We start from the raw sequence: 55,741 nt of genomic DNA, 5'->3' as shown, positions 1-55,741 counted from the left end.
AATTTTATCTTACCCGTACGACCTCTCAGGAGAAGGCATAATGCGTATTGGACACGGTTTTGATGTACACGCCTTTGGCGGCGTTGGCCCAATTATCATTGGCGGCGTGCGTATTCCTTACGAAAAAGGCCTGCTGGCGCACTCTGACGGCGACGTGGCGCTGCACGCGCTGACCGACGCGCTGCTGGGTGCCGCCGCGCTGGGCGACATCGGCAAACTGTTCCCGGACACCGATCCTGCTTTTAAGGGCGCGGACAGCCGCGAGCTGCTGCGCGAAGCGTGGCGCCGCATTCAGGCCAGGGGCTACACCCTCGGCAACGTTGACGTGACGATCATTGCTCAGGCGCCGAAGATGCTGCCGCATATCCCGCAGATGCGCGTGTTTATTGCCGAAGATCTGGGCTGCCATATGGACGACGTCAACGTCAAAGCCACCACCACGGAGAAGCTGGGCTTTACAGGCCGTGGCGAAGGCATTGCCTGTGAGGCCGTAGCGCTGCTGGTGAAGGCGGCCAAATGACCGATTTCGATAATCTGACGTATCTGCACGGTAAACCGCAGGGCAATGGGCTGCTGAAGGCCAACCCTGAAGATTTCGTGGTGGTGGAAGATCTCGGCTTTGAGCCGGACGGCGAAGGCGAGCACATTCTGGTGCGCATTCTGAAAAACGGCTGCAACACCCGCTTCGTGGCGGACGCGCTGGCAAAATTCCTCAACATTCACGCCCGCGAGGTGAGCTTCGCCGGGCAGAAAGATAAGCACGCCGTGACCGAGCAGTGGCTTTGCGCCCGCGTGCCCGGCAATGCGATGCCTGATTTAAGCAAATTTGAGCTTGAAGGCTGTAAGGTGCTGGAGTACGCCCGCCACAAGCGCAAGCTGCGTCTGGGCGCACTGAAAGGCAATGCCTTTACCCTGGTACTGCGCGAAGTGACCGACCGCGAAGACGTTGAAAAACGCCTGAAGGCCATTAACGAACGCGGCGTGCCGAACTATTTCGGCGCGCAGCGCTTTGGGATCGGCGGCAGCAACCTGCTGGGCGCGCTGCGCTGGGCCCAAAGCGATGCACCGGTGCGCGATCGTAATAAACGCAGTTTTTGGTTGTCGGCGGCCCGCAGCGCGTTGTTTAATCAGATTGTGAGCGAACGGCTGAAAAAACCGGACGCGAATCAAGTTGTTGTCGGCGATGCGCTACAATTAGCGGGACGCGGAAGCTGGTTTATGGCAACGGCCGAAGAGATGGCCGATGTCCAGTCGCGCGTGGACGCTAAAGCGCTGATGATCACCGCCGCCTTGCCGGGCTCAGGCGACTGGGGAACCCAGGGCGAGGCGCGGGTTTTTGAGGAGTCAGCGGTGGCGGATGCGCCGGAATTACAATCATTGCTGGTGCGGGAAAAGGTCGAGGCGGCACGCCGTGCGATGCTCCTTTACCCGCAACAGCTGAGCTGGAACTGGTGGGATGACGTAACCGTCGAGTTACGCTTCTGGCTGCCGGCAGGTAGCTTTGCCACCAGTGTTGTCAGGGAACTTATCAACACGTCGGGTGATTATGCGAATATTGCTGAGTAACGATGACGGGATCCATGCGCCAGGTATACAGACGCTGGCGAAACACCTCCGTGAATTTGCGGATGTGCAGGTCGTGGCTCCCGATCGTAACCGCAGCGGCGCGTCTAACTCATTGACGCTGGAGTCTTCACTTCGCACCTTTACCTTTGAAAATGGCGATATTGCCGTTCAGATGGGGACGCCGACCGACTGCGTGTTTCTGGGCGTGAACGCGCTAATGCGCCCGCGACCGGACGTTGTGGTCTCCGGCATCAATGCGGGGCCAAATCTTGGCGATGATGTGATTTACTCCGGTACCGTGGCCGCGGCGATGGAAGGGCGACACCTGGGGTTCCCGGCGCTGGCGGTCTCGTTAAACGGTCACATCCACTACGACACTGCCGCCGCAGTGACCTGCTCCCTTCTCCGTGCGCTTGGTCGTAAGCCGCTGCGTACCGGACGAATCCTCAATATTAACGTGCCGGATCTCCCGCTGGACGAGATTAAAGGGATTCGCGTGACGCGCTGCGGCAGTCGCCATCCTGCCGATCAGGTTATTCCCCAGCAGGATCCGCGCGGCAATACCTTGTACTGGATCGGCCCACCGGGAGATAAATGTGATGCGGGGCCAGACACCGACTTCGCTGCGGTGGACGAGGGATACGTTTCCGTTACACCGTTGCACGTGGATTTAACCGCTTATAGCGCGCATGATGTGGTGTCGGACTGGTTAGATCGGGTCGGAGTGAACGCGCAATGGTAAGTAAACGTGTACAAACTCTTCTGGAACAATTACGCGCTCAGGGGATCGCCAGCGAGCAGGTGCTGGATGCGCTCGCTCAGGTTCCCCGCGAGAAGTTTGTAGATGAGGCGTTTGAACACAAAGCGTGGGAAAACGTGGCGCTGCCCATTGGGCAAGGCCAGACGATTTCGCAGCCCTACATGGTGGCGCGGATGACGGAGCTTCTGGAGTTAACGCCAGAATCCCGGGTGCTGGAAATTGGCACCGGTTCAGGGTATCAAACCGCGATCCTGGCCCACCTTGTTCACCATGTGTGTTCGGTGGAACGGATTAAAGGGTTGCAGTGGCAGGCGCGCCGTCGCCTGAAACAGCTTGATTTACATAATGTATCGACACGTCACGGTGATGGATGGCAGGGTTGGCAGGCTCGCGCCCCGTTTGACGCCATCATTGTCACGGCAGCGCCACCTGAAATCCCCGCTGCACTTCTTTCGCAGCTGGACGAGGGCGGCATTCTGGTTTTGCCCGTCGGAGATGAGCAGCAGCTTTTGAAGCGCGTTCGTCGACGCGGCGGTGAGTATATTATCGATACCGTTGAAGCCGTGCGCTTTGTGCCCCTGGTTAAGGGCGAGCTGGCCTGAGACTCGGATTTTTCCAGGGTTATTAAGGCAAATTCAGCGTATGGTGTGGCGCGATAGGTTCGTGCCATCACGGTTATTTTTAAGTCACTGGTAGTTAACACATTCCTGGGGGATAAATGAGCGCGGGAAGCCCTAAATTCACCATCAGCCGTGTTGCGGCATTATCACTGGTTTCGCTCTGGCTGGCAGGCTGTTCAAATTCGAATAACGCGCCTGCGCCCGTCAGTTCCGTTAATGGAACCAGCGGCTCGGGTAACACGTCCAGCGGAATGTTGATCACTCCTCCGCCTAAAATGGGCACCACAACGGCGCAGCAAACTCCGCAGATCCAGCCGGTTCAGCGTCCAGTTACGCAGCCTACGCAGATTCAGCCAGTCGATCAGCCTGTTCAGACCGAAAATGGCCGCATAGTGTATAACCGTAAGTATGGGAACATTCCGAAAGGTAGCTATACCGGCGGCAGCACCTATACCGTGAAGCGCGGCGACACGCTGTTCTATATTGCCTGGATCACCGGGAACGATTTCCGCGATTTGGCACAGCGAAACAACGTCCAGGCCCCGTATGCTCTGGAAGTTGGGCAAACGCTTCAGGTTGGCAACGCGACTGGGACACCGCTTACGCCAGGCAACACCGTTTCGGCGGCCGACGTCACCGCGCAAAATAACAGCGTTATCCCTGCACAAAAAACCACCACGACGGTTGCTTCCCAACCTGTAATTACGTATTCTGAGGATTCAGGTGATCAGAGTGCTAACAAAATGTTGCCGAATAATAAAGGTACTGCGACTGTTGTCACAGCACCGACTACGGCACCTGTGGTTAGCTCTACTGTACCGACTGCAAGCAGTCAGAATGCCAGCTCGTCAATCAATACCTGGCGCTGGCCAACTGACGGCAAGATTATCGAGAACTTTGCAACCTCTGAGGGGGGGAACAAAGGGATCGATATCGCAGGCAGTAAAGGACAGGCAATCATCGCGACCGCAGACGGACGCGTTGTCTATGCCGGTAACGCACTGCGCGGTTACGGTAATCTTATTATCATCAAACATAATGATGATTACCTGAGTGCCTACGCCCATAACGACACAATGCTGGTCCGGGAACAACAAGAAGTTAAGGCGGGGCAAAAAATCGCTACCATGGGTAGCACCGGAACCAGTTCTACACGCTTGCATTTTGAAATTCGTTACAAGGGGAAATCCGTAAACCCGCTGCAATATTTACCGCAGCGATAAATTGACGGGGCATGCCAGCCAGGGTGTCTCGTCCAGGGATCACGGGTAGGAGCCACCTTTATGAGTCAGAATACGCTGAAAGTTCATGATTTAAATGAAGACGCGGAATTTGATGAGAACGGATCGGAGGCTTTTGACGAAAAAGCCTTAGTAGAAGAGGAACCCAGTGATAACGATTTGGCTGAAGAAGAGCTGTTATCGCAGGGCGCCACACAGCGTGTACTGGACGCGACTCAGCTTTACCTTGGGGAAATTGGTTACTCCCCACTGCTAACGGCCGAAGAAGAAGTCTATTTCGCACGTCGTGCTTTGCGTGGTGATGTTGCCTCGCGTCGTCGCATGATCGAAAGTAACCTGCGACTGGTCGTGAAAATTGCCCGCCGTTACGGCAATCGTGGTCTGGCTCTGCTGGATCTGATTGAAGAGGGCAACTTAGGTCTCATCCGCGCAGTTGAGAAGTTTGACCCGGAACGCGGGTTCCGTTTCTCAACCTACGCGACCTGGTGGATTCGTCAGACCATCGAACGGGCTATTATGAACCAGACCCGTACGATTCGACTGCCGATTCACATCGTCAAAGAGTTGAATGTTTATCTGCGTACCGCGCGCGAGTTGTCCCATAAGCTGGACCACGAGCCAAGTGCGGAAGAGATTGCAGAGCAACTCGACAAACCGGTTGATGACGTAAGCCGTATGCTGCGTCTCAACGAGCGCATTACCTCGGTTGACACCCCGCTGGGTGGCGACTCCGAAAAAGCGCTGCTGGACATCCTGGCCGATGAAAAAGACAACGGCCCGGAAGACACCACGCAGGACGATGACATGAAACAGAGCATCGTTAAATGGCTGTTCGAACTGAACGCCAAACAGCGTGAAGTGCTGGCACGTCGTTTCGGTTTACTGGGGTATGAAGCTGCGACACTGGAAGACGTCGGCCGTGAGATTGGCCTGACCCGTGAACGTGTTCGTCAGATTCAGGTTGAAGGTCTGCGCCGCTTGCGTGAAATCCTGCAAGGGCAAGGTCTGAATATCGAAGCGCTGTTCCGCGAGTAAGCAACCATTCGTCAGAAAAAGGCCCGTCGTGAGACGGGCCTTTTTTATGCCTTACGATTGCGCCGTTTCGTGCAGCAAACGCCAGGTGATGGTATCGCCTTCCTGATTGAGCACCGCGGTTGACCAGCGCACGTTAACGGGCTGGCCTGGCCGGGTTTGCGTCTCCCGGTAATGAAGCACCGCGCCGTTGTCCCACGTCTGTAGCGTCCTTAACGCATCAATGCCGATCCTGAGCCCAGGCCGGGCTCCACGCTGCGCGTTTAAAAATTGAGCAAGGGCGTGATGATCTAAAGGTGTGCCACCTGGCGTGACCATCAGAAAGTCCGGGTGGAAACGGGCGAGCAGGGCATCGGGATCGCCTTTGCTTTCACCTAACCAGTTTTCAAGTGCGACGTGGATGTCGAGGATCTCTTGTTCGAAATGCGTCATGGTTGCTCCTGTTGCAGATGCGCAAGCAGCTGCGCGTTGTTAAGACGACAGACGTACAGTATGGGCAGCAGGGTGATGGCTGCGGCAAAAATAAACATTCCGTGCCAGGCGTCCAGCGGTGCGATATTCGCCTGCATGGTGCTCAGCACCTGGGCCAGCAGCAGGGCACCCATAAAAAAGCTCAGCTGACGATTCAGATTCCACAGCGCGCTGGCATCTGGCATATCTTCCCGCCGCACCGTCAAAAACGCGCTGCTCTGAGCCGTGCTGCTACACAGGCTTCCCCCGGCTCCCATCAGCGCAAACGCAACGGCAGGTAATAGCATTGCCGAAGTGACGTTAATTAAAAGCAGAATGCCCGCCGCCTGCAAAAGGCAACCGATGACCACCAGCGGCCGGGGGCCGATACGGTTGAAATAGCGTCCTGTCGCGTTGATAGCCAAAAATGAGGCCACAGACCACGGCAGCATAAGCATCCCCGTTGCGGCGGGTGTCATATTGGCCTCGTTCTGGAGGTAATACATGCCCGTTACGTTTACGCCAATAAAGATGCCGGGTACGCACACATAGATGAGCATGGATAGGCGCAATAGCGGGTCCGCCAGCAAAGACAGATTTACTCTCCTGGTGGTTTTTATCGGTGACACTTCTGTTTTAAGCCACGCGCAGGCCAAAGCAAAGGTAACGATGGCGACGGGCAGGGTGGCAAAAAATATCCAGCGCCAGCTTAACGTCTGAACCAGCATGCCGCCCACCGCCGGTGAGCAGGCGGGGGCAAGCAGTGCGACCAGCATCACCGCCGAGGAGAGTCTGGCCCGCTCGTGAGGCTTAAACTGTTGCCAGGTCAGCGCCTGGCCAACCGGGATCAGTAAACCGCCTCCGGCCCCCTGCGCTACTCGCCATGCAATCAGACTTTCCAGCGAAGAGGAGAGGCCCGCCGCAACGGAAGCCGCGCTAAAGAGAGCCAGCGAGAGCAGGATAACGCGCTTCGGCCCGACGCGGCGCGTCAGGATGCTGCTGAAAGGGATGACTAACGTCAGCCCGGCAATGTATCCGTTACTGACCCAGGCAAGTCCAGATGGCGTGGTATTAAACGCGTGAGCCATCGCCGGAAAGGCGACGCTGGCAATAAACATGTTTATCAAATCAAGGAAAAAGCCGAGCAGAAAGACGACGGCGATTTTGCTACGATACGTCATGGAAGTTCCTCCGGTGAGGTGGCGTATCGTATCGGCCCCGGCGTTACGGATAAACGCGACAAAGCACGATATACTGTCAACATTATTTTGACAGTAAGCCAGGCAAGTGATGCTTAATCTACAGCGAACGGCGATGTTTATCGCCGTAGCGGACACCGGCAGTTTCACCGCCGCGGCGGAGGCGATGGGGCTGACAAAAGCGGTGGTCAGTTTCCATATTCGTCAGCTTGAAGAGGAGCTGGGTGTGACTCTGCTGCTGCGATCCACCCGTCGCCTGACGCTGACCGAGGCAGGAAGGCTCTTTCATCAGCGAAGCGTGATGCTGTTAAAGGATGCCGAGCGATTGCAGGATGACGTTCGCGCCAACCATGCCGGGCTGACGGGAGAACTGCGGATCACCACCACGCCCGAGTATGGCTCGCAGGTGGTGGTGCCGTTGCTGGCTGAATTTAGCCAGCAGCATCCGGACCTTCGCGTGCGGCATGTCTCGTCCTCGGTGCATGCCGATCTTATCGCGGAGCGCTTCGATGTCGCTATACGGCTGGGTACGCTTGCCGATTCGCGCTATCACGCCGCATTGATTACCACCTTCACCATCCTGCCTGTGGCAACGCCAGGCTGGCTGGCAAATCATCCGGTTGAATCGCTGGAGCAGCTGGCAGACGCTGACTGGATTATTCACGAGCGTTTAACTTCGCCGCTGCGCTGGCAGGTGACTGGCGTTGAGCGACATCCGGTGACCTTTGAGATCAAAAAAGCACCGCGCCTGTATGCAGACAGTGCCCAGGCGCTGATGGCTTTTGCCCTCGCCGGATGTGGGGTGGCGCTATTGCCGGCGTGGCTGGTGCGAAACGCACTGGAGGCAGGTGATCTGGTCTCGCTGTTACCGGCGTATACGTTTGCTCAGCAGGGCATTTATGCCGTCTATCCCGATGCCCAGCATGTGCCGGCAAAAGTGCGCACGTTTATTGATTTCATGCGCGTCAGGGCGGGTTAATCGTGCATCATCTTAATGATGAGCGCTACAAATTGCTCTCGTTCCGCGTCGTTAAGGCGCCCCAAAAACGCCTCATCCACCTTATTTCCAATCGGTTTACTGCTTCCCAGCAGGGCCTCACCTTCAGCCGTCAGGAAGACAAAGCGCCGGCGCTTGTCCGCAGGATCGTGCTCGCGCCTGACCAGACCGCGTGATTCCATACGGCTCAGCATTTCAGCCAGCGTCGCTTTGGTGCTCACCGCGACGTCAGTCAGTGCAACCTGCTCAATGCCAGGATTTTCAGCTATCGATCGCATCACCGCATATTGTGGCTTGGTCAGCTCGGGCAAAGCGTGCTGCCACTGGGCGGTATGCTGTTGAAAAAGCTGGCGTAGCAGGTGAAAAGCTTCTTGTCTTAACTCCATGAACACTCCGACGGAAAAATACTCCTTCTATGATAGCCGCTCTCGGCCTGAATTTTAACGCGAGAGTTTTTAGCGATAAGTGTGATCGTGTACGAACGATCTTGTCAGGCGCAGGATCCAGGAGTAGTTTAATTAATATGTTCGTATACGAACGAATTGACTGAGGTGCTGAATGAGACTGATTGTAGGAATGACGGGCGCGACGGGTGCGCCATTAGGCGTGGCGCTGTTGCAGGCGCTGCGGGAAATGCCGGAGGTGGAAACGCATCTGGTGATGTCGAAGTGGGCAAAAACCACGATTGAGCTGGAAACCCCCTTCACCGCGCATGACGTTGCCGCACTGGCGGATGTCGTCCATAGCCCTGCCGATCAGGCTGCCACCATCTCCTCCGGCTCGTTTCGCACCGACGGCATGATCGTCATCCCGTGCAGCATGAAAACGCTGGCGGGTATCCGCGCGGGCTACGCCGAAGGGCTGGTGGGGCGTGCGGCAGACGTGGTGCTGAAAGAGGGGCGCAAGCTGGTGCTCGTTCCTCGTGAAACGCCGCTCAGCACCATTCATCTCGAGAACATGCTTGCCCTTTCACGCATGGGCGTGGCGATGGTGCCGCCTATGCCTGCGTACTACAACCACCCGCAAACCGCCGATGACATCACCCAGCATATCGTGACCCGGGTGCTCGACCAGTTTGGTCTGGAGCATAAAAAAGCCCGACGCTGGAAGGGGTTGCAGGCAGCAAAACATTTTTCACAGGAGAATAACGATGGCATTTGATGATTTGAGAAGCTTCTTGCAGGCGCTCGATGAGCAAGGGCAGCTGCTGAAAATTGAGGAAGAGGTTAACGCGGAGCCGGATCTGGCGGCGGCCGCCAACGCTACCGGGCGCATTGGCGATGGCGCGCCTGCGCTGTGGTTCGATAATATCCGCGGCTTCACCGATGCCCGCGTGGTAATGAACACCATCGGCTCGTGGCAAAACCACGCCATTTCGATGGGGCTGCCGGCGAATACCCCGGTGAAAAAACAGATCGACGAGTTTATTCGTCGCTGGGACAAATTCCCCGTCGCGCCAGAGCGTCGTGCAAACCCGGCCTGGGCGGAGAATACGGTTGACGGAGAAGACATCAACCTGTTCGACATTCTGCCGCTGTTCCGCCTGAACGACGGCGACGGGGGTTTTTATCTTGATAAAGCGTGCGTTGTATCGCGCGATCCGCTCGACCCCGATCACTTCGGCAAGCAGAACGTCGGTATTTATCGTATGGAAGTGAAGGGCAAGCGTAAGCTCGGCCTGCAACCGGTGCCGATGCATGATATCGCGCTGCATCTGCATAAGGCCGAAGAGCGCGGCGAAGATCTGCCCATTGCGATTACGTTGGGTAACGATCCGATCATCACCCTGATGGGCGCTACGCCGCTGAAATACGATCAGTCCGAATATGAGATGGCCGGCGCGCTACGCGAAAGCCCGTATCCGATTGCGACGGCCCCGCTGACCGGTTTCGATGTGCCGTGGGGGTCGGAAGTGATCCTGGAAGGGGTGATTGAAGGCAGGAAACGCGAGATAGAAGGGCCATTCGGCGAGTTTACCGGGCACTACTCCGGTGGACGCAACATGACGGTCGTGCGTATCGATAAAGTGTCTTACCGTACTAAACCCATTTTCGAATCTCTCTACCTGGGGATGCCGTGGACCGAAATTGATTATCTGATGGGGCCCGCCACCTGCGTGCCGCTTTATCAGCAGCTGAAGGCAGAATTCCCGGAAGTGCAGGCGGTTAACGCCATGTACACCCATGGTCTGCTGGCGATTATCTCCACTAAAAAACGGTACGGCGGTTTTGCTCGTGCGGTCGGGCTCCGTGCCATGACCACGCCGCACGGTCTGGGCTACGTGAAGATGGTGATTATGGTGGATGAGGACGTCGATCCGTTTAACCTGCCACAGGTGATGTGGGCCCTGTCATCAAAAGTCAATCCGGCGGGCGATCTGGTACAGCTGCCGAATATGTCTGTGCTGGAGCTTGACCCCGGCTCCAGCCCGGCGGGGATCACTGACAAGCTGATCATTGATGCCACCACGCCTGTCGCCCCGGACAACCGTGGCCACTACAGCCAGCCGGTACAGGATCTCCCCGAAACCAAAGCCTGGGCCGAAAAACTGACCGCGATGCTGGCGGCACGTCAATAAGGAGGAAAAAATGATTTGTCCACGTTGTGCCGATGAACATATTGAGGTGATGGCAACATCACCGGTGAAAGGTGTCTGGACGGTATATCAGTGTCAGCACTGTCTGTATACCTGGCGCAATACTGAACCGCTGCGCCGGACCAGCCGTGAACACTATCCTGAAGCATTCCGTATGACGCAGAAGGATATTGACGAGGCACCGCAGGTGCCGACGATCCCGCCTCTGCTGTAAAGGAAAAGCCCGGTGGCGCTGCGCATACCGGGCCTACGTTTTTTGTAGGCCGGGTAAGGCGATGCCGCCACCCGGCAAAACAGACCGCAGAGAACTAAACCAGACTCTTCAGCCGATAAATCCACTCCAGCGCCTGACGCGGCGTTAGCGAGTCCGGATCCAGATTTTCCAGCGCTTCCACGGCCGGTGACGTCTCTTCCGGGGCCGCCAGCAGCGACATCTGCGTGCCATCTATCTGCGTGGCTGCCGCATTCGGTGACAAACTTTCCAGCTCACGCAATTTCTGACGCGCGCGCTTAATCACCTCTTTCGGCACGCCTGCCAGCGCGGCGACGGCCAGGCCATAACTCTTGCTTGCCGCGCCGTCCTGCACCGTGTGCATAAAAGCGATGGTATCGCCGTGCTCAAGCGCATCAAGATGGACGTTAGCCACGCCTTCCATTTTTTCTGGCAACTGTGTCAGTTCGAAATAGTGAGTCGCGAACAGCGTCAGCGCCTTGATTTTATTTGCCAGACTTTCCGCACACGCCCAGGCCAGAGACAGGCCGTCATAGGTGGACGTACCGCGTCCGACTTCGTCCATCAATACAAGACTGTTCTCTGTTGCGTTATGCAGAATGTTGGCGGTTTCGGTCATCTCGACCATAAAGGTGGAGCGACCGCTCGCCAGATCGTCCGCCGCACCCACGCGTGTGAAGATTCGGTCGACAGGACCAATCTCAACCTTCTGCGCAGGAACGTAGCTGCCAATATAGGCGAGCAGCGCGATAAGGGCTGTCTGGCGCATATAGGTACTTTTACCGCCCATGTTAGGGCCGGTAATGATTAGCATTCTTCGCTGCGGTGACAGGTTCAACGGGTTGGCAATAAACGGCTCGTTCAGCACCTGCTCAACCACCGGGTGGCGGCCTTCGGTAATGCGAATACCGGGTTTGTCGGTGAAAGTTGGACAGGTGTAATTCAGCGTCTCGGCGCGCTCGGCCAGGTTTACCAGCACATCCAGCTCGGCCAGCGCGGCGGCGCTCTGTTGCAGGTCAGCCAGGTGCGGCATCAGGATATCGAACAGCTCGTCATAAAGCTGTTTTTCCAGCGCCAGCGCTTTACCTTTCGACGTGAGAACTTTGTCCTCGTACTCTTTCAGCTCGGGAATAATATAGCGCTCGGCGTTTTTCAGCGTCTGGCGGCGAACGTAGTGAATCGGTGCCAGGTGGCTCTGGCCACGACTGATCTGGATATAGTAACCGTGTACGGCGTTGTAGCCGACTTTAAGGGTATCGAGCCCCAGACGTTCACGCTCGCGGATTTCCAGCTTATCCAGATAATCCGTCGCGCCATCGGCCAGCGCGCGCCATTCGTCCAGCTCTTCGTTGTAACCCGGGGCAATGACGCCGCCATCGCGCACCAGAACAGGTGGCGCATCGATGATGGCGCGTTCCAGCAGCTCGCGAAGCTCGTTAAATTCGCCCATTGTTTCGCGAAGCTTTTGCACCGGCGCGCTGTCGACTTCTTCCAACTGAGCGCGCAGTTCCGGCAACTGCTGGAAAGCGTGACGCATACGGGCGAGATCGCGTGGACGCGCGGTGCGCAATGCCAGACGTGCAAGGATTCGCTCAAGGTCACCCACCTGACGCAGCACCGGCTGCAACTCGGTGTAACGATCCTGCAATGCGGCAATGGTTTGCTGGCGGCCGATGAGCGTTTCGGTATTGCGAATCGGCATATGCAGCCAGCGTTTGAGCATACGGCTGCCCATTGGGGTAACCGTGCTGTCGAGAACCGACGCCAGCGTGTTTTCAATGCCGCCAGCGAGGTTCTGTGTGATCTCCAGATTGCGGCGCGTGGCGGCATCCATGATGATGCTATCCTGCTGACGTTCCATGGTAATGGAACGGATATGGGGCAGGGCGGTACGCTGCGTATCCTTCACGTACTGCAACAGGCAACCTGCGGCACACAGCCCGCGCGGTGCATTTTCCACGCCAAAGCCAATCAAATCGCGCGTGCCAAATTGCAGGTTCAGCTGCTGGCGCGCGGTATCAATTTCGAACTCCCACAGTGGACGACGACGTAGGCCGCGGCGGCCTTCGATCAGCGCCATCTCGGCGAAATCCTCTGCGTAGAGCAGTTCTGCCGGATTGGTGCGCTGTAGTTCGGCTGCCATGGTTTCACGGTCGGCCGGTTCACTCAGGCGAAAACGGCCGGAGCTGATGTCCAGCGTGGCGTAGCCAAACCCTTTACCGTCCTGCCAGATAGCCGCCAGCAGGTTATCCTGGCGCTCCTGAAGCAGGGCTTCATCGCTGATGGTTCCCGGCGTGACGATGCGCACGACCTTGCGCTCAACGGGGCCTTTCGACGTTGCCGGGTCGCCAATTTGTTCGCAGATGGCGACAGACTCGCCCTGGTTCACCAGTTTCGCCAGATAGTTTTCAACCGCGTGATGCGGGATGCCCGCCATCGGGATTGGCTCACCTGCCGACGCGCCACGTTTCGTCAGGGAAATGTCGAGCAACTGAGACGCACGTTTCGCATCGTCATAAAAAAGCTCGTAAAAGTCGCCCATACGGTAAAACAGCAGAATTTCCGGATGCTGTGCTTTCAGCTTCAGATACTGCTGCATCATCGGCGTATGTGCGTCGAAATTGTCGATTGTGCTCATGGAGTTATGATATCCATTTCTTTGAAAATATTACGTTTTGAGCGGCTCATTGGCCGATTGTTCCTTCTATTGTCGCATGAAAAAAAGGTGCGGCGCAGAAAAAAGTCACGACTTTACGAGGCTTCTTCCGCCATCAATTCAATGACGATTTTCCCGTGCTCGACGCCCACCCGAACCTTTGAGTTGGTGGTAAACCCCGCTTTTTCAAGCCAGTCGCCCTTCAGGCTCAGCGCGGCGTGTACGCTGTAGCGTTTTGGGATTTTCGTTTTACGGTCTTCATGACGTTTTCTGAAGTATCCCACTTTTAAGTGACGATAGGGTTTGGCGATCGCGATCTGCTGCATAGGCTCTCCGGTAAACAGGGCAAAGGTAGTACTTTATGCCTGTATAAAATAACAGTAAAAAGCAGCGGGGGGACGGGTAATTCTGGAAGGACGCTTCAGAAATTGGAATGCAATGACTGAAAATGCGTAGATAAAAAGGTATTATAAATGCACTTTATTGGTGAGGACGACGTCATGTCCGGTAAACGAATTTCACGCGAAAAAAAGACGATCGCCAGAATGATCGCGCTGTATGAACGCCAGTGTCCTGAGGCTTCAAGGGAGGAAGGGCATTATCAGGCGCTGAAGGCGTATGCCGATAAGCGGCTGGATAAATGCGTGTTCGGTGAGGAAAAGCCCGCCTGCAAACAGTGTCCGGTACACTGCTATCAGCCCGCCAGACGGGAAGAGATGAAGCAGGTGATGCGCTGGGCAGGGCCACGGATGTTATGGCGTCATCCGATTCTGACTATCCGTCATCTGATCGACGATCGTCGTCCGGTGCCGGAATTACCGGAAAAGTATCGGCCCAAAAAATAATTGACTCAGCGCTGCAATGGGCGACAAATCACGCTCAGGGCGACGGCGCTGCACAGCGGAAATATCGCCAGCAGCAGCCAGGGGTAAATGGCTTGCGTTGAGGGCACCAGCGCCTTGTCCAGCAGACTGCCTAACCCTAAATTCCCCGCCAGCACCGCAACGCCGCCGGCGGTGGAGAGCGCGCCATAGTGCGCCCCAAGCGTCGACTCCTCAGCGAAATATGGGATCAAATCTTTTGCCGACGGCACCAGCAACATCTGTCCGAGCGTTAACAGCGTGACGAGGCTTGCGGAGGGCAGCAGGCGCAGCCAGCCTTCCGGTGGCTCAGTCGCCGCAAAGAGCGCCACACTGGCAAACGAGGCGGAGAGCAGCAAAAAGCCCACCGGTAAAATCCTCACCGCGCCCACTTTTCGGGCGAAGCGGGCGAGGGGCAATTGCAGAACAATAATCAGCACTGAGGCCAGCATAAACAGCGGTCCCAGATCTTTCTCGCTGCCACCGGCGCGCTGGATCTCCACCGGCAGCGCCAGATAAAGCTGGTTATAGCTTAACAGCCATGAGCTGTAGGCAATGATAAAGGCGACGAAACGCGGCTGACGGAACGTCGTCCACCAGGGCAGAATTTTCAGCGGCTTCGAGCTGTGGGGCGCCGCAGGCAAGCAGAAAAAGAGCACCACCAGCGCAACGATAAATATCCCTGCGCCAGCGAGCGCAACCTGGCGAAAACCCAGCCCCGTCAGCAGGGCACCCATCACCGGGCCGAGTACGGCGCCGAGTTCACCGCACACCGCAAACAGCGCAAACCACTCCGCACGGCTGCGTTTACCCGTTGCCTCACTTTGCGTTCCCGCTTTTGCCAGCAGGGCTTCTATCGACGGTGAGAACAGCGCGCCGCCAATGCCCGTCAGACAGGCCCCCAGAATGATGGGCCACAGCGATTGCCCAAAGGCCAGCAGCAGATAACCCGCCACGCGGACAATGCAGCCGCTGAGGATCACGCTCTTCGCGCCAAACCGGTCTGAAAGCGCGCCGCCGATAATAAACATTCCTTGCTGGGAGAAGGTGCGCAGCCCCAGCACCAGACCGATCAGCCCGCCGGAGAGCAGCATATCGTCACGTAAGAAGATCGCCAGGAAGGGCACGACCGCGTAAAAGCCGATATTAAACACAAACTGGCTGCCCAGCAGAACGGGCGGCCAGAGGGTGGTGGCAGGACGAAGAGGCATTATTTTCACTTACCCCTACACGATAAAATGAATGTGCTTTTTGCCGTGGTACGGCGAGATCTCGATTCGGGTTTTCACTCTGAATACGTCCCAGAGAAGTTCCTCGGATAAAATGGCCTGCGGGGTTCCGGTCGCTACAATTTGCCCTTGCTGCATTACGATCAGCGAATCACAGAACATGGACGCGTGATTAAGATCGTGAATGGCGACGATGCTGGTCACCGGCAGCTCGCTGATGAGCTGCATGAGTTGCATCTGGTGATGAATGTCCAGGTGATTGGTCGGTTCATCCAGCAGGATCTCGGTAGGCGTTTGCGCCAGGGCGCGGGCGATATGTACCCGCTGACGCTCGCCGCCGGATAAGCTCAGCCATCCCTGTTCGCTACGATCCAGCATATCCACGCGTTGCAGGGCGGCGGTGACGGTTTCGTCATCCTGCGCGCTCCAGTTCGAGAAGGGGGAGTGGTGCGGAATACGCCCCAGTTTGACCACGTCACGCACGCGCATATTGGCGTCGGTCATTCCGTGCTGTTCAACAAACGCCACGCGGCGCGCCAGCTGCTTTTTGGCAATGTGGGCAATGTCCTGTCCGTCAAGTGTTACGCATCCGGCATCCGGGCGACGCAGGCCCGCCAGAATGCGCAACAGCGAGGATTTACCGCAGCCGTTAGGGCCAAGCAGACCCACCGTTTCGCCCTGGGAAACCTTCAGCGAAACATTATTCACGATAACCTTTTTACCTACCTTCCAGGTGATATTGTCGGCGCAGATGCTCATCATTTATTCCTTGAGCGGTAGATAATCACGGCGAAGAACGGTACGCCCACCAGCGCGGTAACGACGCCAACCGGCAGGCTTTGCGGGGCAATCAGCATCCGCGAGGCGATGTCGGCCAGCACCATCAGGATCGCCCCCGCCAGCGCGCTGGCTATCAGCAGCGTGCGGTGCAGCGGCCCGAACAGGAAACGCATAACGTGCGGCACGACCAGCCCCACAAAACCAATCGAGCCCGCCATACTGACAATGGTCGCGGTGATCAGGGCCGTGGTGGTGAACAAGGCCAGGCGCACCCAGGGCACGGCAATGCCCAGCGAGGCGGCGGCATCATCACCAAAGGTAAAGGCGTCCAGCGCGCGGGAGTAGTAAAGACAGACGGCAAGCCCCGCCAGCACGACCACCAGCGCCAGCTGAAACTCAGGCCAGCGTACGCCGCTAAAGCTGCCCAGCAGCCAGAACATCACGTCGCGCGCCTGCTGTGCGCTGGCAGAGGTGCTGATGGTATAGGCGGTGATGGCGTTAAACAGCTGAGAGGCCGCCACGCCCGCCAGAATGGTACGTTCATTGCCGCCGCGCGCGCCGTTCGTCAGAAAGGCGACAAACGCAAAGGCGGCGAACGCCCCGGCAAAGGCACCCGCAGAAAGGGACACCGCGCCGGTGCCGAGACCCAACACGACGACCGAGACTGCGCCCGTTGACGCCCCCGCCGAGACGCCGAGCACGTAAGGTTCCGCCAGCGCATTCTTCAACAGGCTTTGCAGCACGGCGCCGCAAATGGCTAACCCGGCGCCGCAGCACGCCGCCACCAGCGCCCGGCTGAGGCGAAAGTCCCAGATCACGCTTTCATAGATGCGGTTGAGCGGAACGTCGGTCAGCCCCAGCTTATTGCTGATGGCGTAGAACACGTTGTTCAGCGGGATAGACAGCTCGCCGAGGCTCACGCCAAAGGCGATCGCCAGAAACAGCAGCACCAACGCGAGCAGGCACGACGCGGTCAGGAAGACGCCCTGACGCATCTGAAGTATGGCGGTGGTCATCAGTTCAGTCCCAGTTTTCTGAGCTGTTCGCCGACCTGTTCAGCACCGTAAAGCGTGCGGATCGTCGGGTTCATGGCCTGACCATCCATTATCACGATATGACCTTTCTTCACCGCGTCGAGCTGGCTGACGGCAGGATCGCTTTTCAGGAATTTGATTTTTTCTTCGGCGTTATCCAGTGCCCAACGGTTGCGATCCAGGCTTGAAACCACAATCACGTCCGGATTGGCGGCAATAATGCTTTCCCAGCCCACGGTCGGCCATTCGGTCTCAGAGGTAATGGCGTTATGGCCGCCCAGCACGTTGGCAATAAAGCCGGAGGCACTGTTTTTACCGCCTACATAGGCGTCAGCCGAAGGCGAGGAGCTTGAGAACCAGAAAACAAAGGAGAGGTCTTTTTTGTTTTTGCCAAATTCCTGGCGCAGGTCTGCTTCACGTTTTTTGAAATCGGCGATAACGGCCTGGCCGCGCGCTTCGACGTTGAAAATTTTAGCGAAATCTTCGATCTCTTTATAAAGGTAGGTCATGTCCCACAGCTTCTGACGGCTGCCGTACATGTCGCCCGCTGCTTTTTTGGTGGCGCACATGCCCGGCGACAGGTAGCTGTTTACCCCCACGGTCGCCAGATCTTCTCGTTTGGCAACCTTGCTTTCCGGTCCGAGCAGCAGCGGCAGCTGAGCAGGTACGAAGTCGGGGTTTTGCGCAAGGATGGATTCAAGAGTCGGAATTTCGACGGTCAGGGTTTTGATTTTTGCATTCTGCTCCGCCAGCTGCGGCAAGACTTTGGTCGGCCAGAACGCGCTGGCTTTCACCTTATCTTCCAGACCCAGCAGCAACAAAATCTCAACGGTATTCTGACCCAGGGCAACGACGCGCTCGGGCGCTTTGGTGAATGTCTCTTTATACCCGCAGTTTTCTATCGTGAGCGGATACGTGGTAGCCAGAGCTGTATTCATTGATGCAACCGCCAGGCCTAACGCACAGAGAACCTTTTTCATTAAACGCTACCCTTCATTAAAATTATGTTGATGCAAATGAAACGCATTATTAAGGCGGAATTTTATACAGAGGAAAATATATTGTGTCAATGTGGAACAATTACGCAGAGTAATGAAAAGCGGCGCCATGAAAGGCGCCGGAATGACGGGTTAAATCAGGCTTTCTTTATCGATTCCCAGACGCTTCATGCGCGAGAGCAGGGTGGTGCGCTTCAGCCCCAGCCGTTGCGCCGCGCCTTTCGGTCCGGCCACCACGCCGTTGGTCTCTTTCAGCACGCGCAAAATCAGCTGATATTCATCTTCGCCTTCCTGCGCGACTTCTGCCGAAAGCGTGGGGGCTTCCTGATGGGTGACCTCAGGCAAAGAGAGCTGAAGGACGTTCCCGCGCGTCAGCAGTACCGCGCGCTCAATGACGTTTTCCAGCTCGCGCACGTTCCCCGGCCACTCCATTGCCGAAAGGGTACGTAGCGTTTCAGCAGGAATACTGTCGATATTCCGCCCCATCCGGCGGGCAATCTTCGCGGTAAAGGCCTTCACCAGCAGGGGGATATCTTCCGGTCGCTCGCGCAGCGGCGGCAGGCAAATCGGGAAGACGTTCAGGCGATAGTAAAGATCGCTGCGAAACTCGCGGTCGGCGACCATCTTTTTCAGATCGCGGTTGGTGGCTGCAATCAGACGCACGTCGGTCTGGATCAGCTTATTGCTGCCGAGACGCTCAAACTCCTGCTCCTGCAAAACGCGCAGCAGCTTAGGCTGAAGCTCCAGCGGCATATCGCCCACTTCGTCCAGGAACAAGGAGCTTTTGTCCGCCAGTTCAAAACGGCCCAGCCGCTGGCTGCTGGCGCCGGTAAAGGCGCCGCGCTCGTGGCCGAACAGGTCGCTTTCCAGCAAGCCAGCTGGCATCGCCGCGCAGTTCATCTTCACCATCCGGCGGCTGTTGCGGTTACTCAGGTTGTGGATCGCCCGGGCAATCAGCTCTTTCCCGGTGCCGGTTTCACCGAGGATCAGCACCGTGCTGTCACTCTGCGCCACCATTTCAACCTGCTTAAGCACGCTGTACATGGCATCGCTACGCCCGATGATTTCGCCAAACTCGCTGTCCACGTTGTTGAGCTGCTCGGTCAGCGCCAGGTTTTCGTCCACCAGCCGCTCTTTCAGGCGGTGGATCTCCTGATAGGCGAGGGCGTTATCCAGCGCGATGGAGATACGCTCGGCGATCTGGCGCAGCAGCTTCAGGTTGGCGGTGGTAAATACGGCTTCATCGCACTGCGCCAGTTTGAGCACGCCGAGCATGGTGTTGCCTGACATCAGCGGCAGCAGGCACAGGGTCTGGATCTTGTTGCCCCAGGTGTTAAACAGCATCCGCTCGTAGGGCGCTACCGGATCCTGCTCGCTCAGGTTGAGTAGCAGGATCTCTTTGCTTTTAAATACCCGTTCAGACAAGGTTCCCGCTTCGTCCACCTCGCTCTGCTCGTGCGCCGGGTTAGCTTCATCAAGATAGTGGGTGGAGTAGATGTTCAGCTTGCCTTTACGGTTCCCGCGCAGCGCGATGCTGATGGCGTCGATCCTGAAATAGTGGTGGATCTCTTTAGCGACTTCGCTGACCAGCTCGTCCATGTCGAGCCTTGAGAGTACGGCGTTGGTGATGGCGACCAGAATGCGGAAGTTATCGCGCTCGCGGCTCAGCAGGTCGTAATCCACGTTATTGGTGACGCGGCTTTGGATCTGCTCTGCCACGACGGACACAATCTGCGTGAAGGTATGCAACCGCTCGTACTCCGCCTCGGTCCAGGGCTGGTCGGTAGTGCGGATAAACTCGCAGCCGCCAAAAATTTGCCCCTCCACCGCCAGCGGCAGCATGCTGTAGTGGCCGAACGGATGATAAAGGTTGCTCTCTGCCAGCTTCGGCCAGGCCTGGCGAAACTGGTCAAAATTGCAGTGCAGGGCTTCCGGGCGGGAGAGAATACGCCGCACCGGGCCGTGGGCCAGAAACGTTTCATCTTCATATTCGAAGATTTTGCCGTTATCACGCGTTGAGAAATAGCTTGCGCGGTGGGTTGCGCTATGCCAGAGCACAATGGCGGCGCTGTCCGCCAGCGCTGACTGCCTGACCAGCCGGGTCAGGGCATCGCTCAATGCGCCAAGGTCGGGCTGTTGTAAAAGTATGCGCGTGATGTCAAACAGGCCCTGCTGTCCAAGATCGCTCATCGGTGTATACGGCATTATTGCTTTCCAATAGAAACTGGCAAAAAAAACGTCAGCGCTGACCGCTTTTGGCGCGGTCTAGCAAATTCGGGGTAACGGTTCAGCGTGCGGCAGATCCAGCGTGCGCTTTACGCCGTATAGCCCGGTCAGGCGCACCCCTTTGCGCTCAACCATTTCACCTATAATGGCGGCCTCTTTCCCTGAAGGATGGGCACGTAGCTGCTCCAGTACCGCCCCGGCAGACTGGCGTTCTACGCCAATCACCAGCTTGCCCTCGTTGGCAAAGTTAAGCGGGTCAAGTCCCAGCAGTTCGCACAGGCCGCGAACGGCAGGCCTGACGGGCAGGCTGCGCTCGTTAAGCTCAATACCACAGCCACTGCTGGCGGCAAACTCATGCACCACGGCATTGACACCGCCTCGGGTGGCGTCGCGCAGCGCTTTTACGCCGGGCACCGTTCGCAGCGTCTGGATTAGCGGCGTGAGGACCGCGCAGTCACTGCGCAGATCGCCGTCCAGCCCCAGGCCTTCGCGCAGGTTCAGGATGGTTGCCCCGTGGCAGCCCAGCGTTCCGCTGACAATCAGCACGTCGCCCACCGAAAGCCGCTGCGCGCCCCAGTGAATCTCGGCAGGGATAGCCCCCATGCCGGCGGTGTTGATGAAGAGCTTATCCGCCGCGCCGCGCTGTACCACCTTGGTATCCCCGGTCACGATGGCGATCCCCGCCTCGCGGGCGGTGTGCGCCATGCTGTTGACCACTGCCGCGAGCGTCTCCATCGGTAATCCTTCTTCGAGGATGAATCCGCACGAGAGGTAGCGCGGAATGGCGCCGCTGACGGCCACGTCGTTTGCCGTGCCGCAGACGGCGAGCTTGCCGATATCGCCGCCCGGGAAGAACAGCGGGTCAATCACGTAGCTGTCGGTGGAGAATGCCAGCCGGTCGCCGTGTGCGGTGAGGGTTGAGAGCGCAATGCGCGCCTGATCCTCCTGCTCGGCGAGCCAGGGGTTATTAAAGGCTTCCATGAACAGCCGGTTAATCAGCTGCTGCATCGCCTGTCCACCGCTTCCGTGCGCCATTTCCACCGTGTTCATGCTTCACACTCCTGGTTGCGATAGTGATACCACGCGGCGCATGCTCCTTCGGAGGAGACCATGAGCGCGCCAAACGCGGTTTGCGGGTTACAGGCGTTGCCAAATAACGGGCAGTGATGAGGTTTACATTTGCCGGTGAGCACGTCGCCACAGCGGGCGCGGGGATCGTCGCACGCCTGCTGCGGCTGCGGGCGGAAATGCGCTTCGGCGTCGAAGGCGCGATACGCAGGCGTCAGGTGCACGCCGGATTCCGCAATCAGCCCCAGTCCGCGCCATTCGCCGTCGCCTTCTACGCTAAACACGTCGGCTATCGCCTGCTGTGCCCGTCTATTTCCGGCATCGGGCACCACGCGGCGATACTGATTTTCCACCGCACTCAGGGCCGCTATTTTCTGCTCAACCAGCATGGTCACGCCTTGCAGTAGATCAAGTGGCTCGAATCCAGCCACCACTAACGGACGATTGTACTGTTCAGCAATAAAACCGTAGGCGTCTGTGCCGATGACCATGCTGACGTGGCCCGGCGCCAGAAACGCGTCGATGCCGTTATCCGGCGCATCAAGCAGGCTGCGTAGCGTGGGGATCAGCGTGATGTGCTGGCAGAAAAAGAAAAAGTTAGTGACGTTGCGGGCATTCGCCTGCTGGAGGGTGATGGCGGTGGCGGGCATGGTGGTTTCAAAACCCAGCCCGAAAAAGACGACCTTGCGGTCAGGATGAGCCTCTGCCAGCGTCAGGGCATCCATCGGGGAGTAGACAATCCGCACGTCCGCGCCCCGCGCCTTCGCCTGGAGCAGCGAGCCATTTTTCCCCGGCACGCGCATCGCGTCGCCAAAGGTGCAGAAAATCACGCCGGGCCGGCTGGCGATGTCGAGACAGCTGTCGATGCGCCCCATCGGCAGCACGCACACCGGGCAGCCGGGACCGTGGATAAACTCGATGTTCTCCGGCAGCAGCTGGTCGAGGCCAAATTTGAAGATGCCGTGGGTGTGTCCGCCGCACACTTCCATGATCCGCAGCGGCCGGTCTGCCGTGTAGTCCAGCAGCGACGCGCGGGATTTCAGGCGATCGATAAGCTGCAACACCTGCTCAGGCGCGCGATATTCATCAACGTAACGCATGTGTTATCGTTCCTCCCCATACAGCAGGGCGCCCACGTCCGGCTCAACGTCGAACATATTCTGTAGCGCGTCCAGCGTGTCGCGGGCTTCCTCTTCATTAATCACGCTCATGGCAAACCCCACGTGGACCAGCACCCACTGGCCGAGACGCGATGCGCCGGTTTCGTCGTGGCTGCCCACCAGCGTCAGGTCGACATCACGCAGGATGCCGCAGACCTCCACCCTGGCCAGATTGCCGTCAATGGAATGAATTTGTCCGGGAACGCCTATGCACATCGTTCGCTCTCCAGCCAGTTCAGCCAGGCGTCCATCCCGTCACCGCGCGTGGCGGAAACCAGCAGGATCTCAATGTCCGGGTTCACTTCCCGGGCGAAAGACACGCACTTATCCACGTCGAAGTTGAGGTACGGCAGCAGGTCGACTTTGTTCAGCAGCATGAGGGAGGCGGCGGCAAACATATGCGGATACTTCAGCGGCTTGTCCTCTCCTTCGGTAACGGAGAGCACCGCCACTTTATGCCGTTCGCCAAGGTCGAAGCTTGCCGGGCACACCAGGTTGCCGACGTTTTCGATAAACAGAATGCCGTGCGCTTCCAGCGGCAGGCGCGGGGCGGCGTCGGCAATCATCTGCGCATCCAGGTGACAGCCCTTGCCGGTGTTAACCTGAATGGCGGGCGTGCCGGTTTCGCGGATGCGCGCCGCGTCGTTAACGGTTTGCTGATCGCCTTCGATCACCGCGCAGGAGATGCGTTGGTTCAGCCGTTTGAGGGTTTCGGTCAGCAGGGTGGTTTTACCGGAGCCGGGGCTGGAGACCAGGTTCAGCACCAGCTGTTGACGGGCCGCAAAGCGGGCGCGGTTGCGGGCGGCAAGCTGGTTATTTTTGTCCAGCACGTCGATCTCCACCTCCAGCATCTGGCGCTGGCTCATGCCCGGCGCGTGGGTGCCCGCTTCGCCGTGGCCATAATGCAGGTCGCCCGCGTCGGAACGCTGCGGCGCAAAGGTGATGCCGGTCAGTGCCACCGCGGGACGCGGGGCAGGGGAAAAGGGCGCGGAGCGAAACGCGGAGTGAGGACGGTGTTCATCCCCTTCTATATACAGGTTGCCTTCGGCGCAACCGCAGGTACTACACATAACTTACTCCTTCTCGATTTCGAGGCGCTGGATCTGCATGCCGTCATCCGCCACGATGCGCAGCCCGCTGCTCTGACACTGCGGACAACGCTGCACTTTCGATGAAAGCAGCGTGACGTACTGCTGACACTGCTCGCACCAGCACTCTGCCTGCTGATCCTCGATATGCAGCGCGCAGCCTTCCGCCAGCGTGCCGCGGCACACCAGTTCAAAACAGAAGGTGAGGGCGCTGGTCTCGACGCAGGAAAAGGCGCCGACCTTCAGCCAGACGCCGGTCACGCGTTTTGCGTGGTTCTGCACAGCCTGCTGTTCGATAAGTTCCAGGGCCCGCTGGCAGAGGGTGATTTCGTGCATGACGCCTCCTTAATGAATTGCCCTTCAATGCAATAACGGTGCCAGCTTGGTTTTGGCTACGGCGTGACGATGTCAACGCTGTCGAAATGACACGTCGACACCGCGGCGGTGACAGTATGCTTTCCTGTAAAATTCATTTAAATCAATCAATTAAAAAATGGCACGAAATCTGCTTAACAGCCGCTAACTCCATTAACCGGATACCTTTTATGACTATTTGGGAAATTAGCGAAAAAGCGGATTACATCGCGCAACGTCATCAGCAGCTCCAGGAGCAATGGCACCTGTACTGCAATTCACTGATCCAGGGGATTACGCTGTCGAAGGCCCACCTGCATCACGCCATGAGCTGTGCAGCGCAGGGGGACATGCGCTTTGTGCTGTTCGGTCACTTTACGATTTACGTCACCCTGGCGGAGACCTTCAACAGCCACACGATTGAGTACTACGTCGAAACGAAAGAGGGCGACAGGCACTGCATCGCCCGGGCGCAGCTGATGGCCGACGGCATGGTGGACGGTCACGTCAGTAACCGCGATCGCCAGCAGGTGCTGGAGCACTATCTGGAGAAAATCGCGCCGGTTTACAACGGCCTCTACGCCGCCGTTGAGCATGATCGGCCGATCAACCTGAAACAGCTGATCGACGGAAAATCCTCAGCGAACGTGGCCTGAAAAACGCGTGTCGAGAAGTGTCGATAAGACAGTTTTTTTCGTCAAAAATGACCATCACCAGAGGATTGCCCGGTGAACCGTTTTGTAATTGCTGACTCGACGGTCTGTATTGGCTGTCGGACCTGTGAGGCGGCGTGCTCGGAAACGCACCGCCTGCACGGGCTCCAGTCCATGCCGCGCCTGCGCGTCATGCGTAATGAGAAAGAGTCTGCCCCGCAGCTCTGTCACCACTGTGAAGATGCCCCGTGCGCGGGCGTCTGTCCCGTCAATGCCATCACCCGCGTCGATGGCGCAGTGCAGCTGAACGAAAGTCTGTGCGTGAGCTGCAAGCTGTGCGCCATCGCCTGTCCGTTCGGTGCCATTGAATTTTCCGGCAGCCGTCCGCTGCATATTCCGGCGAATGCCAACACCCCGAAAGCGCCGCCTGCGCCACCGGCTCCGGCACGCGTGAGCACGCTGCTGGACTGGGTGCCGGGCGTGCGCGCCGTCGCGGTGAAGTGCGACCTGTGTAGCTTTGATGAGCAGGGCCCGGCCTGCGTGCGGACCTGCCCGACCCGGGCGCTGGTCCTGGTTAACATTCGCGATATTGCCCGCACCAGCAAGCGTAAGCGCGAGCTGACCATTAATACCGACGTCGGCGATCTTTCGCTGCTGCGGGCGCTAAACGAGGGGGCGAAATGAACGCGATAGTAATGATGACCAGCGGCGTGGCCTGGTTTGCCGCCGCCGCGGTCCTGGCGCCGATCGTCTCCTTCCATAAAACGTTGAGCGGCTGGATCGCCGGCATCGGCGGGGCGGTCGGCAGCCTGATGACGCTGGCGGCGGGCGGCGTTGTCCTGTTCGACGGCCAACCCGTCGACACAACCCTTCCGCTGATTCACCACGCCGTTGAACTCACGCCGCTGAACGCCATCTGGCTGGTGACCTTTGGCCTGTGCGGGCTGTTTATCAGCCTGTTTAATATCGACTGGCACCGCCATCAGCAGACCAAAGCGAACGGCCTGCTGGTTAACCTGCTGATGGCCGCCGCGGTCTGCACGGTTATCGCCAGCAACCTTGGCGCGCTGGTGGTGATGGCCGAAATCATGGCGCTGTGTGGCGTGTTCCTGACCGGATGCAGCGCCTCCGGCAAGCTATGGTTTGCACTCGGACGCCTCGGCACGCTGCTGCTGGCGCTGGCCTGCTGGCTGGTGTGGCAGCGTTTCGGCACCCTGGACTTTGCCGCGCTTAACGGCCAGACGCTGGGCAACGACGTCTGGCTATTGGGCGTCGTAGGTTTTGGCCTGCTGGCCGGGATTATCCCGCTGCACGGCTGGGTTCCGCAGGCGCACGCGAATGCCTCTGCGCCCGCCGCCGCGCTGTTTTCGACGGTGGTAATGAAGGTCGGTCTGTTCGGTGTCCTTATGATAACCCTGACGGGCGGTCAGCCGCCGCTGTGGTGGGGCGTGGCACTGCTAATTGCGGGGATGATCACCGCCTTTGTCGGCGGGCTGTACGCCCTGATGGAGCACAACATCCAGCGTCTGCTGGCGTACCACACCCTGGAAAATATCGGGATTATCCTGCTCGGCATGGGCGCGGGCGTCACCGGGCTGGCGCTTAACCAGCCGGCGCTGATTGCCGCCGGGTTTATCGGCGGTCTGTATCACCTCGTCAACCATAGCCTGTTTAAAAGCACCCTGTTCCTCGGCGCGGGCAGCGTCTGGTTCCGCACCGGGCACCGCGATATCGAAAAGCTCGGCGGCATCGGCAAAAAGATGCCGGTGATTTCGCTGGCGATGCTGGTGGGGCTGATGGCGATGGCCGCGCTGCCGCCGCTGAACGGCTTTGCCGGAGAGTGGGTGATTTACCAGTCCTTCTTCGCGCTCGGTCAGAGCGACGCGTTTATCGGGCGTTTACTCGGCCCGCTGCTGGCGGTGGGCCTGGCGATCACCGGCGCGCTGGCGGTGATGTGCATGGCGAAGGTTTACGGCGTCACCTTCCTCGGCGCGCCGCGTACACGCGAAGCGGAAAACGCCTGCTGCGCCCCGGTACTGATGGCCACCAGCGTGGTCGCGCTGGCGCTGTGCTGCATTGCGGGCGGGGTTGCCGCGCCGTGGCTGCTGCCGCTGCTGGGCCACGCCGTTCCGCTGCAGCTGGCGACGGCGCATACCGTTGTCTCCCAGCCGATGATGGCGCTGCTGCTGATTGCCGCACCGCTGCTGCCGTTCGTGCTGATGCTGTTCTTCAGACGCGACCGTCTCGCCTCCCGCACGCGCGGCGCGGCGTGGGCCTGCGGTTACGTACACGAGCCGTCGATGGTTATCACCGCCCACGGTTTTGCCATGCCGGTCAAGGAGAACTTCGCCGCCGTGCTGAAGCTGCGCCAGTGGCTTAACCCGCAGGGCTGGGTGCCGGGCTGGCAGAGCGCTGCCGTGCCCGTGCTGTTCCGCCGGCTGGCGCTGATCGAGCTGGCGGTGCTGGTGGTGATTGTGATTTCACGAGGAGCCTGACATGAGTCTGTTACTGGCAATTCTTCAGGCGCTGGCGCTGTTCGCCGTCGCGCCGCTGCTGTCGGGCATCACGCGCGTGGCGCGCGCCCGAATGCACAACCGTCGCGGGCCTGGCGTGCTCCAGGAGTACCGCGATCTCTTCAAACTGCTCTCCCGCCAGAGCGTCGCACCGGATGCCGCAGGCTGGGTGTTCCGCCTGACGCCGTTTGTGATGGTCGGCGTGATGCTGACCATCGCCACCGCGCTGCCGGTGGTCACGGTAGGCTCGCCGCTGCCGATGCTCGGCGATCTGATTACGCTCATCTACCTCTTCGCCATCGTGCGCTTCTTCTTTGCGATTGCGGGCCTGGACACCGGCAGCCCGTTTACCGGCATCGGCGCCAGCCGCGAGGCGATGCTCGGCGTGCTGGTTGAGCCGATCCTGCTGCTGGGGCTGTGGGTGGCCGCGCAGGTTGCAGGTTCGACCCACATCAGCTTTATCACCGACACCGTTTACCACTGGCCGGTGGCCCGCTCCATCCCGCTCGTACTGGCACTCTGCGCATGCGCGTTCGCCACGTTTATTGAGATGGGCAAGCTGCCGTTCGATCTCGCGGAAGCGGAGCAGGAGCTACAGGAAGGGCCGCTTACCGAGTACAGCGGCTACGGCTTTGCGGTACTGAAGTGGGGCATCAGCCTTAAGCAGCTCGTCGTGTTGCAGATGTTCGTGGGCGTTTTCTTCCCGTGGGGGCAGATGACGCACTTCTCTGTGGGCGGCCTGCTGCTGGCCGTGGTGGTGGCCGCGCTCAAGCTGCTTATCGGCGTGCTGGTCATCGCCCTGTTTGAGAACAGCATGGCGCGCCTGCGTTTTGCAGCAACCTCGCGCATCACCTGGGCCGGTTTTGGTTTTGCATTTTTAGCGTTCGTCTCCTTGCTGGTGGCGTGATTAAAGAGAGTATTTATGTCTGAAGAAAAGAAAGGTCAGCAGTATCTCGCCGCGTTGCATCAGGCCTTCCCCGGCGTGGTGCTGGAGGAGTCCTGGCAAACCAAAGACCAGATCACCATTACCGTAAAGGTCAACTATCTGCCGGAAGTGGTGGAGTTTCTTTACTACCGGCAGGGCGGGTGGTTATCGGTGCTGTTCGGCAACGACGAGCGACAGCTGTGCGGCAACTATGCGGTGTACTACGTGATGTCGATGGAGCAGGGCGAGAAGTGCTGGCTCACCGTGCGCGTCGAGGTCGACCCGAACAAGCCGGAATACCCGTCCGTAACGCCGCGCGTTCCTGCCGCCGTCTGGGGTGAGCGCGAGGTGCGCGACATGTACGGCCTGGTGCCGGTCGGCCTGCCGGACGAGCGTCGTCTGGTGCTGCCGGACGACTGGCCGGATGAACTCTATCCTCTGCGCAAGGACAGCATGGACTACCGCCAGCGCCCGGCGCCGACCACCGACAGCGAAACCTACGAGTTTATCAACGAGCTGGGCAGCAAGAAGAACAACGTGGTGCCGATCGGCCCGTTGCACGTCACCTCCGACGAACCGGGCCACTTCCGCCTGTTCGTTGACGGCGAAAACATCATCGACGCCGACTACCGCCTGTTCTACGTCCACCGCGGCATGGAGAAGCTGGCGGAAACCCGCATGGGCTATAACGAGGTCACGTTCCTCTCAGACCGCGTGTGCGGCATCTGCGGCTTCGCCCACAGCACCGCCTACACCACCTCGGTGGAGAACGGCATGGGGATCGTGGTGCCGGAGCGCGCGCAGATGATCCGCGCCATTCTGCTGGAGGTGGAGCGCCTGCACTCGCACCTGCTAAACCTCGGTCTGGCCTGCCACTTCGTCGGCTTTGACTCCGGGTTTATGCAGTTCTTCCGCGTGCGCGAAGCGTCGATGAAAATGGCGGAAATTCTCACCGGGGCGCGTAAAACCTACGGCCTGAACCTGATCGGCGGGATCCGCCGCGACCTGCTGAAAGACGACATGATCAAGACCCGCCAGCTGGCGCAGCAGATGCGTCGCGACGTGCAGGAACTGGTGGACATGCTGCTCAGCACGCCAAACATCGAGCAGCGCACCGTCGGGATTGGTCGTCTTGATCCTGAAATTGCCCGCGATTTCAGCAACGTCGGCCCGATGGTGCGCGCCAGCGGCCACGCCCGCGACACCCGCGCCGATCACCCGTTCGTCGGCTACGGCCTGCTGCCGATGACCGTGCACAGCGAACAGGGCTGCGACGTGATTTCTCGCCTCAAGGTGCGGATCAACGAGGTCTACACCGCCCTGAACATGATCGACTTCGGCCTGGACAACCTGCCGGGCGGTCCGCTGATGGTGGAAGGTTTCACCTATATTCCAAACCGCTTTGCCCTCGGCTTTGCCGAAGCGCCGCGCGGGGATGATATCCACTGGAGCATGACCGGCGACAACCAGAAGCTCTACCGCTGGCGCTGTCGTGCGGCGACCTACGCCAACTGGCCTACCCTGCGCTATATGCTGCGCGGTAACACGGTCTCTGACGCGCCGCTGATCATCGGCAGCCTCGATCCGTGCTACTCCTGCACCGACCGCATGACGGTGGTGGACGTGCGTAAGAAGAAAAGCCAGGTGGTGCCGTACAAAGAGCTTGAGCGTTACAGCATTGAGCGCAAGAACTCGCCGCTGAAATAAGGACTCGCCATGTTTACCTTTATCAAAAAAGCGATCAAAACCGGCGCGCAGACCAGCAGCTATCCGCTGGAGCCGATCCCGGTGGATAAAAACTTTCGCGGCAAGCCGGAGCATAACCCGCAGCAGTGCATCGGCTGCGCGGCCTGCGTCAACGCCTGCCCGTCGAACGCCTTAACGGTGGAAACGGACCTCAAAACCGGCGAGCTGGCCTGGCAGTTTAACCTCGGGCGCTGCATCTTCTGCGGCCGCTGCGAGGAGGTCTGCCCGACCGTCGCCATTCGACTTTCCCAGGAGTACGAGCTGGCGGTGTGGAAAAAAGAGGATTTTCTCCAGCAGTCGCGCTTCGCGCTGTGCACCTGCCGCGTCTGCAAGCGTCCGTTCGCCGTGCAAAAAGAGATCGACTACGCTATCGCGCTGCTGAAGCACAACGGCGACGCCCGCGCGGAGCAGCACCGTGAAAGTTTCGAAACCTGCCCGGAGTGTAAGCGTCAGAAGTGCCTGCTGCCGTCTGACCGCATCGATTTAACCCGCCATATGAGAGAGGCCAGCTGATGGAAAACTTACTCGGCCCGCGCGACGATAACGGCATTCCGGTGCCGCTGACGGTGGAGGAGTCCATCGCCAGCATGAAGGCGTCGCTGCTGAAAAAAATCAAACGCTCGGCCTACGTTTACCGCGTGGACTGCGGCGGCTGCAACGGCTGTGAGATCGAGATCTTCGCCACCCTGTCGCCGCTGTTTGACGCCGAGCGCTTCGGCATCAAAGTGGTGCCGTCTCCGCGCCATGCGGACATTCTGCTGTTTACCGGGGCGGTGACCCGCGCCATGCGATCGCCCGCGCTGCGCGCCTGGCAGTCTGCGCCGGATCCAAAAATATGCATCTCCTACGGCGCCTGCGGCAACAGCGGCGGCATCTTCCACGATCTTTACTGCGTCTGGGGCGGCACCGACAAAATCGTGCCGGTGGATGTCTATATTCCGGGCTGCCCGCCGACGCCCGCCGCCACGCTGTACGGCTTTGCGATGGCGCTCGGCCTGCTGGAGCAGAAGATCCACGCCCGCGCCCCTGGCGAGAACGACAACCAGCCTGCGGCCATTCTGCATCCGGACATGGTCCAGCCGCTGCGCGTGAAGGTGGACCGCATGGCGCGCAGGCTGGCGGGCTACCGTTACGGGCGTCAGATTGCCGACGATTACCTGCGCCTGCTGAGCCAGGGCGACCATCAGGTGGCGCGCTGGCTGGAGGCGGAAAACGATCCGCGTCTCAATGAGATCGTGGCGAACCTGAACAGCATTGTGGATGAGGCGCGTATCCGATGAGTGAAACGGTGGTGTTCAGCCAGCTGAGCCGTAAGTTTATTGATGAGAACGATGCCACGCCGGATGCGGCGCAGCAGGTGGTCTATTACAGCCTGGCGATTGGGCACCACCTCGGGGTGATCGACTGTCTGGAGGCGGCACTAACCTGCCCGTGGACGGAATACCTGGCGTGGATCGCCACGCTGGAGGAGGGCAGCCCGGCGCGGCGCAAGATGGAGGGCGTACCGAAGTACGGCGAGATCGTCATCGACGCCAACCATATCACAATGCTCGCCAACGCCTTTGACGCGGCGCTCGGCAGGCAAACCCCGGCGCAGCAGGCGTGGAGCAAAACGCTGCTCGGCATGCTGCACGATATTCATCAGGAGAGCGCCATCTACCTGATGGTGAGGAGATTACGTGACTGACGTTTTACTGTGTGTCGGCAACAGCATGATGGGCGACGACGGCGCGGGCCCGCTGCTGGCGGAGATGTGTGGCGCAAAACCGCAGGGCGACTGGGTGGTAATCGACGGCGGCAGCGCGCCGGAAAACGACGTGGTGGCCATTCGCGAGCTGCGCCCGGAAAGGCTGTTGATTGTGGATGCCACCGATATGGGGCTGAACCCGGGCGAAATCCGCCTGATTGACCCGGACGACATCGCCGAGATGTTTATGATGACTACCCACAATATGCCGCTGAACTACCTTATCGATCAGATCAGGGACGACGTGGGCGAGGTGCTGTTTTTGGGTATCCAGCCGGACATTGTCGGATTTTATTACCCGATGACGCCGCCGGTGAAAGAGGCGGTGGAGGAGGTGTATTCGCGGCTGGCGGGGTGGGTTGGGGACGGCGGGTTTTCTCCGCTCTGAGCAGTGCCGGGTGGCGGCTACGCCTCACCCGGCCTACAAAACCGTAGGCCCGGTAAGCGTAGCGCCACCGGGCAACAGGCTACGCCAGATCCGCCCCGTTACTCGCAATCACCTTCTTATACCACCAGAACGATTTTTTGCGCTTTCTCTCCAGCGTCCCGTTGCCGGCGTCGTCGCGGTCAACGTACACAAACCCGTAGCGCTTGCTCATCTCCCCCGTTGAGGCAGACACCAGGTCGATGCAGCCCCAGGTGGTGTAGCCTATCAGCGGCACGCCGTCCGCAATTGCATCGCCCATCGCGCGGATATGCTCGCGCAGGTAGCTGATGCGGTAGTCGTCGTGGATCTCGCCATTTTCATCGATGACGTCCTTCGCGCCGAGGCCGTTTTCCACCAGGAACAGCGGCTTCTGGTAGCGGTCGTACATCATGTTCATGGTGATGCGCAGGCCGAGCGGATCAATACCCCAGCCCCACTCGCTTACCTGAACGTGCGGGTTACGCAGAGACTTCACGATGTTCGCCGCGCTGGTGTTGCCCGCGTTCATATCCGCCGACGCGCAGCGCGAGGCGTAATAGCTGAACGAGACAAAATCGACGGTGTTTTTCAGCAGTTCGTCGTCACCGGGATCTTTCACAATCACGACGCCTTTTTCGCGGAACACGCGGGCAGAGTAGGCCGGATAGCTGCCGCGCGCCTGCACGTCGATGAAGAACAGGTTCTCACGATCTTTCTCCATCGCCGTCCACACGTCTTCCGGCTTGCAGGAGTACGGGTAAAAATTACCGCCCGCCAGCATGCAGCCGACCTGGTTTTCCGGGTTGACCTCGTGGGCGATTTTGGTCGCCAGCGCGCTCGCCACCAGCTCGTGGTGCGCGGCCTGGTATTTCACCTGATCCTCGTTTTCACCTTCTTCAAACACCAGCCCTGCGCCGGAGAACGGGCTGTGCAGCATGATGTTGATTTCGTTGAAGGTCAGCCAGTATTTCACCAGCCCGTTAAACGCCTCGAAGCAGGTGCGGGCGTAGCGGGCGAAGAAATCCACCATTTTGCGGTTGCGCCAGGAGCCGTACTCCGTCACCAGGTGCATCGGCACGTCGAAATGGCACAGGGTCACCAGCGGCTCGATGTTGTACTTTTTGCACTCCTCAAACACCGCTCGGTAGAAGGCGATGCCCTCTTTATTTGGCAGCGGCTCGTCGCCGTTCGGATAGAGGCGGCTCCAGGCAATCGAGGTGCGGAACACCGTAAAGCCCATCTCCGCCATCAGGGCGATGTCTTCTTTGTAGCGATGGTAAAAATCAATCGCCTCGTGGCTCGGGTAAAATTCGTCGTCACGCAACGAAAACCGTTTTTCCTTACCGACCTTTACCGCCAGACGGTGTGCGCCATGGGGGATCATATCGACCGTCGTCAGTCCTTTGCCGCCTTCACGGTAAGCACCTTCACTCTGGTTGGCGGCAAGCGCGCCGCCCCATAAAAATCCTTGTGGAAAAACAGACATTCTTACCTCGCTTTCAGTTTATGCTTCTGCTGCTTTGTTCTGTACCGGTGCGGTTTGCAGGGCGCGTGCTTTTTCGGCTTCGTCTTCAACCGGAATATCCTCGAACCCTAACAGCAGGGTCAGGACAAACGACAGCACGACCGCCAGCCCCATCACGCCAAACACCCAGACGATGGTCATCGGGTTGGCCGGATCGAAGAACTGCACGCTGGTGAACAGCCCCGGCGCCGCCATCGAGTGGCTGGCAAGGCCAGCCATGCCCGCGACCGCGCCGCAGATAAAGCCGCTGATCAGGCTCGCAATCAGCGGGCGCTTCAGACGTACCGCCACGCCGTACAGGGCCGGTTCAGATATCCCCGCCATGATGGCGGAGGCCGCCGCCGCCAGCGCCGTCTGGCGCAGCTCCGGGTTTTTCGTTTTCCACGCCACCGCCAGCGACGAGCCGCCGAGCGACAGGTTAGCGCCGATTTCCGACGGCATCACCATCCCTTCTTTGCCCGTTTCGGCAATGGTCTGGATGATGGTTGGCGTAAAGACGCGGTGCATCCCGGTCATCACCAGCAGCGGCCACAGCGCGCCCATAATGGCAACGGACAGCCAGCCCAGATAGCCGTGGATGGTGTAGACCAGCGCGGAAATGGCGCTTCCGATCCAGATCCCCAGCGGGCCAATCAGCACGATGGCGAGCGGGGCGGCAATCAGCACGATCAGCATCGGCTTCAGGAAGTTTTTCGTCACCGCCGGGGTAATTCTGTCCACCCAGCGTTCGATATACGACAGGCACCAGGTCATGACCAGGGCCGGGATCACCGTGTAGGTGTATTTCACCGCCGTCACCGGGATCAGGGCGAACTCAACGTGCTCGCCCTGCGCGGCTTTCGCCATCAGCTCGATAAAGCTCGGGTGAACCAGCACGCCCGCAATGGCAATCGCCAGCGACATGTTGGTTTTGAACTTCACCGCTGCGGAAGCCGCCACCATCAGCGGCAGGAAGAAGAAGGCTCCGTCGCCGATGACCGTCAGAATGGTGAGCGTCGGCGCGCCTTTTTCCAGCACGCCGGTCATTTCGAGGATCATCGCCAGCAGCTTGACCATCGAGCCACCGATGATCGCCGGGATCAGCGGCGACATGGTGCCGATCAGCGCGTCGAGGATCCCCGCGCCAATCCGGCGCAGCGTGAGTTTCTGTGGACCTTCCGGTACGGCAGGTTGCAGGTTGGCTGGCAGCAGGTTCACCACTTCACGGTACGCCTGGGACACGGTATTGCCAATAATCACCTGGCACTGGTTGTCGTTGCGCACCACGCCGAGCACGCCGCTGATGCTTTTCAGGCGCGCGGCGTCGGTAAGGCTTTCGTCTTTCAGAACGAAGCGCAGGCGCGTCATGCAGTGGGTGACGGCGACGATGTTGTCTTTGCCGCCTAGCGCGCTGACAACGTCGTTTGCCAGCGCGGCGTAGTTTTTGGCCATCGGAAATGTTCCTGTTATCGTTGTGAGAAATGTAGGAAACCGGTTTCACATAATCATCATGAGTTTCTTTTGAACGCACAAGATCGCTTTTTATGCATTTTTTCGTTTCGTGATGACGATCACTCGTGACCGTAAAAAGCGTGACAACGCTGCTGCGACAATTTTTCTGCGGTGAAGTACACTGCGGCTCATCGGTTTTGAAGGGAATAACACTATGACCACGATGCTGGAAGTGGCGAAGCGGGCGGGCGTGTCGAAAGCGACGGTCTCCCGGGTGCTGTCGGGAAACGGCTACGTTAGCCAGGAGACCAAAGATCGGGTATTTCAGGCCATCGAAGAGAGCGGGTATCGCCCCAATTTGCTGGCGCGTAACCTGGCGACCAAACGCACCCAGACCCTGGGGCTGGTGGTGACCAACACTCTGTATCACGGCGTCTACTTTAGCGAGCTGCTCTTTAACGCTGCGCGGATGACGGAAGAAAAAGGGCGTCAGCTGATCCTGGCGGATGGTAAACACAGCGCCGAAGAAGAGCGCGAGGCGATCCAGTACCTGCTGGATATGCGCTGTGATGCGGTGATCATCTACCCGCGTTTTCTGAGCGTGGAAGAGCTGGACGAGATTATCGACAAATGCGAGCAGCCGATCGTGGTGCTCAACCGCCGTTTGCGGAAAAACAGCAGCCACAGCGTCTGGTCCGATCATAAAGCGTCGTGTCAGGACGCGGTTTCGCAGCTGATCGCGAAAGGCCACCGGGACATTGCGTTTATCACCGGCTCGCTGGATTCACCGACCGGCGTGGAGCGACTCTCCGGCTACCGGGACGCCCTGGCGCAGCACGGCATTGCCCTGCGCGACGCGCTGATCGCTGAAGGGAAGTGGAGCCCGGCCAGCGGCGCGGCGGCGGTCACACAGCTGCTCAGCCGTGGCGAAGCGTTTACCGCGCTGGTGGCGAGCAATGACGATATGGCGATCGGTGCCATCAAGCAGCTGCACGAGAGCGGCGTCGCCATGCCGGCCGCGGTGTCCGTCATCGGCTTTGACGACGTGGCGATTGCGCCCTACATCGTGCCGTCTCTCTCCAGCGTGCGCATTCCGGTGACGGCAATGATCCAGGAGACCATCAGCCGCCTGATTTTCATGCTCGACGGCGGTGAGTTTAAATACCAGCAAACCTTCTCCGGTGAGCTTGTCCTGCGCGACTCCGTTACTGACGGCCCGCATCGCTGACGTCGACATCTGTCATCGTCACTAATGACGATGACAGCGATCAACGTTATTTATCTTCTTTTAAATCAATAAATTAAAAACTGGCACGGTTTATGAATATCTTCGCGCATAACAGTTATGCCGGAGAAGCAGATGAACCGTTTTATTATGGCCGATGCCAGTAAATGCATTGGTTGCCGTACCTGTGAGGTCGCGTGCGTGGTGTCCCATCAGGCAGAGCAGGATTGCGCCGCTCTGACTCCCGACACTTTCCTGCCGCGCATTCACGTCATTAAAGGCGTGAATATTTCCACCGCCGCTATCTGTCGCCAGTGTGAAGATGCGCCGTGCGCCAACGTCTGTTCGAACGGCGCGATCAAGCGCGAGAAAGGTTTTGTGCACGTGATGCAGGAGCGCTGCATCGGGTGCAAAACCTGCGTGGTGGCGTGTCCGTATGGCGCGATGGAGGTGGTGGTTCGCCCGGTGGTGCGCAACAGCGGTATCGGGCTGAGCGTGCGCGCGGAGAAAGCCGAAGCCAATAAATGTGACCTCTGCTACCACCGCGACGCCGGTCCGGCGTGTATGGAAGCCTGTCCGACGCATGCGCTGGTCTGCGTCGATCGCGACAAGCTCGAACAGATGAGTGCCGAAAAACGCCGCCGCGCGGCGTTCGACACCTCGTCATCGCTGCTGTTTTAAGCTGCAATGCGCGTGAACGGCGTACAGCTTCGGGTGCGCGGCAAAGTGCAGGGCGTAGGGTTTCGGCCCTTCGTCTGGCAGCTGGCGCATCGGCTGAAGCTGACAGGCGACGTGTGCAACGACGGAGAGGGGGTCCTGGTGCGTCTCGCGGGCAGTGGGGGGGACTTTACCGCGAGACTGCGCCAGGATTGCCCACCGCTGGCGCGTATCGATCACGTTGAAACGCAGCCGTTCAACTGGACGACGCTGCCGGACGCGTTTGTCATCCGCCACAGCGAGAGCGGGGCGATGGACACGCAAATCGTCCCGGATGCCGCCACCTGCCCCGCGTGCCTGGCGGAGATGCGCGATCCCCGCGAACGTCGCTATCGCTACCCGTTTATTAACTGCACCCACTGCGGCCCGCGTTTCACCATCATCCGCGCCATGCCGTATGACCGACCGGCCACGTCGATGGCCCCATTTCCCCTCTGTCTGCCGTGCGAAACGGAATACCGCAATCCGGCCGATCGCCGTTTTCACGCCCAGCCGGTGGCCTGCCCGGACTGTGGACCGCAGCTGGAGTGGCGAGCCGGAGACACTATTGCCACCCGCGAATCGGCCTTAAACGCGGCGGTGGAGAGGCTGAAAAACGGCGGGATCGTGGCGGTTAAAGGGCTGGGGGGATTTCATCTGGTCTGCGACGCGCTTAACCCCCGGGCGGTACAGACGTTGCGGGCGCGCAAGCAGCGCCCGACGAAGCCGCTGGCGGTGATGATCCCCCGTGCGGATGATCTGCCGCAGGCCATTCAGACGCGGTTACGCTCTTCCGCTGCGCCGATTGTGCTGACGCCAAAAGCCTCTCTTCCCGCGTTTCCTGAGGAGATTGCGCCGGGGCTGAATACGGTCGGCGTGATGCTGCCCGCGAACCCGATCCAGCATTTGTTAGTGATGGCGTGCCGGCGTCCGCTGGTGATGACCTCCGGTAACCTCAGCGGTCGCCCGCCCGCCATCACCAACCCGCAGGCGCTGGAAGCGCTCCGCGACGTGGCTGACGGTTTCCTGCTACACAACCGCGACATTCTGCAACGGATGGATGATTCGGTGATGGATCAGGAGGGCGCAATGCTGCGTCGCGCGCGGGGTTTTGTACCGGATGCCATCACATTACCCGCCGGATTTCGCGATATCCCTCCCATGCTGTGCACCGGCGCGGACATGAAAAATACCTTCTGTATGGTGCGGGGCAGCCAGGCGGTGCTGAGCCAGCATTTTGGCAACCTTCGCGACGAGGGCGTTGATGCCCAGTGGCGCGCGGCGCTGGCGCTGATGCAGCAGATTTACGCTTTTCAGCCGGAACGCGTGGTGTGCGACGCCCATCCGGGATATCACGCCCAACGGTGGGCGCAGGCGCAGGGGCTGCCCGTTGCAACCGTGCTACATCATCACGCGCATGCGGCAGCGTGTCTGGCGGAGAACGGCTGGCCGCTGGACGGCGAGGATGCGATTGCCCTGACGCTGGACGGGATCGGCATGGGCGAGAATGGCGCGCTGTGGGGCGGCGAGTGCCTGCGGGTGAACTATCTCGACTGCGAACGGCTGGGCGGTCTGCCAGCCGTTGCGCTGCCCGGGGGCGATCTGGCAGCGAAACAGCCGTGGCGCAATTTGCTCGCCCACTGCCTGACGTTCGTACCCGACTGGCAGCAGTACCCGGAAACAGAGGCGGTACAGCGTCAAAACTGGCCGCTGCTGGCAACGGCGGTGTCACGCGGTATCAATGCGCCGCTGGCCTCTTCCTGTGGTCGGCTGTTCGACGCCGTGGCCTGTGCGCTGGGCATTGAAACGCAGCGCTATGAGGGCGAAGCCGCGTGCCGGCTGGAGGCGCTGGCCGAACGGTGCGCGGGAGTCGAGCATCCGGTGACGCTACAGGCGGATAACCTCACGCTGTTCTGGCAGCAGTGGCTGGCCTGGCGGGCGGAACCCGGCGAGCGCGCCTGGGCATTTCACGATGCGCTGGCGAAGGGGCTGAGTGAACTGGCGGCAACGCATGCGCGCCGACTGTCGCTCTCTACGGTGTGCTTCAGCGGAGGTGTCCTTCACAACCGCCTGCTGCGCGCGCGCCTTCGTCATTACCTTTCCGATTTCACGCTTCTGTTTCCTTCGCGCCTGCCCGCAGGTGACGGAGCGATCTCCTTCGGGCAGGCGGTGATTGCTGCCGCCCGGTCATGTTCACAAAGGATTTAAAATGTTACGACTTTTACGCAATGAACCTCGTGCAGCGTGCCTGCTGCTGGCTCTGGTGATGGCTAATCTGCTGGCCTGGGGGCTGGCGTGGCAAACCTTTAGCGGCAGTACGGCGCTGATGGCGGCCAGCCTGCTGGCCTGGTGTTACGGGCTGCGCCACGCGGTGGATGCCGACCATATCGCGGCGATTGATACCGTCACGCGTAAGATGATGCAGCAGGGCAAACGTCCGTCCGGCGTGGGCGCATGGTTTTCCCTCGGACACTCCACCATCGTGGTGCTGGCGTCCATCGCCATTGCGGCGACCGCCACGGCGTTTCAAAAAAATATGGCGTGGTTCCACGAAACCGGCAGCCTGATTGGCACCGCCGTTTCCGCCACCTTCCTGCTGGCGATGGCGCTGGTGAATATGGTGATCCTGCGCGGCGTCTGGCGCAGTTTCCAGTCGCTGAAAAACGGCAGGCCCGTGCAGGGTGACATTACGCTGCCTGCGCAGGGTGGCGTCATGAACTGGCTGTTCGGCAAAACCTTCCGCCTCGTCAATAAAAGCTGGCAGATGTATCTGGTGGGTTTCCTGTTTGGCCTCGGCTTCGACACGGCCACCGAAATTGGCGTGCTGGGGATCTCCGCCGCCAGCGCCTCCAGCGGGATGTCGGTGTGGTCGATCATGATCTTCCCGGCGCTCTTCGCCAGCGGCATGGCGCTGGTGGATACGCTCGATAACCTGCTGATGGTGGGTGCCTACGGCTGGGCGTTCAACAAGCCGCAGCGCAAGCTGTACTACAACATGACCATCACCGGCACCTCGATGGTGGTGGCGCTGTTCATCGGCGGGCTGGAAGCGCTGGGTCTGCTGATGGACAAGTTCGCCCTCAGCGGCGGCGTGTGGGATCTGATTGGCGTGGTGAACGACAACCTGGGCGACGCCGGGTTTGTGGTGGTCGGGCTGTTTGTCGCCTGCTGGCTGATCTCAATGGTGAACTACCGCTGGCGCGGCTATGACGCGCTGGTGGTGCGGTCCTGAACCACGCAGCCCTGTTTTTGCCCGGCGGCGCTGCGCTTGCGCGGGCCTACAAGGTTTGCCGTTATGGTGTTGAGTAGGCCGGGTAAGCGGAGCGCCACCCGGCATTACGAGGGTTAAGCAGGGAGCGATTTCAGCAGCGCGAAGGCCTCCTTCATTCTGTCTTCGCTGACGACAAAGGCGCGCGTCTGACCCTCAGCATCCGTGCCGCGCGCCACCATGCCCTGAGGCTCTATGGCTATCTGCCAGTTCAGATCCTGACGCTGCGTTTCACCGGCGAGATGCAGCGGTAATTCCGGCGTTTTTACTTTCACCAGCATGGCGGGTAGCTTCACCGGTGCGCTGCCGCCGAGCAGGTTTTTCGCCAGGAACATGGCGCTTAACTGAATCGGTTGCAGGAACGGCAGCACCTTTCCGTTAATTTCCGCGCAGTCGCCCAGGGCATAAATGTCCGGCTGGGTGGTTTGCAGGTAGCTGTCTACCTTCACGCCGCGGTTTATTTCGGCGCCTGCGCGGTGCGCCAGCGCGGTTTCCGGGCGCAAACCCGTCGCCGCGATAACCACATCCACTTCCACGCTGCGGTGGCGATCGAGCGTTGCAAGAACGCCGGTTTCGGTTTTGCTCAGGCTCTGCAACTGCGATTTCAGCAGCAGATGCACGCCCATGTCGGTCAGACGATGCTGTAAGCGACTGCTTACTTCTGCCGGCATCAGCGCCGACAGAATGCTGGCCGCGTGGTCAACCAGGGTGACGGATTTACCCGCCCGACAGAAGTCCATCGCCAGCTCGGTGCCAATCAGCCCGCCGCCGACAATCATCACCCTGGCGGCATCGCGTAGCCGGGTTTCGCTGGCCTGATACTCCTGCTGGCTGTTGAGGGTGACCATCAGCTCGCGGCCCTCAACCGGCGGCACAAACGCAGAGGCGCCCGTCGCCAGCACCAGCTTGTCGTATTGCCAGGTATGATCTTTCGCTTTCACCACATGGGCGTCGGCGTCAATATCTGTAACCCAGGTGTACGGAAACAGACGCAGGTTAAACTGCTCTGCGAACTCCCCCGCCGTCTGGCGGGTGAGATCGTCGGCGCGCTGATTCTGGCTGATGACGTGGCTTAAATCAGGCTTGTTGTACTCGTCCATGCTGTCGGCGGCGATCACCGTCAACGGCACGTTTGCATCCTGTTTGCGGATATTTTTCACCAGCTGGCGGGCGGCAAAGCCCGAGCCGATAATGACGATGCCGTGGCTCATTTTGCCTCCGTTGCCAGTTCATCAAAGACGTCTTTCCCGAGGGAACATTCAGGGCAGAGGAAGTTGTCCGGCACCTCGCTCCATGGCGTACCCGGCGCGACATCCTGCAACGGCTCGCCCAGTTCAGGATCGTAAATCCACTGGCAGACGCTGCACTGCATGCAAGGGCCGAGGTCGGCAGCGGCAGGGGCGGCTTCTGCTACGGCTTCCGGCGCATCCGCCGCGGCGGGGGCGGTTTCCGGCAGCGGCGCAAGCGCCCACTGGCGGGCAATGTCGCGGCCGTGCTGGCGACAGACTTCCAGCGCGTCGAGGTCCGGACGCCATTTCGCTTTCAGGCTCATGGACATCTCAAAGCCGGCATCCTGTAAACGCGTGGAGAGACGGTCTACCGCGCCGCCGCTCCAGCCGTGAGAGCCAAAGGCGCTGGCGCGCTTGTTACGAAAGCGCAGGCCGGTCATCTCTTCCACCAGTCCGGCAATCTTCGGCATCATCACGTTGTTCATGGTGGAGGTACCCACCAGCACGCCCTTGGAGCGGAAGACGTTGGTCAGGATTTCGTTTTTATCGCTACGCGCCACGTTGAAGATTTTCACCGCCACGTTCGGGTCAACTTCGTTGATACCCTGGGCTATCGCGTCCGCCATCATGCGGGTGTTGTTGGACATGGTGTCGTAGAAGATGGTGATGCGGTCTTCCTGGTAATCCGCCGCCCATTTCAGGTACAGCTCGACGATCTGGGTGGGGTTTTCACGCCATACCACGCCGTGGGAGGTCGCAATCATATCCACCGGCAGGTTGAAGCCGAGGATCTCGGTGATTTTTGGCGTGACCAGACGGCTGAACGGGGTCAGGATATTGGCGTAGTAGCGCTGGCACTGTTCGAACAGCTCGGTCTGATCCACTTCATCATTGAACAGACGTTCGTCGCAGTAATGCTGGCCGAAGGCGTCGTTACTGAACAGCACCGCGTCACCGGTCATGTAGGTCATCATGCTGTCCGGCCAGTGCAGCATCGGAGTTTCCACGAAGATCAGCTGCTTGCCGTTGCCGATATCCAGCGAATCGCCGGTTTTTACGGTGTGGAAGTTCCACTCCGGATGGTGGTGGTGACCGTTGATGGAGTCAATGGCGTTGGTGGTGCAGTAGATCGGAGTATCCGGAATATAAGACATCAGCTCGGTCAGGGCCCCGGCGTGATCCTCTTCCGCATGGTTGATGATGATGTAGTCGATGTCGTTCAGGTCGATTTCACCGCGCAGGTTCTGCACGAACTCACGGCTGAATTTGTGATCGACGGTATCGATCAGGACGTTTTTACCTTCACGGATGAGATAGCTGTTGTAGCTGCTGCCGCGCAGCGTTTTGTATTCCGTGCCGTGAAAATCACGTACTTCCCAGTCACGTTGACCCACCCAATGAATGTTATTTTTAACCAGAATAGACATAGCAACCTCAACTTAATACAGCGTTTTCAAATAAGATGGTTTGCTTATATCAAGTTGCGTGCCAACTTTTTATATTATTGAATTTTAAAAGTTTATTATTTTATGGCCCATAATGGATAGTCATTATGACTATCTTAAAAATTGTCAATATGACATTATGTATTGTCAAAATGACAGTGAGGCTGACATGAGCTTTTCCGTAGACGTCCTGGCGAAAATCGCCATAGAACTGCAAACCGGTATTGGTCATCAGGACCGCTTTCAACGGCTGATCTCCACGTTGCGCCACGTGCTGGATTGCGATGCGTCGGCGCTGCTGCGTTACGAAGGGCGGCAGTTTATTCCGCTGGCTATCGACGGCCTGGCGAAGGACGTACTCGGGCGGCGCTTTACGCTGGAGGGGCACCCGCGTCTGGAAACCATCGCCCGCGCGGGCGATGTGGTGCGTTTCCCGGCAGACAGCGATCTGCCCGATCCGTACGACGGCCTGATTCCGGGGCAGGAGAGCCTGAAGGTGCACGCCTGTATTGGCCTGCCGCTGTTCGCCGGGCAGAATCTGATTGGCGCATTAACCCTCGACGGCATGTCGCCGGATCAGTTCGACACCTTCAGCGACGAAGAGCTACGGCTGATTGCCGCGCTGGCCGCCGGGGCGCTGAACAATGCCCTGCTGATAGAACAGCTGGAGAGCCAGAATATTCTTCCCGGTAGCCCGACGGCGTTTGAGCAGGTGGCGCACACCGAGATGATCGGCCTTTCACCGGGCATGGAGCAGCTCAAAAAAGAGATTGAGATTGTCGCCGCGTCTGATTTGAACGTGCTGATCTTCGGGGAAACCGGCACCGGTAAAGAGCTGGTGGCGAAAGCGATCCACGAAGCTTCGCCGCGCGCGGTGAACCCGCTGGTGTACCTCAACTGCGCGGCGCTGCCGGAGAGCGTCGCGGAAAGCGAGCTGTTTGGTCACGTCAAAGGGGCGTTTACCGGGGCGATCAGCAACCGCAGCGGCAAGTTCGAAATGGCCGATAACGGCACGCTGTTCCTCGATGAAATTGGCGAGCTCTCCCTTTCGCTCCAGGCCAAGCTGCTGCGCGTGTTGCAGTATGGCGATATTCAACGCGTGGGTGACGATCGCAGCTTACGCGTGGATGTGCGCGTGCTGGCGGCGACGAACCGCGATCTGCGCGAAGAGGTGCTGGCGGGTAATTTCCGCGCCGATCTGTTCCACCGCCTGAGCGTATTCCCGCTCACGGTGCCGCCGCTGCGCGAGCGGGGCGATGACGTGGTACTGCTGGCGGGCTTTTTCTGTGAACAGTGTCGGCTCAAAATGGGGCTCTCCCGCGTGGTGCTAAGCCCCGGTGCGAGGACACACCTTCTGAGCTACGGCTGGCCGGGAAACGTGCGTGAGCTGGAACATGCGATCCACCGTGCGGTGGTGCTGGCGCGGGCAACGCGTTCGGGGGATGAAGTGGTTATTCATGCGCGCCATTTTGCGCTGCATGAGGAAACGACGCCGTCCGTTAAGCCAGTTTTACCGGAGAGCGTGAACGAAAACCTGCGCGAGGCGACGGACGCGTTCCAGCGCCAGATGATTACCCGCGCGCTGGAGCAGAATAACCGCAGCTGGGCGGCGTGCGCGCGGGCGCTGGAGATGGACGTCGCCAACCTCCACAGGCTGGCGAAACGTCTGGGGCTTAAGGGTTAAAGTATTCCCGCCTGGTAGAAGTCTTGCAGGTTGATTGCGCCGCACAGCCTGCCGTGCTCGTCCACCACCGGTGCGGCGGTGATTTTACGCTTCATCAGCACCTCTTTGGCTTCAATGGCGCGGCTCTCGGCATTCAGCGTCAGCCCGCCCCGTGTCATTGCTTCGGATACCCGCGCCTCCAGTTTGCCGCCGCCCACCAGCCAGCGGCGCAGGTCGCCGTCGGTGAAGACGCCCTTCACCTGGCGGTCGTTGTCGCACACTGCAACCAGCCCCAGCCCGGTGCGGCTCAGCTCCAGCATGGCGTCCATCACGCTGGTGTCGAGCTTGACCTGCGGAATGGCATCGTCCGTGCGCATCAGGTGGTGTACCTTGTTGAGCAGACGTGCGCCGAGCGCGCCCGCAGGGTGAGAGCGGGCAAAATCTTCTTCACTAAAGCCGCGCGCCTGCATCACCGCCATGGCCAGCGCGTCGCCCATCATCAGCGTGTTGACGGTGCTGGAGGTGGGGGCCAGGTGCATCGGGCAGGCTTCGCGCTCAACGGAAATATCCAGCGTTGCTTTCGCGGCCAACGCCAGCGGCGAGCGGGGTTTTCCGGTCATCGCTAACAGGGCTACCGATTTTTCTTGCAGGCGAGGGATGATGAGATCCAGCTCTTTGGCTGAACCGGAGTAGGAGATAAACAGCATCACGTCGCGGCTTTCGATCATCCCCAAATCGCCGTGCAGCGCTTCGGCAGGGTGAACGAAAAACGCCGGAGTGCCGGTGCTGGCAAGCGTCGCGGCAATCTTCTTGCCGATATGGCCGGATTTACCGATACCCGCCACGATCACTTTGCCTTCGCAGTGGATAATAGCGTTGGCTGCACGAACAAAATCCTCACCCAGACGCTCCGGCAGGCGGCTGGCTTCCTGGAGTTCCAGCAGCAGGGTCTGACGGCCTGCGTTTAACAGAAAATCACTCATTTTTCTCTCCGGTTACGATCGTTCTCATCCTCCCTCTGACAGACGGGGCGCTTATCATAATGCATTCTCCCTGCGCAGACCGTGGTCAATGATAAAGATTTTGCTTACGGTCATATAACCGCTTCCTTGAGGAGTCGGGGATGCTTTACCATACTGGGTTCTTACCGAACTCGTTAAATGGATGCCACATGTTCAAGCGTCGTTATGCAGCGCTGTTACCTGCGCTTATTCTTCTGTCCGCCTGTAGTAGCAAACCCAAAACTGAAGCCGTTCAGCCAACGGCTGGCGCGCCTTCCGGCGGGTTCCTGCTGGAACCACAGCATAATATGATGCAGATGGGCGGCGACTTCGCGAATAACCTTGCGGCCGAACAGTTCATCGATAAAATGGTGAGCAAGCACGGTTTTGACCGCCAGCAGCTGCATGCCATTTTGTCTCAGGCGAAGCGTCTGGACTACGTGCTGCGCCTGATGGACAGGCAGGCACCGTCGGCCCAGGTGCCGACCGGGCCAAACGGCGCGTGGCTGCGCTACCGCAAACAGTTTATTACCCCGGACAACGTGCAGAACGGCGTGGCGTTCTGGAATCAGTATGAAGACGCCCTGAACCGCGCCTGTCAGGTCTACGGCGTGCCGCCGGAAATTATCGTCGGGATTATTGGTGTGGAGACCCGCTGGGGCCGCATTATGGGCAAAACCCGCATCCTCGACGCGCTGGCGACGCTCTCCTTCAACTACCCGCGCCGCGCAGAGTATTTCTCTTCCGAGCTGGAAACTTTCCTGCTGATGGCGCGAGACGAACAGGACGATCCGTTGGATCTGAAAGGGTCGTTTGCCGGAGCCATGGGCTACGGCCAGTTTATGCCGTCTTCCTATAAGCAGTACGCGGTAGATTTCAACGGGGACGGTCATATCAACCTGTGGGATCCCGAAGACGCCATCGGCAGCGTGGCCAACTACTTTAAAGCGCACGGCTGGACGCCGGGCGGCCAGGTGGCGGTGCAGGCGAACGGCGAGGCGTTCGGCCTGGAAAACGGATTTAAGACCAAATACAGCGTTGCACAGCTGGCAGCGGCAGGCTTAACGCCGTCGCAGCCGCTGGGTAACGTTGACCAGGTGAGTCTGCTGCGCCTGGATGTCGGAACGGGTTATCAGTACTGGTTCGGGCTGCCGAACTTCTACACCATTACCCGCTACAACCACAGCACGCATTATGCGATGGCGGTGTGGCAGCTGGGCCTGGCGGTGTCTCAGGCGCGCGTGCCGGCGGCGTCACCGTTCAGTCAGTAATTGCCTTCTCCGCAGCCGGTGCGCCCGCACCGGCTATTTTCTGAAGCCCCCTCGTAAAACCCGACGCGCATCCCCATATCTTTCGAGAAAGTGCTATCTTGTGCTGCATGTTTTTCTAAGGCCTGGAGCGAGAATGACTGACCATGAATTGATGCAGCTTAGCGAAGTAGTAGGGCTGGCGCTGAAGCAGCGCGGCGCGACTATCACGACCGCAGAATCCTGCACCGGCGGCTGGGTGGCGAAAGTGATTACCGATATTGCCGGCAGTTCCGCCTGGTTTGAACGCGGCTTTGTGACCTACAGTAACGAGGCTAAAGCGCAGATGATTGGCGTGCGTGAAGCCACGCTCGAACAGCATGGCGCGGTCAGCGAGCCGGTGGTAATCGAGATGGCGATTGGCGTGCTAAAAGAGGCGCGCGCAGATTACGCTATCTCAATCAGCGGCATCGCGGGGCCGGACGGCGGCAGCGACGTGAAGCCTGTCGGCACCGTCTGGTTTGGCTTTGCCACCTCAAACGGTGAAGGGATCACCCGCCGGGAATGCTTCAGTGGCGATCGCGAAAGCGTGCGTCGTCAGGCAACGGAATACGCGTTAAAAACGCTCTGGCAACAATTTCTACAAAATACTTGATACTGTATGACTATACAGTATAATTGCCTCAACAGAACAGAAGTCCATGGTGAAGCGCAGTTGCTTCTCCCGGCATGACAGGAGTAATAATGGCTATCGACGAAAACAAACAGAAAGCGTTGGCGGCAGCACTGGGCCAGATCGAAAAGCAATTCGGTAAAGGCTCCATCATGCGCCTGGGTGAAGACCGTTCCATGGACGTGGAAACTATCTCCACCGGTTCGCTTTCTCTTGATATCGCACTGGGCGCTGGCGGTTTGCCAATGGGCCGTATCGTAGAAATCTACGGTCCGGAATCCTCGGGTAAAACCACCCTGACGTTGCAGGTTGTTGCGGCGGCACAGCGCGAAGGTAAAACCTGTGCGTTTATCGATGCCGAGCACGCGCTGGACCCAGTCTATGCCCGTAAGCTGGGCGTTGATATCGACAACCTGCTGTGCTCCCAGCCGGATACCGGCGAGCAGGCGCTGGAAATTTGTGATGCGCTGGCGCGCTCAGGTGCGGTTGACGTGATCATCGTCGACTCCGTTGCGGCGCTGACGCCAAAAGCGGAAATTGAAGGTGAAATCGGTGACTCTCACATGGGCCTCGCGGCACGTATGATGAGCCAGGCGATGCGTAAGCTGGCGGGTAACCTGAAGCAGTCCAATACGCTACTGATCTTCATCAACCAGATCCGTATGAAAATTGGTGTGATGTTCGGTAACCCGGAAACCACCACCGGTGGTAACGCACTGAAATTCTACGCTTCTGTCCGTCTGGATATCCGCCGTATCGGCGCGGTGAAAGAGGGTGATAACGTAGTCGGTAGCGAAACCCGCGTGAAGGTTGTGAAGAACAAAATCGCAGCACCGTTCAAACAGGCTGAGTTCCAGATCCTCTACGGCGAAGGTATCAACTTCCTCGGCGAGCTGGTTGACCTGGGCGTGAAAGAGAAGCTGATTGAAAAAGCGGGTGCATGGTACAGCTACAACGGTGACAAGATTGGTCAGGGTAAAGCGAATGCGATCTCCTGGCTGAAGGAGAACCCGGCGGCGGCGAAAGAGATTGAGAAGAAGGTGCGTGAACTCCTGCTGAGCAACCAGGACTCCAAACCTGATTTCGTGGTCGATGGCGCGGATGCTGAAGAAACCAACGAAGACTTTTAATCCTCTCGGATAAAAATGAAGGGCTGCTGATGCGGCCCTTTTTGCATTTCTGAATCGACAGGTTTTTTATGAGTGAACCGACATCACGCCGACCAGCCTACGCGCGCTTGCTGGATCGGGCCGTGCGAATTCTTGCCGTGCGTGACCATAGCGAACAGGAGCTACGGCGGAAACTGTCAGCGCCCATCATGAGCAAAAATGGGCCAGAAGACATTGATGCCACAGTGGAGGATTATGACCGCGTGGTTGCCTGGTGCTATGAGCATCACTATCTGGATGACGGCCGTTTTGCCGCTCGCTTTCTCGCCAGCCGCGGCCGCAAAGGTTACGGCCCCGCGCGTATCCGCCAGGAGCTGAACCAGAAAGGCGTAGCCCGTGAATCGATTGAAAAAGCCATGCGTGAAAGCGAAATCGACTGGTGCGAACTGGCGCGTGAACAGGCGGTACGTAAGTACGGAGAGCCGCTGCCGCGTGAATTTTCAGAAAAAGTTAAAATCCAGCGCTTTTTGCTCTACCGCGGCTTCCTGATGGAAGATATTCAGGATATCTGGCGTAATTTTACCGATTGAACGCATGCGGGATTTTACTTCCCACTAAAGAAAACTTATCTTATTCCCACTTTTTCCAGTAGCTGGTCCGTCCAACTGTTTACAGATACAGATCTGCTGCGACATTTCGTTAGCTTGATTTCAGGATAATTATGAGCAAGAGCACCGCTGAGATCCGTCAGGCGTTTCTCGATTTTTTCCATAGTAAGGGACACCAGGTTGTTGCCAGCAGCTCCCTGGTACCGAACAATGACCCGACTCTGCTGTTTACCAACGCCGGGATGAACCAGTTCAAGGATGTATTCCTTGGTCTCGACAAGCGTAATTATTCCCGCGCCACAACCTCACAGCGTTGCGTGCGTGCGGGCGGTAAACACAACGATCTGGAAAACGTCGGTTACACCGCGCGCCACCATACCTTCTTCGAAATGCTGGGTAACTTCAGCTTCGGTGACTACTTCAAACACGACGCCATTCAATACGCGTGGGAACTGCTGACCGGTGAAAACTGGTTCAATCTGCCGAAAGAACGTCTGTGGGTGACTGTGTACGAGACCGATGACGAAGCGTTCGACATCTGGGAAAAAGAAGTGGGTATCCCTCGCGAACGTATCATTCGTATTGGTGACAACAAAGGCGCGCCTTACGCGTCCGACAACTTCTGGCAGATGGGCGACACCGGCCCTTGCGGTCCGTGTACCGAGATCTTCTACGATCACGGCGACCATATCTGGGGCGGCCCTCCGGGCAGCGCGGAAGAAGATGGCGATCGCTACATTGAGATCTGGAACATCGTCTTCATGCAGTTTAACCGTCAGGCCGACGGCACCATGGAGCCGCTGCCAAAACCGTCCGTCGATACCGGTATGGGTCTGGAGCGTATCGCGGCCGTTCTGCAACACGTCAACTCTAACTATGAGATTGACCTGTTCAGCACCCTGATCAAAGCCGTTGCCGACGTGACGGGCGCAACCGATCTGAACAACAAGTCTCTGCGCGTTATCGCAGACCATATTCGTTCCTGTGCGTTCCTGATTGCCGACGGCGTTATCCCGTCGAATGAAAACCGTGGCTATGTGCTGCGTCGTATCATTCGTCGTGCGATCCGTCATGGCAACATGCTGGGCGCGAAGGACACCTTCTTCTATAAGCTCGTTGGGCCACTGATTGGCGTGATGGGCTCTGCCGGCGAAGAGCTGAAACGCCAGCAGGCGCAGGTCGAGCAGGTTCTGAAAACCGAAGAAGAGCAGTTTGCCCGTACGCTGGAGCGCGGACTTGCGCTGCTGGACGACGAGCTGGCGAAACTCCAGGGCGACACGCTGGATGGCGAAACGGCTTTCCGCCTGTACGACACCTACGGCTTCCCGGTTGACCTGACGGCTGACGTTTGCCGCGAGCGCAACATCAAAGTTGACGAAGCCGGCTTCGAAGCCGCAATGGAAGAGCAGCGTCGCCGTGCGCGTGAATCCAGCGGTTTTGGCGCAGACTACAATGCGATGATCCGCGTTGATAGCGCGTCTGAATTTAAAGGCTACGAAGAGCTGGCCCTGACCAGCAACGTGACTGCGCTGTTTGTTGATGGGAAAGCCGTAGACAGCATTAGCGCGGGCCAGGAAGCGGTTGTCATCCTGGATAAAACGCCATTCTATGCGGAATCCGGCGGCCAGGTTGGCGATAAAGGCGAACTGAAGGGCAATGGCTTTAGCTTCAGCGTAAGCGACACTCAGAAATACGGTCAGGCAATTGGTCACCAGGGCAAACTGGTTTCCGGCTCTCTGAAAGTGGGCGAGGGCGTTCAGGCCAACGTTGATGAAGCTCGTCGCGCGCACATTCGTCTGAACCACTCGGCAACCCACCTGATGCACGCTGCCCTGCGCGACGTGCTGGGTACTCACGTTGCACAGAAAGGTTCACTGGTTAACGACAAAATGCTGCGTTTCGACTTCTCGCATTTTGAAGCGATGAAGCCGTCTGAAATCCGTGCGGTGGAAGATCTGGTGAATGCCCAGATCCGTCGTAACCTGCCAATCGAAACCCATGTTATGGATCTCGAGGACGCGAAGAAGAAAGGCGCGATGGCGCTGTTTGGCGAGAAATATGACGACCGCGTTCGCGTGCTGAGCATGGGCGACTTCTCTACCGAACTGTGCGGCGGTACTCACGCATCGCGCACCGGCGATATCGGTCTGTTCCGTATCGTTTCTGAATCAGGCACCGCGGCGGGCGTTCGTCGTATCGAAGCGGTGACCGGGGAAGGCGCCATCGCCAGCCTGCACGCGCAGAGCGACCAGCTGCATGAGATCGCGCAGCTGCTGAAAGGCGATAGCCAGAACCTGGGCGAGAAAGTGCGTGTCGCGCTGGATCGTACCCGTCAGCTGGAAAAAGAGCTCCAGCAGCTGAAAGAACAGGCTGCGGCGCAGGAGAGCGCAAACCTCTCCAGCAAAGCGGTAGACATTAAGGGCGTCAAACTGCTGGTCAGCGATCTGGCGGGCGTTGAGCCTAAGATGCTGCGTACGATGGTCGACGATCTGAAGAACCAGCTTGGTTCAACGGTTATCGTGCTGGCAACGGTCGCAGAGGGTAAGGTTTCTCTGATTGCGGGCGTCTCTAAGGATGTGACGGACCGTGTTAAAGCAGGGGAATTGATTGGCATGGTCGCCCAGCAGGTGGGTGGCAAAGGTGGCGGTCGTCCGGACATGGCGCAAGCCGGTGGTACGGATGCGGCGGCACTTCCCGCGGCATTGGCCAGCGTTGAAAGCTGGGTAAGCGCGAAACTGTAATAACTAAAAAGCACAAGCAGACGCCATAACGGTAACGTTATGGCGTCTTGCTCACTGCGCTATCGATAACGATAAAGTCAGGTTGAGTTTGTGTATATCGGCTAAACTTACGTTTAACAGAATGTGATGCCGTGACTGCTTACACTTTACGTGTTTGTCATCGCTTACTTTTTGGCGTTATATGATGGATAATGCCGGGATACAAGAGACCCGACTCTTTTAATCTTTCAAGGAGCAAAGAATGCTGATTCTGACTCGTCGAGTTGGTGAGACCCTCATGATTGGGGATGAGGTCACCGTGACAGTTTTAGGGGTAAAGGGTAACCAGGTACGTATTGGTGTTAACGCTCCTAAAGAAGTATCTGTCCACCGTGAAGAGATCTACCAGCGTATCCAGGCTGAAAAATCCCAGCAGTCCAGTTACTGATATTGTCGCGTCTCGCTGTCGGGCGAGACGCAACCCTCCTGCTATTTTTCCTGCATAAAGTTACCGTTCTATTTCAAACGCTTCGTTTTTGACCACTCTCATAATCTTATCTCGTCGAAATGACCCGCTTCTCTCAACAGATTTCTGTGAAGATGCCTGCAAAATCCGCTTATAAAACACTCTCTTTGCGGCTTTTACATGCGAATTGCGTGCGAATTGTGCAAACGAAAAAAGCATGTGGAAAATTGTTTGACTTATAAGTCCCAGAAAGTAATATATGCGCCACGCAGCGACGAGAAGCTCTTAACGAGTTACTCGAAGCACTCGAAAGAGGCGTTGTGTGGTGAGGTGGCCGAGAGGCTGAAGGCGCTCCCCTGCTAAGGGAGTATGCGGTCAAAAGCTGCATCCGGGGTTCGAATCCCCGCCTCACCGCCATTTTGCATCCGTAGCTCAGCTGGATAGAGTACTCGGCTACGAACCGAGCGGTCGGAGGTTCGAATCCTCCCGGATGCACCATATTCTCCGAGATAACAGCGATGCTGTTGTTTCAAGGTCTGCGAGTTAATCGCAAGCACCAGGGAGGATAACGTTGCTTTAGCAACGGCCCGAAGGGCGAGGCGCAGCCGAGTAATCCTCCCGGATGCACCATTTACTATTTCTGAAAGCAGTTCCCGATGCATCCGTAGCTCAGCTGGATAGAGTACTCGGCTACGAACCGAGCGGTCGGAGGTTCGAATCCTCCCGGATGCACCATATTCTCCGAGATAACAGCGATGCTGTTGTTTCAAGGTCTGCGAGTTAATCGCAAGCACCAGGGAGGATAACGTTGCTTTAGCAACGGCCCGAAGGGCGAGGCGCAGCCGAGTAATCCTCCCGGATGCACCATTTACTGTTTCTAAAAGCATTTCCCGATGCATCCGTAGCTCAGCTGGATAGAGTACTCGGCTACGAACCGAGCGGTCGGAGGTTCGAATCCTCCCGGATGCACCATATTCTCCGAGATAACAGCAATGCTGTTTTTTCAAGGTCTGCGAGTTAATCGCAAGCACCAGGGAGGATAACGTTGCTTTAGCAACGGCCCGCAGGGCGAGGCGCAGCCGAGTAATCCTCCCGGATGCACCATATTCTCCTTCTTTGTTTATTCCTTCGACGTTCCGTCAGCAATCACACTCTCAGTCAGCGACAAAAATCCCCTTTTACGATAAAGTAATGCTTTGTTAATCGGTTAGCGAGAGCACGATGTACGCACAGTATGACGGTTTGATCTTCGACATGGACGGCACCCTCCTGGATACCGAACCCACGCATCGCCAGGCCTGGACCGACGTTCTTGCCCGTTACGGTATGCGTTTCGATCTACAGGCGATGATTGCCCTCAACGGATCGCCCACCTGGCGTATCGCACAGGCCGTGATTGAGCTGAATCAGGCCGATCTCGACCCGCACCTGCTCGCGCGTGAAAAAACCGACGCGGTAAAAGCCATACTGCTGGACACCGTGCAGCCATTACCGCTCATTGACGTCGTCAAAGCGTGGCACGGGCGTCGTCCTATGTCTGTCGGCACGGGCAGCGAGAGCGCGATTGCTGAAGCGCTACTCAACCATCTTGGCCTGCGCCACTATTTTTCTGCCGTCGTGGCCGCCGATCACGTTAAAAATCACAAACCCGCACCGGACACCTTCCTGCTCTGCGCAGAATTAATGGGTGTCCCTGCTGCAAAATGCGTTGTGTTTGAAGATGCCGACTTTGGTCTCCAGGCCGCGCGTGATGCCGGAATGGCGGCGGTGGACGTTCGCTTACTGTGAGTGACGCGCTGTCACTTGCCTCATTATTCGCCAGCAGTTTTTTAAGCTCCACCCTCTTGCCGGGGAATTCGGAAGTGGTACTGGTGGCGATGCTATTGTCCGGCGTGAGTCAGCCCTGGTTGCTGGTCTTAATAGCAACAATGGGTAATAGCCTTGGAGGGCTGACTAACGTTATTCTTGGACGTTTCTTTCCGCTACGCGAAAAATCTCGCTGGCAGGAAAAGGCAGTGGGCTGGCTAAAACGCTATGGCGCTGCCACGCTGTTATTAAGCTGGATGCCTGTAATAGGCGATTTACTGTGTCTGCTGGCGGGATGGATGCGCATCTCCTGGGGACCGGTGCTCTTTTTTTTGTGCCTTGGCAAGGCGTTACGCTATGTTTTATTGGCATGGGTAACACTACAGGGTATGACGTGGTGGCACTAATTGGTGGAATGAATTCGCGACCTTCAATCGTCAACCATTACAATTATGCTGAGTGACAATTTTTTGACAGGCGGGAGGTCAAATTGATCCCGGACGTATCACAGGCGCTGGCCTGGCTGGAAAACCACCCTCAGGCACTGAAGGGGATTCAGCGTGGGCTTGAGCGCGAAACGCTGCGCGTAAATGCGGATGGTAGCTTAGCGACAACGGGACACCCGAAGGCGTTAGGCTCGGCGCTGACACATAAATGGATCACAACCGATTTCGCCGAAGCGCTGCTGGAGTTCATCACGCCGGTAGACGGTGATATTGATCATATGCTGACGATCATGCGCGATGTGCATCGCTTTACCGCCCGCAACCTCGGCGACGAGCGTATGTGGCCGCTCAGCATGCCGTGCTATATCGAGCAGGGGCAGGATATCGAGCTGGCGCAGTACGGCACCTCTAACGTGGGGCGGATGAAAACGCTGTACCGTGAAGGCCTGAAAAACCGCTACGGCGCACTGATGCAGACGATCTCTGGCGTGCACTACAATTTCTCTCTGCCGATGGCGTTCTGGCAGGCGAAATGCGGTGAAACGGATAAAGACGCGATCTCTGCGGGCTACTTCCGCCTGATCCGCAACTATTACCGTTTTGGCTGGGTTATTCCGTATCTGTTTGGCGCGTCGCCGGCCATCTGTTCATCGTTCCTGCAAGGGAAACCGACCACGCTGCCATTCGAGAAGACCGAATGTGGCATGTATTACCTGCCGTACGCGACCTCTCTTCGCCTGAGCGACCTTGGCTATACCAATAAATCGCAAAGCAATCTCGGAATTACGTTTAACGATCTGCACGACTATGTGGCAGGCTTGAAGCGGGCAATCAAAACTCCGTCGGAAGAGTACGAAAAAATCGGCCTCGAAAAAGACGGCAAGCGCCTGCAAATCAACAGTAACGTATTGCAGATTGAGAACGAACTGTATGCGCCGATTCGTCCGAAGCGCGTAACGCGCAGCGGTGAAACGCCGTCGGATGCGCTACAGCGCGGCGGGATTGAATACATTGAAGTGCGCTCGCTGGATATCAACCCGTTCTCGC

The 55,741-nt window shown here is 58.5% G+C and carries 56 protein-coding genes and 4 tRNA genes (2 of these 60 only partly in view); 39 read left to right on the top strand and 21 right to left on the bottom strand.

Annotated features, from left to right (window positions below; genetic code table 11):
* The 5 genes in view from ispD to A3466_RS18890 are tightly spaced (each overlapping or abutting the next) and all read left to right on the top strand, a layout consistent with a single transcriptional unit that may run on beyond the window.
* Positions 1 to 41: the final stretch of a 2-C-methyl-D-erythritol 4-phosphate cytidylyltransferase gene (gene ispD / locus A3466_RS18910; protein ID WP_063451888.1), read on the top strand. Its footprint begins 670 nt before the window's first position; the window shows 41 of its 711 coding nt (coding positions 671–711); its start codon lies beyond the left edge, outside the window; its stop codon occupies positions 39 to 41.
* A complete protein-coding gene (gene ispF / locus A3466_RS18905) occupies positions 41 to 520 on the top strand; it encodes a 2-C-methyl-D-erythritol 2,4-cyclodiphosphate synthase (RefSeq protein WP_063451887.1) in 480 nt (159 codons plus the stop codon). The genes ispD and ispF overlap by 1 nt, the downstream gene beginning before the upstream one ends.
* The gene (gene truD / locus A3466_RS18900; RefSeq protein ID WP_063451886.1) at positions 517 to 1,566 is read left to right on the top strand and encodes a tRNA pseudouridine(13) synthase TruD; all 1,050 of its coding nucleotides are present in this window, start codon (positions 517 to 519) and stop codon (positions 1,564 to 1,566) included. Before ispF ends, truD begins: the two co-directional genes overlap by 4 nt.
* On the top strand, positions 1,547 to 2,308 hold the full coding sequence (gene surE, locus A3466_RS18895) for a 5'/3'-nucleotidase SurE (RefSeq protein ID WP_063451885.1): 762 nt from the start codon (positions 1,547 to 1,549) through the stop codon (positions 2,306 to 2,308). The genes truD and surE overlap by 20 nt, the downstream gene beginning before the upstream one ends.
* Entirely contained in the window at positions 2,302 to 2,928 is a 627-nt protein-coding gene (locus A3466_RS18890; RefSeq protein WP_063451884.1) for a protein-L-isoaspartate(D-aspartate) O-methyltransferase, read from the top strand. Before surE ends, A3466_RS18890 begins: the two co-directional genes overlap by 7 nt.
* Positions 2,929 to 3,022: 94 nt before the next feature.
* On the opposite strand, the gene A3466_RS23825 is transcribed toward A3466_RS18890, so the two are convergent.
* A complete protein-coding gene (locus tag A3466_RS23825; RefSeq protein ID WP_321190281.1) occupies positions 3,023 to 3,154 on the bottom strand; it encodes a peptidase in 132 nt (43 codons plus the stop codon).
* Between A3466_RS23825 and nlpD the strand changes: the two genes are divergently transcribed.
* Both nlpD and rpoS read left to right on the top strand, forming a co-directional pair.
* Positions 3,096 to 4,169: a murein hydrolase activator NlpD gene (gene nlpD / locus A3466_RS18885; RefSeq protein ID WP_321190282.1), complete on the top strand. Its 1,074-nt coding sequence runs from the start codon at positions 3,096 to 3,098 to the stop codon at positions 4,167 to 4,169. The two genes, A3466_RS23825 and nlpD, sit on opposite strands and share 59 nt — an antisense overlap.
* A gap of 60 nt (positions 4,170 to 4,229) precedes the next feature.
* Entirely contained in the window at positions 4,230 to 5,222 is a 993-nt protein-coding gene (rpoS, locus tag A3466_RS18880) for an RNA polymerase sigma factor RpoS (protein WP_022649182.1), read from the top strand.
* Positions 5,223 to 5,273: 51 nt separating this feature from the next.
* Here the strand turns inward: rpoS and A3466_RS18875 are convergent, their stop codons facing one another.
* A complete protein-coding gene (locus A3466_RS18875; RefSeq protein ID WP_063451882.1) occupies positions 5,274 to 5,651 on the bottom strand; it encodes a DUF4440 domain-containing protein in 378 nt (125 codons plus the stop codon).
* A complete protein-coding gene (locus tag A3466_RS18870; RefSeq protein WP_063451881.1) occupies positions 5,648 to 6,850 on the bottom strand; it encodes an MFS transporter in 1,203 nt (400 codons plus the stop codon). Before A3466_RS18870 ends, A3466_RS18875 begins: the two co-directional genes overlap by 4 nt.
* A gap of 109 nt (positions 6,851 to 6,959) precedes the next feature.
* Between A3466_RS18870 and A3466_RS18865 the strand changes: the two genes are divergently transcribed.
* Positions 6,960 to 7,847 carry a LysR family transcriptional regulator gene (locus tag A3466_RS18865; protein WP_063451880.1) on the top strand — a complete coding sequence of 296 codons (888 nt, stop codon included), beginning with the start codon at positions 6,960 to 6,962 and terminating at the stop codon, positions 7,845 to 7,847.
* On the opposite strand, the gene A3466_RS18860 is transcribed toward A3466_RS18865, so the two are convergent.
* On the bottom strand, positions 7,844 to 8,251 hold the full coding sequence (locus A3466_RS18860; RefSeq protein WP_063451879.1) for a MarR family winged helix-turn-helix transcriptional regulator: 408 nt from the start codon (positions 8,249 to 8,251) through the stop codon (positions 7,844 to 7,846). The two genes, A3466_RS18865 and A3466_RS18860, sit on opposite strands and share 4 nt — an antisense overlap.
* A gap of 172 nt (positions 8,252 to 8,423) precedes the next feature.
* On the opposite strand from A3466_RS18860, the gene A3466_RS18855 reads away from it, so the two are divergent.
* The 3 genes from A3466_RS18855 to A3466_RS18845 are packed head-to-tail and all read left to right on the top strand — an operon-like array spanning position 8,424 to position 10,675.
* A complete protein-coding gene (locus A3466_RS18855; protein ID WP_063451878.1) occupies positions 8,424 to 9,026 on the top strand; it encodes a non-oxidative hydroxyarylic acid decarboxylases subunit B in 603 nt (200 codons plus the stop codon).
* Positions 9,016 to 10,443 carry a non-oxidative hydroxyarylic acid decarboxylases subunit C gene (locus A3466_RS18850; RefSeq protein ID WP_063451877.1) on the top strand — a complete coding sequence of 476 codons (1,428 nt, stop codon included), beginning with the start codon at positions 9,016 to 9,018 and terminating at the stop codon, positions 10,441 to 10,443. Before A3466_RS18855 ends, A3466_RS18850 begins: the two co-directional genes overlap by 11 nt.
* 10 nt (positions 10,444 to 10,453) lie before the next feature.
* Positions 10,454 to 10,675 carry a non-oxidative hydroxyarylic acid decarboxylases subunit D gene (locus tag A3466_RS18845; RefSeq protein ID WP_033146398.1) on the top strand — a complete coding sequence of 74 codons (222 nt, stop codon included), beginning with the start codon at positions 10,454 to 10,456 and terminating at the stop codon, positions 10,673 to 10,675.
* A 94-nt stretch (positions 10,676 to 10,769) separates the two neighbouring features.
* Here the strand turns inward: A3466_RS18845 and mutS are convergent, their stop codons facing one another.
* Positions 10,770 to 13,331, bottom strand: a complete 2,562-nt coding sequence (mutS, locus tag A3466_RS18840; protein ID WP_063451876.1) for a DNA mismatch repair protein MutS — start codon at positions 13,329 to 13,331, stop codon at positions 10,770 to 10,772.
* A gap of 113 nt (positions 13,332 to 13,444) precedes the next feature.
* Positions 13,445 to 13,675, bottom strand: a complete 231-nt coding sequence (locus A3466_RS18835) for a SymE family type I addiction module toxin (protein ID WP_063451875.1) — start codon at positions 13,673 to 13,675, stop codon at positions 13,445 to 13,447.
* A 174-nt stretch (positions 13,676 to 13,849) separates the two neighbouring features.
* On the opposite strand from A3466_RS18835, the gene A3466_RS18830 reads away from it, so the two are divergent.
* A complete protein-coding gene (locus A3466_RS18830) occupies positions 13,850 to 14,194 on the top strand; it encodes a nitrous oxide-stimulated promoter family protein (protein ID WP_063452023.1) in 345 nt (114 codons plus the stop codon).
* Positions 14,195 to 14,199: 5 nt separating this feature from the next.
* Here A3466_RS18830 and A3466_RS18825 read toward each other — a convergent pair whose 3' ends face one another.
* The 10 genes from A3466_RS18825 to hypA form a co-directional block, all read right to left on the bottom strand.
* Complete coding sequence (locus A3466_RS18825) at positions 14,200 to 15,420, bottom strand: MDR family MFS transporter (protein ID WP_432416619.1); 1,221 nt, start codon at positions 15,418 to 15,420, stop codon at positions 14,200 to 14,202.
* Positions 15,421 to 15,435: 15 nt separating this feature from the next.
* Entirely contained in the window at positions 15,436 to 16,197 is a 762-nt protein-coding gene (locus A3466_RS18820) for an ABC transporter ATP-binding protein (RefSeq protein ID WP_063451873.1), read from the bottom strand.
* Positions 16,197 to 17,234 carry a FecCD family ABC transporter permease gene (locus A3466_RS18815; protein ID WP_063451872.1) on the bottom strand — a complete coding sequence of 346 codons (1,038 nt, stop codon included), beginning with the start codon at positions 17,232 to 17,234 and terminating at the stop codon, positions 16,197 to 16,199. The genes A3466_RS18820 and A3466_RS18815 overlap by 1 nt, the downstream gene beginning before the upstream one ends.
* Entirely contained in the window at positions 17,234 to 18,232 is a 999-nt protein-coding gene (locus A3466_RS18810; protein ID WP_063451871.1) for an ABC transporter substrate-binding protein, read from the bottom strand. The genes A3466_RS18815 and A3466_RS18810 overlap by 1 nt, the downstream gene beginning before the upstream one ends.
* Positions 18,233 to 18,382: 150 nt before the next feature.
* Positions 18,383 to 20,455: a formate hydrogenlyase transcriptional activator FlhA gene (flhA, locus tag A3466_RS18805; RefSeq protein WP_063451870.1), complete on the bottom strand. Its 2,073-nt coding sequence runs from the start codon at positions 20,453 to 20,455 to the stop codon at positions 18,383 to 18,385.
* A gap of 60 nt (positions 20,456 to 20,515) precedes the next feature.
* Positions 20,516 to 21,526: a hydrogenase expression/formation protein HypE gene (gene hypE / locus A3466_RS18800; RefSeq protein WP_063451869.1), complete on the bottom strand. Its 1,011-nt coding sequence runs from the start codon at positions 21,524 to 21,526 to the stop codon at positions 20,516 to 20,518.
* A complete protein-coding gene (gene hypD / locus A3466_RS18795) occupies positions 21,523 to 22,644 on the bottom strand; it encodes a hydrogenase formation protein HypD (protein WP_063451868.1) in 1,122 nt (373 codons plus the stop codon). Before hypD ends, hypE begins: the two co-directional genes overlap by 4 nt.
* Positions 22,645 to 22,647: 3 nt before the next feature.
* Positions 22,648 to 22,920: a HypC/HybG/HupF family hydrogenase formation chaperone gene (locus tag A3466_RS18790; RefSeq protein WP_063451867.1), complete on the bottom strand. Its 273-nt coding sequence runs from the start codon at positions 22,918 to 22,920 to the stop codon at positions 22,648 to 22,650.
* Positions 22,911 to 23,774 carry a hydrogenase nickel incorporation protein HypB gene (gene hypB / locus A3466_RS18785; protein WP_063451866.1) on the bottom strand — a complete coding sequence of 288 codons (864 nt, stop codon included), beginning with the start codon at positions 23,772 to 23,774 and terminating at the stop codon, positions 22,911 to 22,913. Before hypB ends, A3466_RS18790 begins: the two co-directional genes overlap by 10 nt.
* A gap of 3 nt (positions 23,775 to 23,777) precedes the next feature.
* Positions 23,778 to 24,128 (bottom strand): hydrogenase maturation nickel metallochaperone HypA, encoded by a 351-nt coding sequence (hypA, locus tag A3466_RS18780; protein WP_063451865.1) that lies wholly within the window; start codon positions 24,126 to 24,128, stop codon positions 23,778 to 23,780.
* Positions 24,129 to 24,337: 209 nt separating this feature from the next.
* On the opposite strand from hypA, the gene hycA reads away from it, so the two are divergent.
* The 9 genes from hycA to hycI all read left to right on the top strand — a co-directional run bounded on the left by hycA (position 24,338) and on the right by hycI (position 32,118).
* The gene (hycA, locus tag A3466_RS18775) at positions 24,338 to 24,802 is read left to right on the top strand and encodes a formate hydrogenlyase regulator HycA (protein WP_063451864.1); all 465 of its coding nucleotides are present in this window, start codon (positions 24,338 to 24,340) and stop codon (positions 24,800 to 24,802) included.
* Positions 24,803 to 24,874: 72 nt separating this feature from the next.
* The gene (locus A3466_RS18770) at positions 24,875 to 25,483 is read left to right on the top strand and encodes a 4Fe-4S dicluster domain-containing protein (RefSeq protein WP_063451863.1); all 609 of its coding nucleotides are present in this window, start codon (positions 24,875 to 24,877) and stop codon (positions 25,481 to 25,483) included.
* A complete protein-coding gene (hycC, locus tag A3466_RS18765) occupies positions 25,480 to 27,294 on the top strand; it encodes a formate hydrogenlyase subunit 3 (protein ID WP_063451862.1) in 1,815 nt (604 codons plus the stop codon). Before A3466_RS18770 ends, hycC begins: the two co-directional genes overlap by 4 nt.
* 1 nt (position 27,295) lies before the next feature.
* Positions 27,296 to 28,219, top strand: a complete 924-nt coding sequence (locus tag A3466_RS18760) for a respiratory chain complex I subunit 1 family protein (protein ID WP_063451861.1) — start codon at positions 27,296 to 27,298, stop codon at positions 28,217 to 28,219.
* Between the two features lie 15 nt (positions 28,220 to 28,234).
* A complete protein-coding gene (hycE, locus tag A3466_RS18755; protein ID WP_063451860.1) occupies positions 28,235 to 29,944 on the top strand; it encodes a formate hydrogenlyase subunit HycE in 1,710 nt (569 codons plus the stop codon).
* Positions 29,945 to 29,953: 9 nt separating this feature from the next.
* Positions 29,954 to 30,496: a formate hydrogenlyase complex iron-sulfur subunit gene (locus A3466_RS18750; protein ID WP_063451859.1), complete on the top strand. Its 543-nt coding sequence runs from the start codon at positions 29,954 to 29,956 to the stop codon at positions 30,494 to 30,496.
* Positions 30,496 to 31,263: an NADH-quinone oxidoreductase subunit B family protein gene (locus A3466_RS18745; RefSeq protein WP_063451858.1), complete on the top strand. Its 768-nt coding sequence runs from the start codon at positions 30,496 to 30,498 to the stop codon at positions 31,261 to 31,263. Before A3466_RS18750 ends, A3466_RS18745 begins: the two co-directional genes overlap by 1 nt.
* Entirely contained in the window at positions 31,260 to 31,670 is a 411-nt protein-coding gene (locus tag A3466_RS18740) for a formate hydrogenlyase maturation HycH family protein (protein WP_063451857.1), read from the top strand. The genes A3466_RS18745 and A3466_RS18740 overlap by 4 nt, the downstream gene beginning before the upstream one ends.
* Positions 31,663 to 32,118 (top strand): hydrogenase maturation peptidase HycI, encoded by a 456-nt coding sequence (gene hycI / locus A3466_RS18735; protein WP_063451856.1) that lies wholly within the window; start codon positions 31,663 to 31,665, stop codon positions 32,116 to 32,118. The genes A3466_RS18740 and hycI overlap by 8 nt, the downstream gene beginning before the upstream one ends.
* A gap of 79 nt (positions 32,119 to 32,197) precedes the next feature.
* Here the strand turns inward: hycI and A3466_RS18730 are convergent, their stop codons facing one another.
* Both A3466_RS18730 and ascF read right to left on the bottom strand, forming a co-directional pair.
* On the bottom strand, positions 32,198 to 33,622 hold the full coding sequence (locus A3466_RS18730) for a 6-phospho-beta-glucosidase (RefSeq protein ID WP_063451855.1): 1,425 nt from the start codon (positions 33,620 to 33,622) through the stop codon (positions 32,198 to 32,200).
* A gap of 18 nt (positions 33,623 to 33,640) precedes the next feature.
* Positions 33,641 to 35,092: a PTS cellobiose/arbutin/salicin transporter subunit IIBC gene (gene ascF, locus A3466_RS18725; protein WP_063451854.1), complete on the bottom strand. Its 1,452-nt coding sequence runs from the start codon at positions 35,090 to 35,092 to the stop codon at positions 33,641 to 33,643.
* Positions 35,093 to 35,306: 214 nt separating this feature from the next.
* Between ascF and A3466_RS18720 the strand changes: the two genes are divergently transcribed.
* From A3466_RS18720 to A3466_RS18705, 4 genes are all read left to right on the top strand, one after another.
* Positions 35,307 to 36,320, top strand: coding sequence for a LacI family DNA-binding transcriptional regulator (locus A3466_RS18720; protein WP_063451853.1), 1,014 nt, complete (start codon positions 35,307 to 35,309; stop codon positions 36,318 to 36,320).
* Between the two features lie 132 nt (positions 36,321 to 36,452).
* Positions 36,453 to 36,998 carry an electron transport protein HydN gene (gene hydN, locus A3466_RS18715; RefSeq protein WP_063451852.1) on the top strand — a complete coding sequence of 182 codons (546 nt, stop codon included), beginning with the start codon at positions 36,453 to 36,455 and terminating at the stop codon, positions 36,996 to 36,998.
* A gap of 6 nt (positions 36,999 to 37,004) precedes the next feature.
* The gene (hypF, locus tag A3466_RS18710; RefSeq protein WP_063451851.1) at positions 37,005 to 39,221 is read left to right on the top strand and encodes a carbamoyltransferase HypF; all 2,217 of its coding nucleotides are present in this window, start codon (positions 37,005 to 37,007) and stop codon (positions 39,219 to 39,221) included.
* A 1-nt stretch (position 39,222) separates the two neighbouring features.
* Positions 39,223 to 40,245 carry a HoxN/HupN/NixA family nickel/cobalt transporter gene (locus A3466_RS18705; RefSeq protein ID WP_063451850.1) on the top strand — a complete coding sequence of 341 codons (1,023 nt, stop codon included), beginning with the start codon at positions 39,223 to 39,225 and terminating at the stop codon, positions 40,243 to 40,245.
* A gap of 113 nt (positions 40,246 to 40,358) precedes the next feature.
* Here A3466_RS18705 and norW read toward each other — a convergent pair whose 3' ends face one another.
* Positions 40,359 to 41,492: an NADH:flavorubredoxin reductase NorW gene (gene norW, locus A3466_RS18700; protein ID WP_063451849.1), complete on the bottom strand. Its 1,134-nt coding sequence runs from the start codon at positions 41,490 to 41,492 to the stop codon at positions 40,359 to 40,361.
* Positions 41,489 to 42,937, bottom strand: a complete 1,449-nt coding sequence (gene norV, locus A3466_RS18695) for an anaerobic nitric oxide reductase flavorubredoxin (protein WP_063451848.1) — start codon at positions 42,935 to 42,937, stop codon at positions 41,489 to 41,491. The genes norW and norV overlap by 4 nt, the downstream gene beginning before the upstream one ends.
* 187 nt (positions 42,938 to 43,124) lie before the next feature.
* On the opposite strand from norV, the gene norR reads away from it, so the two are divergent.
* Complete coding sequence (gene norR / locus A3466_RS18690) at positions 43,125 to 44,639, top strand: nitric oxide reductase transcriptional regulator NorR (protein WP_063451847.1); 1,515 nt, start codon at positions 43,125 to 43,127, stop codon at positions 44,637 to 44,639.
* On the opposite strand, the gene gutQ is transcribed toward norR, so the two are convergent.
* On the bottom strand, positions 44,636 to 45,601 hold the full coding sequence (gene gutQ / locus A3466_RS18685; protein ID WP_063451846.1) for an arabinose-5-phosphate isomerase GutQ: 966 nt from the start codon (positions 45,599 to 45,601) through the stop codon (positions 44,636 to 44,638). The two genes, norR and gutQ, sit on opposite strands and share 4 nt — an antisense overlap.
* A 188-nt stretch (positions 45,602 to 45,789) precedes the next feature.
* Between gutQ and mltB the strand changes: the two genes are divergently transcribed.
* The 13 genes from mltB to gshA all read left to right on the top strand — a co-directional run.
* Positions 45,790 to 46,890 carry a lytic murein transglycosylase B gene (gene mltB / locus A3466_RS18680; protein ID WP_209445942.1) on the top strand — a complete coding sequence of 367 codons (1,101 nt, stop codon included), beginning with the start codon at positions 45,790 to 45,792 and terminating at the stop codon, positions 46,888 to 46,890.
* Positions 46,891 to 47,023: 133 nt separating this feature from the next.
* Positions 47,024 to 47,521: a nicotinamide-nucleotide amidase gene (gene pncC, locus A3466_RS18675; RefSeq protein ID WP_063451844.1), complete on the top strand. Its 498-nt coding sequence runs from the start codon at positions 47,024 to 47,026 to the stop codon at positions 47,519 to 47,521.
* An 89-nt stretch (positions 47,522 to 47,610) separates the two neighbouring features.
* On the top strand, positions 47,611 to 48,669 hold the full coding sequence (gene recA, locus A3466_RS18670) for a recombinase RecA (RefSeq protein ID WP_022649140.1): 1,059 nt from the start codon (positions 47,611 to 47,613) through the stop codon (positions 48,667 to 48,669).
* A 68-nt stretch (positions 48,670 to 48,737) separates the two neighbouring features.
* A complete protein-coding gene (gene recX / locus A3466_RS18665; RefSeq protein ID WP_063451843.1) occupies positions 48,738 to 49,238 on the top strand; it encodes a recombination regulator RecX in 501 nt (166 codons plus the stop codon).
* Between the two features lie 131 nt (positions 49,239 to 49,369).
* Positions 49,370 to 51,997 (top strand): alanine--tRNA ligase, encoded by a 2,628-nt coding sequence (gene alaS, locus A3466_RS18660; RefSeq protein ID WP_063451842.1) that lies wholly within the window; start codon positions 49,370 to 49,372, stop codon positions 51,995 to 51,997.
* A gap of 241 nt (positions 51,998 to 52,238) precedes the next feature.
* The gene (gene csrA, locus A3466_RS18655; protein WP_000906486.1) at positions 52,239 to 52,424 is read left to right on the top strand and encodes a carbon storage regulator CsrA; all 186 of its coding nucleotides are present in this window, start codon (positions 52,239 to 52,241) and stop codon (positions 52,422 to 52,424) included.
* A 342-nt stretch (positions 52,425 to 52,766) separates the two neighbouring features.
* Positions 52,767 to 52,859, top strand: a tRNA-Ser gene (locus tag A3466_RS18650).
* 4 nt (positions 52,860 to 52,863) lie between these two features.
* A tRNA-Arg gene (locus A3466_RS18645) sits at positions 52,864 to 52,940 on the top strand.
* A 160-nt stretch (positions 52,941 to 53,100) separates the two neighbouring features.
* A tRNA-Arg gene (locus A3466_RS18640) sits at positions 53,101 to 53,177 on the top strand.
* 160 nt (positions 53,178 to 53,337) lie between these two features.
* Positions 53,338 to 53,414: transfer RNA gene (locus A3466_RS18635), tRNA-Arg, on the top strand.
* 249 nt (positions 53,415 to 53,663) lie between these two features.
* Positions 53,664 to 54,230 (top strand): fructose-1-phosphate/6-phosphogluconate phosphatase, encoded by a 567-nt coding sequence (yqaB, locus tag A3466_RS18630; RefSeq protein WP_063451841.1) that lies wholly within the window; start codon positions 53,664 to 53,666, stop codon positions 54,228 to 54,230.
* The gene (locus A3466_RS18625; protein WP_017692791.1) at positions 54,227 to 54,655 is read left to right on the top strand and encodes a YqaA family protein; all 429 of its coding nucleotides are present in this window, start codon (positions 54,227 to 54,229) and stop codon (positions 54,653 to 54,655) included. Before yqaB ends, A3466_RS18625 begins: the two co-directional genes overlap by 4 nt.
* Positions 54,656 to 54,738: 83 nt before the next feature.
* Positions 54,739 to 55,741, top strand: partial view of a glutamate--cysteine ligase gene (gene gshA, locus A3466_RS18620; RefSeq protein ID WP_063451840.1) — the 5' portion only. The gene runs 542 nt beyond the window's last position; the window shows 1,003 of its 1,545 coding nt (coding positions 1–1,003); the start codon lies at positions 54,739 to 54,741; its stop codon lies beyond the right edge, outside the window.

Origin of the sequence: Enterobacter genomosp. S (assembly GCF_001631805.1) — a bacterium.
Classification (GTDB): domain Bacteria; phylum Pseudomonadota; class Gammaproteobacteria; order Enterobacterales; family Enterobacteriaceae; genus Enterobacter; species Enterobacter quasihormaechei.
This window is presented reverse-complemented; position numbering and strand designations above follow the sequence as displayed.

Excerpts from the sequence above, each read along its gene's own strand:
- ispF (WP_063451887.1), top strand. The coding sequence starts at position 41 with ATGCGTATTGGACACGGTTTTGATGTACACGCCTTTGGCGGCGTTGGC.
- truD (WP_063451886.1), top strand. The coding sequence starts at position 517 with ATGACCGATTTCGATAATCTGACGTATCTGCACGGTAAACCGCAGGGC.
- surE (WP_063451885.1), top strand. The coding sequence starts at position 1,547 with ATGCGAATATTGCTGAGTAACGATGACGGGATCCATGCGCCAGGTATA.
- A3466_RS18890 (WP_063451884.1), top strand. The coding sequence starts at position 2,302 with ATGGTAAGTAAACGTGTACAAACTCTTCTGGAACAATTACGCGCTCAG.
- rpoS (WP_022649182.1), top strand. The coding sequence starts at position 4,230 with ATGAGTCAGAATACGCTGAAAGTTCATGATTTAAATGAAGACGCGGAA.
- A3466_RS18875 (WP_063451882.1), bottom strand. The coding sequence starts at position 5,651 with ATGACGCATTTCGAACAAGAGATCCTCGACATCCACGTCGCACTTGAA.
- A3466_RS18870 (WP_063451881.1), bottom strand. The coding sequence starts at position 6,850 with ATGACGTATCGTAGCAAAATCGCCGTCGTCTTTCTGCTCGGCTTTTTC.
- A3466_RS18865 (WP_063451880.1), top strand. The coding sequence starts at position 6,960 with ATGCTTAATCTACAGCGAACGGCGATGTTTATCGCCGTAGCGGACACC.
- A3466_RS18860 (WP_063451879.1), bottom strand. The coding sequence starts at position 8,251 with ATGGAGTTAAGACAAGAAGCTTTTCACCTGCTACGCCAGCTTTTTCAA.
- A3466_RS18855 (WP_063451878.1), top strand. The coding sequence starts at position 8,424 with ATGAGACTGATTGTAGGAATGACGGGCGCGACGGGTGCGCCATTAGGC.
- A3466_RS18850 (WP_063451877.1), top strand. The coding sequence starts at position 9,016 with ATGGCATTTGATGATTTGAGAAGCTTCTTGCAGGCGCTCGATGAGCAA.
- A3466_RS18845 (WP_033146398.1), top strand. The coding sequence starts at position 10,454 with ATGATTTGTCCACGTTGTGCCGATGAACATATTGAGGTGATGGCAACA.
- mutS (WP_063451876.1), bottom strand. The coding sequence starts at position 13,331 with ATGAGCACAATCGACAATTTCGACGCACATACGCCGATGATGCAGCAG.
- A3466_RS18835 (WP_063451875.1), bottom strand. The coding sequence starts at position 13,675 with ATGCAGCAGATCGCGATCGCCAAACCCTATCGTCACTTAAAAGTGGGA.
- A3466_RS18830 (WP_063452023.1), top strand. The coding sequence starts at position 13,850 with ATGTCCGGTAAACGAATTTCACGCGAAAAAAAGACGATCGCCAGAATG.
- A3466_RS18825 (WP_432416619.1), bottom strand. The coding sequence starts at position 15,420 with ATGCCTCTTCGTCCTGCCACCACCCTCTGGCCGCCCGTTCTGCTGGGC.
- A3466_RS18820 (WP_063451873.1), bottom strand. The coding sequence starts at position 16,197 with ATGAGCATCTGCGCCGACAATATCACCTGGAAGGTAGGTAAAAAGGTT.
- A3466_RS18815 (WP_063451872.1), bottom strand. The coding sequence starts at position 17,234 with ATGACCACCGCCATACTTCAGATGCGTCAGGGCGTCTTCCTGACCGCG.
- A3466_RS18810 (WP_063451871.1), bottom strand. The coding sequence starts at position 18,232 with ATGAAAAAGGTTCTCTGTGCGTTAGGCCTGGCGGTTGCATCAATGAAT.
- flhA (WP_063451870.1), bottom strand. The coding sequence starts at position 20,455 with ATGCCGTATACACCGATGAGCGATCTTGGACAGCAGGGCCTGTTTGAC.
- hypE (WP_063451869.1), bottom strand. The coding sequence starts at position 21,526 with ATGAACACGGTGGAAATGGCGCACGGAAGCGGTGGACAGGCGATGCAG.
- hypD (WP_063451868.1), bottom strand. The coding sequence starts at position 22,644 with ATGCGTTACGTTGATGAATATCGCGCGCCTGAGCAGGTGTTGCAGCTT.
- A3466_RS18790 (WP_063451867.1), bottom strand. The coding sequence starts at position 22,920 with ATGTGCATAGGCGTTCCCGGACAAATTCATTCCATTGACGGCAATCTG.
- hypB (WP_063451866.1), bottom strand. The coding sequence starts at position 23,774 with ATGTGTAGTACCTGCGGTTGCGCCGAAGGCAACCTGTATATAGAAGGG.
- hypA (WP_063451865.1), bottom strand. The coding sequence starts at position 24,128 with ATGCACGAAATCACCCTCTGCCAGCGGGCCCTGGAACTTATCGAACAG.
- hycA (WP_063451864.1), top strand. The coding sequence starts at position 24,338 with ATGACTATTTGGGAAATTAGCGAAAAAGCGGATTACATCGCGCAACGT.
- hycC (WP_063451862.1), top strand. The coding sequence starts at position 25,480 with ATGAACGCGATAGTAATGATGACCAGCGGCGTGGCCTGGTTTGCCGCC.
- A3466_RS18760 (WP_063451861.1), top strand. The coding sequence starts at position 27,296 with ATGAGTCTGTTACTGGCAATTCTTCAGGCGCTGGCGCTGTTCGCCGTC.
- hycE (WP_063451860.1), top strand. The coding sequence starts at position 28,235 with ATGTCTGAAGAAAAGAAAGGTCAGCAGTATCTCGCCGCGTTGCATCAG.
- A3466_RS18750 (WP_063451859.1), top strand. The coding sequence starts at position 29,954 with ATGTTTACCTTTATCAAAAAAGCGATCAAAACCGGCGCGCAGACCAGC.
- A3466_RS18745 (WP_063451858.1), top strand. The coding sequence starts at position 30,496 with ATGGAAAACTTACTCGGCCCGCGCGACGATAACGGCATTCCGGTGCCG.
- A3466_RS18740 (WP_063451857.1), top strand. The coding sequence starts at position 31,260 with ATGAGTGAAACGGTGGTGTTCAGCCAGCTGAGCCGTAAGTTTATTGAT.
- A3466_RS18730 (WP_063451855.1), bottom strand. The coding sequence starts at position 33,622 with ATGTCTGTTTTTCCACAAGGATTTTTATGGGGCGGCGCGCTTGCCGCC.
- ascF (WP_063451854.1), bottom strand. The coding sequence starts at position 35,092 with ATGGCCAAAAACTACGCCGCGCTGGCAAACGACGTTGTCAGCGCGCTA.
- A3466_RS18720 (WP_063451853.1), top strand. The coding sequence starts at position 35,307 with ATGACCACGATGCTGGAAGTGGCGAAGCGGGCGGGCGTGTCGAAAGCG.
- hydN (WP_063451852.1), top strand. The coding sequence starts at position 36,453 with ATGAACCGTTTTATTATGGCCGATGCCAGTAAATGCATTGGTTGCCGT.
- hypF (WP_063451851.1), top strand. The coding sequence starts at position 37,005 with ATGCGCGTGAACGGCGTACAGCTTCGGGTGCGCGGCAAAGTGCAGGGC.
- A3466_RS18705 (WP_063451850.1), top strand. The coding sequence starts at position 39,223 with ATGTTACGACTTTTACGCAATGAACCTCGTGCAGCGTGCCTGCTGCTG.
- norW (WP_063451849.1), bottom strand. The coding sequence starts at position 41,492 with ATGAGCCACGGCATCGTCATTATCGGCTCGGGCTTTGCCGCCCGCCAG.
- norV (WP_063451848.1), bottom strand. The coding sequence starts at position 42,937 with ATGTCTATTCTGGTTAAAAATAACATTCATTGGGTGGGTCAACGTGAC.
- norR (WP_063451847.1), top strand. The coding sequence starts at position 43,125 with ATGAGCTTTTCCGTAGACGTCCTGGCGAAAATCGCCATAGAACTGCAA.
- gutQ (WP_063451846.1), bottom strand. The coding sequence starts at position 45,601 with ATGAGTGATTTTCTGTTAAACGCAGGCCGTCAGACCCTGCTGCTGGAA.
- mltB (WP_209445942.1), top strand. The coding sequence starts at position 45,790 with ATGTTCAAGCGTCGTTATGCAGCGCTGTTACCTGCGCTTATTCTTCTG.
- pncC (WP_063451844.1), top strand. The coding sequence starts at position 47,024 with ATGACTGACCATGAATTGATGCAGCTTAGCGAAGTAGTAGGGCTGGCG.
- recA (WP_022649140.1), top strand. The coding sequence starts at position 47,611 with ATGGCTATCGACGAAAACAAACAGAAAGCGTTGGCGGCAGCACTGGGC.
- recX (WP_063451843.1), top strand. The coding sequence starts at position 48,738 with ATGAGTGAACCGACATCACGCCGACCAGCCTACGCGCGCTTGCTGGAT.
- alaS (WP_063451842.1), top strand. The coding sequence starts at position 49,370 with ATGAGCAAGAGCACCGCTGAGATCCGTCAGGCGTTTCTCGATTTTTTC.
- csrA (WP_000906486.1), top strand. The coding sequence starts at position 52,239 with ATGCTGATTCTGACTCGTCGAGTTGGTGAGACCCTCATGATTGGGGAT.
- yqaB (WP_063451841.1), top strand. The coding sequence starts at position 53,664 with ATGTACGCACAGTATGACGGTTTGATCTTCGACATGGACGGCACCCTC.